At 68.3% G+C, this 57,671-nt stretch carries 44 protein-coding genes (2 of these 44 cut by a window edge); 25 read left to right on the plus strand and 19 right to left on the minus strand.

What is annotated here, in order from left to right; genetic code table 11:
* From dgcA (B1991_RS08205) to B1991_RS08255, 11 genes are all read left to right on the plus strand, one after another.
* On the plus strand, positions 1–63 hold the 3' end of the coding sequence (gene dgcA, locus B1991_RS08205; RefSeq protein WP_136258236.1) for an N-acetyl-D-Glu racemase DgcA. Its footprint begins 927 nt before the window's first position; 63 of the gene's 990 nt are visible here — the last part of the coding sequence; its start codon lies beyond the left edge, outside the window; its stop codon occupies positions 61–63.
* 29 nt (positions 64–92) lie between these two features.
* The gene (locus tag B1991_RS08210) at positions 93–1,607 is read left to right on the plus strand and encodes an N-acyl-D-amino-acid deacylase family protein (protein WP_136258237.1); all 1,515 of its coding nucleotides are present in this window, start codon (positions 93–95) and stop codon (positions 1,605–1,607) included.
* Position 1,608: 1 nt separating this feature from the next.
* Positions 1,609–2,661, plus strand: a complete 1,053-nt coding sequence (locus B1991_RS08215; protein WP_136258238.1) for an N-acetyltransferase DgcN family protein — start codon at positions 1,609–1,611, stop codon at positions 2,659–2,661.
* Between the two features lie 142 nt (positions 2,662–2,803).
* On the plus strand, positions 2,804–5,344 hold the full coding sequence (locus tag B1991_RS08220; protein WP_210772106.1) for a TonB-dependent receptor: 2,541 nt from the start codon (positions 2,804–2,806) through the stop codon (positions 5,342–5,344).
* 143 nt (positions 5,345–5,487) lie between these two features.
* Positions 5,488–7,161 carry an N-acyl-D-amino-acid deacylase family protein gene (locus tag B1991_RS08225; RefSeq protein ID WP_246031102.1) on the plus strand — a complete coding sequence of 558 codons (1,674 nt, stop codon included), beginning with the start codon at positions 5,488–5,490 and terminating at the stop codon, positions 7,159–7,161.
* Positions 7,162–7,524: 363 nt separating this feature from the next.
* Complete coding sequence (locus B1991_RS08230) at positions 7,525–8,583, plus strand: GNAT family N-acetyltransferase (protein WP_136258240.1); 1,059 nt, start codon at positions 7,525–7,527, stop codon at positions 8,581–8,583.
* Positions 8,580–10,274, plus strand: coding sequence for a thiamine pyrophosphate-binding protein (locus B1991_RS08235; RefSeq protein ID WP_136258241.1), 1,695 nt, complete (start codon positions 8,580–8,582; stop codon positions 10,272–10,274). Before B1991_RS08230 ends, B1991_RS08235 begins: the two co-directional genes overlap by 4 nt.
* A 97-nt stretch (positions 10,275–10,371) precedes the next feature.
* A complete protein-coding gene (locus B1991_RS08240) occupies positions 10,372–11,619 on the plus strand; it encodes a carboxylate--amine ligase (protein ID WP_136258242.1) in 1,248 nt (415 codons plus the stop codon).
* 76 nt (positions 11,620–11,695) lie between these two features.
* Positions 11,696–12,520, plus strand: coding sequence for a methylenetetrahydrofolate reductase [NAD(P)H] (metF, locus tag B1991_RS08245; protein WP_136258243.1), 825 nt, complete (start codon positions 11,696–11,698; stop codon positions 12,518–12,520).
* Positions 12,521–12,557: 37 nt separating this feature from the next.
* On the plus strand, positions 12,558–13,124 hold the full coding sequence (locus B1991_RS08250; RefSeq protein WP_136258244.1) for a DUF4124 domain-containing protein: 567 nt from the start codon (positions 12,558–12,560) through the stop codon (positions 13,122–13,124).
* A gap of 54 nt (positions 13,125–13,178) precedes the next feature.
* Positions 13,179–14,096, plus strand: a complete 918-nt coding sequence (locus tag B1991_RS08255) for a branched-chain amino acid transaminase (RefSeq protein WP_136258245.1) — start codon at positions 13,179–13,181, stop codon at positions 14,094–14,096.
* 52 nt (positions 14,097–14,148) lie between these two features.
* On the opposite strand, the gene speD is transcribed toward B1991_RS08255, so the two are convergent.
* Positions 14,149–14,934, minus strand: a complete 786-nt coding sequence (gene speD / locus B1991_RS08260; protein WP_136258246.1) for an adenosylmethionine decarboxylase — start codon at positions 14,932–14,934, stop codon at positions 14,149–14,151.
* Between the two features lie 370 nt (positions 14,935–15,304).
* Between speD and crp the strand changes: the two genes are divergently transcribed.
* Together crp and B1991_RS08270 are read left to right on the plus strand one after the other, a co-directional pair.
* Complete coding sequence (gene crp / locus B1991_RS08265) at positions 15,305–15,919, plus strand: cAMP-activated global transcriptional regulator CRP (RefSeq protein WP_246031110.1); 615 nt, start codon at positions 15,305–15,307, stop codon at positions 15,917–15,919.
* A 94-nt stretch (positions 15,920–16,013) separates the two neighbouring features.
* The gene (locus B1991_RS08270; protein WP_136258248.1) at positions 16,014–16,751 is read left to right on the plus strand and encodes a sulfite exporter TauE/SafE family protein; all 738 of its coding nucleotides are present in this window, start codon (positions 16,014–16,016) and stop codon (positions 16,749–16,751) included.
* Between the two features lie 96 nt (positions 16,752–16,847).
* Here the strand turns inward: B1991_RS08270 and B1991_RS08275 are convergent, their stop codons facing one another.
* The 7 genes from B1991_RS08275 to B1991_RS08305 all read right to left on the minus strand — a co-directional run bounded on the left by B1991_RS08275 (position 16,848) and on the right by B1991_RS08305 (position 25,370).
* Entirely contained in the window at positions 16,848–17,564 is a 717-nt protein-coding gene (locus B1991_RS08275) for an HAD family hydrolase (protein ID WP_136258249.1), read from the minus strand.
* A complete protein-coding gene (gene trpC / locus B1991_RS08280) occupies positions 17,561–18,355 on the minus strand; it encodes an indole-3-glycerol phosphate synthase TrpC (RefSeq protein WP_136258250.1) in 795 nt (264 codons plus the stop codon). Before trpC ends, B1991_RS08275 begins: the two co-directional genes overlap by 4 nt.
* A 73-nt stretch (positions 18,356–18,428) precedes the next feature.
* Positions 18,429–19,478, minus strand: coding sequence for an anthranilate phosphoribosyltransferase (gene trpD / locus B1991_RS08285; RefSeq protein WP_136258251.1), 1,050 nt, complete (start codon positions 19,476–19,478; stop codon positions 18,429–18,431).
* Positions 19,475–20,074 (minus strand): anthranilate synthase component II, encoded by a 600-nt coding sequence (locus B1991_RS08290; RefSeq protein WP_136258252.1) that lies wholly within the window; start codon positions 20,072–20,074, stop codon positions 19,475–19,477. The genes trpD and B1991_RS08290 overlap by 4 nt, the downstream gene beginning before the upstream one ends.
* Before the next feature lie 193 nt (positions 20,075–20,267).
* A complete protein-coding gene (locus B1991_RS08295) occupies positions 20,268–21,533 on the minus strand; it encodes an APC family permease (protein ID WP_136258319.1) in 1,266 nt (421 codons plus the stop codon).
* Positions 21,534–21,729: 196 nt separating this feature from the next.
* Positions 21,730–24,213: a TonB-dependent receptor plug domain-containing protein gene (locus B1991_RS08300; RefSeq protein ID WP_136258253.1), complete on the minus strand. Its 2,484-nt coding sequence runs from the start codon at positions 24,211–24,213 to the stop codon at positions 21,730–21,732.
* A gap of 254 nt (positions 24,214–24,467) precedes the next feature.
* A complete protein-coding gene (locus B1991_RS08305; RefSeq protein WP_136258254.1) occupies positions 24,468–25,370 on the minus strand; it encodes a LysR family transcriptional regulator in 903 nt (300 codons plus the stop codon).
* A 203-nt stretch (positions 25,371–25,573) separates the two neighbouring features.
* Here B1991_RS08305 and dgcN point away from each other — a divergent pair, with 203 nt between their 5' ends.
* From dgcN to B1991_RS08330, 5 genes are all read left to right on the plus strand, one after another.
* Positions 25,574–26,617: an N-acetyltransferase DgcN gene (gene dgcN / locus B1991_RS08310; protein WP_136258255.1), complete on the plus strand. Its 1,044-nt coding sequence runs from the start codon at positions 25,574–25,576 to the stop codon at positions 26,615–26,617.
* Entirely contained in the window at positions 26,602–27,588 is a 987-nt protein-coding gene (gene dgcA, locus B1991_RS08315) for an N-acetyl-D-Glu racemase DgcA (protein WP_136258256.1), read from the plus strand. Before dgcN ends, dgcA (B1991_RS08315) begins: the two co-directional genes overlap by 16 nt.
* Before the next feature lie 105 nt (positions 27,589–27,693).
* Complete coding sequence (gene ggt, locus B1991_RS08320) at positions 27,694–29,496, plus strand: gamma-glutamyltransferase (RefSeq protein WP_136258257.1); 1,803 nt, start codon at positions 27,694–27,696, stop codon at positions 29,494–29,496.
* A 114-nt stretch (positions 29,497–29,610) separates the two neighbouring features.
* The gene (locus B1991_RS08325) at positions 29,611–30,831 is read left to right on the plus strand and encodes a helix-turn-helix domain-containing protein (RefSeq protein WP_136258258.1); all 1,221 of its coding nucleotides are present in this window, start codon (positions 29,611–29,613) and stop codon (positions 30,829–30,831) included.
* Positions 30,832–30,867: 36 nt separating this feature from the next.
* Positions 30,868–31,518 (plus strand): NHL repeat-containing protein, encoded by a 651-nt coding sequence (locus B1991_RS08330; RefSeq protein WP_136258259.1) that lies wholly within the window; start codon positions 30,868–30,870, stop codon positions 31,516–31,518.
* Between the two features lie 41 nt (positions 31,519–31,559).
* On the opposite strand, the gene B1991_RS08335 is transcribed toward B1991_RS08330, so the two are convergent.
* The 7 genes from B1991_RS08335 to B1991_RS08365 form a co-directional block, all read right to left on the minus strand.
* Entirely contained in the window at positions 31,560–32,696 is a 1,137-nt protein-coding gene (locus tag B1991_RS08335; protein WP_425466662.1) for an NAD(P)/FAD-dependent oxidoreductase, read from the minus strand.
* A gap of 126 nt (positions 32,697–32,822) precedes the next feature.
* A complete protein-coding gene (locus tag B1991_RS08340; RefSeq protein ID WP_136258261.1) occupies positions 32,823–34,061 on the minus strand; it encodes a dicarboxylate/amino acid:cation symporter in 1,239 nt (412 codons plus the stop codon).
* On the minus strand, positions 34,058–34,834 hold the full coding sequence (locus B1991_RS08345) for a L,D-transpeptidase family protein (protein ID WP_136258262.1): 777 nt from the start codon (positions 34,832–34,834) through the stop codon (positions 34,058–34,060). The genes B1991_RS08340 and B1991_RS08345 overlap by 4 nt, the downstream gene beginning before the upstream one ends.
* 141 nt (positions 34,835–34,975) lie before the next feature.
* On the minus strand, positions 34,976–35,833 hold the full coding sequence (locus tag B1991_RS08350; protein ID WP_136258263.1) for a MurR/RpiR family transcriptional regulator: 858 nt from the start codon (positions 35,831–35,833) through the stop codon (positions 34,976–34,978).
* Positions 35,833–36,930: a dipeptide epimerase gene (locus tag B1991_RS08355; RefSeq protein WP_136258264.1), complete on the minus strand. Its 1,098-nt coding sequence runs from the start codon at positions 36,928–36,930 to the stop codon at positions 35,833–35,835. Before B1991_RS08355 ends, B1991_RS08350 begins: the two co-directional genes overlap by 1 nt.
* A gap of 52 nt (positions 36,931–36,982) precedes the next feature.
* A complete protein-coding gene (locus B1991_RS08360) occupies positions 36,983–38,386 on the minus strand; it encodes a C40 family peptidase (protein ID WP_136258265.1) in 1,404 nt (467 codons plus the stop codon).
* A 25-nt stretch (positions 38,387–38,411) separates the two neighbouring features.
* On the minus strand, positions 38,412–39,563 hold the full coding sequence (locus B1991_RS08365) for a DUF819 family protein (RefSeq protein WP_136258266.1): 1,152 nt from the start codon (positions 39,561–39,563) through the stop codon (positions 38,412–38,414).
* A gap of 164 nt (positions 39,564–39,727) precedes the next feature.
* On the opposite strand from B1991_RS08365, the gene B1991_RS08370 reads away from it, so the two are divergent.
* The 7 genes from B1991_RS08370 (at position 39,728) to B1991_RS08400 (ending at position 50,619) form a co-directional block, all read left to right on the plus strand.
* Positions 39,728–41,248, plus strand: a complete 1,521-nt coding sequence (locus B1991_RS08370; protein WP_136258267.1) for a transglutaminase-like domain-containing protein — start codon at positions 39,728–39,730, stop codon at positions 41,246–41,248.
* Positions 41,249–41,341: 93 nt separating this feature from the next.
* Positions 41,342–44,308 carry a TonB-dependent receptor gene (locus tag B1991_RS08375; RefSeq protein WP_246031103.1) on the plus strand — a complete coding sequence of 989 codons (2,967 nt, stop codon included), beginning with the start codon at positions 41,342–41,344 and terminating at the stop codon, positions 44,306–44,308.
* Positions 44,309–44,423: 115 nt separating this feature from the next.
* On the plus strand, positions 44,424–45,725 hold the full coding sequence (lysA, locus tag B1991_RS08380; RefSeq protein WP_210772107.1) for a diaminopimelate decarboxylase: 1,302 nt from the start codon (positions 44,424–44,426) through the stop codon (positions 45,723–45,725).
* Positions 45,722–46,933, plus strand: a complete 1,212-nt coding sequence (locus B1991_RS08385) for a dipeptidase (protein WP_136258270.1) — start codon at positions 45,722–45,724, stop codon at positions 46,931–46,933. The genes lysA and B1991_RS08385 overlap by 4 nt, the downstream gene beginning before the upstream one ends.
* A 169-nt stretch (positions 46,934–47,102) precedes the next feature.
* On the plus strand, positions 47,103–48,647 hold the full coding sequence (locus B1991_RS08390) for a serine hydrolase (protein WP_136258271.1): 1,545 nt from the start codon (positions 47,103–47,105) through the stop codon (positions 48,645–48,647).
* A gap of 155 nt (positions 48,648–48,802) precedes the next feature.
* Positions 48,803–49,855: a serine hydrolase domain-containing protein gene (locus B1991_RS08395; RefSeq protein ID WP_136258272.1), complete on the plus strand. Its 1,053-nt coding sequence runs from the start codon at positions 48,803–48,805 to the stop codon at positions 49,853–49,855.
* On the plus strand, positions 49,855–50,619 hold the full coding sequence (locus tag B1991_RS08400) for an N-acetylmuramoyl-L-alanine amidase (protein WP_136258273.1): 765 nt from the start codon (positions 49,855–49,857) through the stop codon (positions 50,617–50,619). The genes B1991_RS08395 and B1991_RS08400 overlap by 1 nt, the downstream gene beginning before the upstream one ends.
* A gap of 122 nt (positions 50,620–50,741) precedes the next feature.
* Here B1991_RS08400 and B1991_RS08405 read toward each other — a convergent pair whose 3' ends face one another.
* From B1991_RS08405 to B1991_RS08420, 4 genes are all read right to left on the minus strand, one after another.
* Positions 50,742–53,867 carry an efflux RND transporter permease subunit gene (locus B1991_RS08405; RefSeq protein ID WP_246031104.1) on the minus strand — a complete coding sequence of 1,042 codons (3,126 nt, stop codon included), beginning with the start codon at positions 53,865–53,867 and terminating at the stop codon, positions 50,742–50,744.
* Entirely contained in the window at positions 53,864–55,018 is a 1,155-nt protein-coding gene (locus B1991_RS08410) for an efflux RND transporter periplasmic adaptor subunit (RefSeq protein WP_136258274.1), read from the minus strand. The genes B1991_RS08405 and B1991_RS08410 overlap by 4 nt, the downstream gene beginning before the upstream one ends.
* On the minus strand, positions 55,008–56,561 hold the full coding sequence (locus tag B1991_RS08415) for an efflux transporter outer membrane subunit (RefSeq protein ID WP_246031105.1): 1,554 nt from the start codon (positions 56,559–56,561) through the stop codon (positions 55,008–55,010). The genes B1991_RS08410 and B1991_RS08415 overlap by 11 nt, the downstream gene beginning before the upstream one ends.
* Before the next feature lie 203 nt (positions 56,562–56,764).
* On the minus strand, positions 56,765–57,671 hold the end of the coding sequence (locus tag B1991_RS08420; RefSeq protein WP_136258275.1) for a TonB-dependent receptor. 1,943 nt of this gene lie beyond the right edge of the window; the window shows 907 of its 2,850 coding nt (coding positions 1,944–2,850); the start codon falls outside the window, past its right edge; the stop codon is at positions 56,765–56,767.

The following is a 57,671-nucleotide window of genomic DNA, read 5'->3' on the forward strand; positions in this document are numbered from 1 at the left end:
GACCCGGGCCTGCACTACCAGCGTGGCCTCGTCTCGCCGCCCAGCGCGGCGCTGTGGGGTTGAGCCGCATGTTTTCCAGGAGAACCGATTCCATGATGAGCCGAACGCTGGTGTCACTGCTGCTGATCGCGCCGCTGGTCGTGTTGCCAGCCGGCCATGCAGCAGCGGCCGACTTCATCGTGCGCCATGCCGTTGTCGTCGACGGCACCGGCGCCGTGGCCCAGCACGTCGACGTGCGGGTCGCCGATGGACGCATCACCGCCATCGGCGAGCTCGCACCGCAGCGCGACGAACAGGTGGTCGACGCTCACGGGCTGGTGCTCGCGCCGGGGTTCATCGACACGCACAGCCACCACGATCGCGGCCTCGACAGCCAGCTCGACGCGCTGCCGGTGACCAGCCAGGGCGTCACCACGATCGTCATCGGCCAGGACGGCTTCTCGCAGGAGCCGATCGCCGACCTGTTCCGCCGCTACGAAGCCACGCCGGCGGCGATCAACATCGCCTCGTACGCGGGCCACAACTCGCTGCGCGAGGAGGTGATGGGCGCCGACGCCAGCCACGCGGCGACGCCGGCGCAGGTGCAGGCGATGCGCCAGCTGCTCGCCGCCGACATGAAGGCCGGCGCGCTCGGCCTGTCGACCGGCCTCGAATACGACTCGGGCCTCTACTCCACGCGCGCCGAGGTGCTCGCGCTCGCCGACGCCGTCGCGCCCTACGGCGGCCGCTACATCAGCCACATGCGCAGCGAGGATCGCAAGGTCTGGGACGCGCTCGACGAACTGCTGACGATCGGCCGCGAGGCGAAGATCCCGGTGCAGGTCAGCCACGCCAAGCTGGCGATGACCGACTGGTGGGGCCAGGCCGACCGCTTCCTGGGCATGCTCGACAAGGCGCGCGCCGAGGGCGTCGACGCGACGCTCGACGTCTATCCCTACGACAGCTGGCACAGCGAGTTGATCGTGCTGTGGCCCAAGCGCGATTTCGGGAACCGCGCGACCGCCGAATTCGTGCTCAAGCACCTCTCCCCGGCCGACGGCCTGCGCCTGTCGCAGTTCAAACCCGAACCGGACCTGGTCGGCAAGAGCGTGGCCGATGTTGCGCGCCTGCGCGGCACCGACGACGCGGATACGGTGATGGCCCTGATCCGCGAATCGGAGGCGGCCCACAGCACCGCGCAGGTCATCAGCCGCAGCATGGACGGGCGCGACATCGCGAAGTTCATCGCCTGGCCGCAGGCGAACATCTGTTCCGACGGCAACCTCGACGGCCTGCACCCGCGCGGCTACGGCACCTTCCCGCGCGTGCTGCGCATGTACGTGCGCGAGCAGAAGATGCTGACGCTCGAGCAGGCCGTGCACAAGATGACCGGACTGGCCGCGCAACACATGGGCTTGCGCGACCGCGGCCAGATCCGCGTCGGCGCAGCGGCCGACCTCGTCCTGTTCGATCCGCGCACGGTGGCCGACCGCGCCACCTACGAGAAGCCGCACGAGCTGTCGGTCGGCATCGCGCGGGTATGGGTCAACGGCACCCTGGTCCTCGCCGACGGCAAGGCGACCGGCGCCCACCCGGGCCAGGTGCTGCGCCGCCAGGGAGCCCGCTGACATGCAGATCGCCGCCCCGTACCTGCTCTTCCTCGGCAACACCCCGCACCGCCTCGACGCCAAGACGGCCAGCGGCATTCTCGACTGGCGCCCGGAACTGTGCGCCGGGCAATGCCGGCTCGACGCCGACACGGTCGACCTCGGCCTGCCCGACATGACGCCGGAGGCCGCCGCCGCCGCCGGCATGCGCACGCTGGTGATCGGCGTGGCCACCTTCGGCGGTGCGCTCGACGAGGCGTGGATCGACACCCTGCTGGCCGCGATCCACGCCGGCCTCGACATCGCCAGCGGCATGCATGCGCGCCTCGGCGAGAATCCGCGGATCGCCGCGGCCGCGCGCCAGGCCGGCGTGCGGCTGTTCGACGTGCGCCACGCCGACGCGCATTTCGACGTCGGCTCCGGCCGCAAGCGCAGCGGCCGCCGGATGCTGATGGTCGGCGTCGATTGCGCGGTCGGCAAGAAGTACGCCGCGCTGGCCATCCACCGCGCCTTCGTGCGACGCGGCATGGCCGCCGATTTCCGCGCGACCGGGCAAACCGGCATCCTCATCGCCGGCGCCGGCATCGCGATCGACGCGGTCGTCGCCGATTTCGCCGCCGGCGCGGCCGAAGCGCTGTCGCCCGACAACGAGCCCGGGCACTGGGACGTGATCGAAGGCCAGGGCTCGCTGTTCCACCCGGCCTATGCCGGCGTCAGCCTTGCCCTGCTGCACGGCTCGCAGCCGGACGCGCTCGTGCTCTGCCACGACCCGCACCGCACGCACATCGACGGTTACCCGGACTATCCGCTGCCGACGCTCGCCGCCTGCATCGCCGCCAACGAACAGGCCGCGCGCCTGACCAACCCCGCCGCACGCTGCATCGCCGTCGCGCTCAACACGCACGGCATGAGCGAAAGCCAACGCGCGGACGCGTTCGCCCGCGCCTACGCGGAAACCGGCCTGGTCGTATTCGACCCGATCGCGACCGGTGCCGACGCGGTCGTCGACACGCTGCTCGCGGAAACGCGCGAGCTTGCGCAAGCCAGTCCACACACCCCGGGGGATCACCCATGAAACGCAAGACTCTGGTCATGGCCGCCGTGCTGGCCCATCCCCATGGCGAAGCGCCTGCGAGGCTCGCGGGTCATTTCATCAGGTTGCGATAAGGCTCGGCAGGTTTGGTTGCTCCGTTACGCTCACGGGGAGGTCGCAGGTCATGTCCAAAGCTCATTTCAAGTGTGGTGGCAAGGCGCCACGGGCGATTTTGGCGCGCTTGCCGCTCGCGGCGGCGATCAGTCTTGCCGTGGCCGCACCAGCGCTCGCTCAGGATGTTGCCGAGCAGCCCGCATCGGCCGCGACGACCTCCGCGACAGCGCAAAAGGCCAAGACCCTGGGTACGGTCACGGTGACCGCGCAGAGGCGCACCGAGGATCTGCAGAAGGTGCCGATCAGCATCAACGTGCTGGCACAGGATCAACTTGAGGCCCTGCACGTCCAGAACTTCAAGGACTACGTGAAATATCTGCCCAGCGTGTCCTTCCAGGACAACGGCGGCGGCAATGGCGCGCAAGGCTTTGCCATCATCTACATGCGCGGTGTCAGCAGCGGCAGCGGCGGGGACTATACCGGGTCGCGGCCGAGCGTCGGCGTGTACCTCGACAACCAGCCGATCACCACGATCCAGGGGCCGGTAGACATCCACATGTACGACATCGCCCGCATCGAGGTGCTGGCAGGACCCCAGGGTACGTTGTATGGCGCCAGCGCCGAAGCCGGCGCGTTGCGCATCATCACCAACCAGCCCGACCCCGGCGCCTTCGCGGCAAACTACGCGCTCGGCGTCGACAAGGTTGCACACGGTGGCATCGGCTCCACCGCCGAGGGCATGGTCAATATCCCGCTCGGCAAGGGCGCCGCGATTCGCCTCGTGGGTTGGCGCGAACACGACGCGGGCTACATCGACAACAAGGCCGGCACGCGTACCTACCCGTCTTCCGGCATTACCATCAGCAACGCCGACGACTGCACCCCTGGCGTGCTGCTGCAATGCCACGGACACGCCCGCAAGCACTACAACGACGCCGACACCCAGGGCGCACGCGCCGCGCTGAAAGTGGACCTCGACGACAGCTGGTCGATCAGCCCGACACTGATGGGGCAACAGACGATCTCCCACGGTTCGTCTTCCAGCGACCCGAGCGTGGGCGATCTCGCCGTCACGCATTTCTTTCCCGAGCGCAACAACGATCGCTGGTGGCAGGGCGCGTTGACCGTGCAAGGCAAGCTCGGCAATTTCGATCTGACCTATGCCTATGCGCATCTCAAGCGCAACCAGGAGCAGGAGTCCGACTACACGGACTACTCATTCTGGTACGACACGCTGAACGGCTCCGGTGTCTATTTTTATGACAACGGCGGAAGCCTGATCGATCCGTCGCAACATCCATTTTTCCGCGATCACTACACCGACAACAGCCACGAACTGCGCCTTGTCTCGCCCAGCGACGATCGCCTGCGCCTGGTCGCCGGCGCGTTCTGGCAGAAGCTGAAACACGATATCCAGTACCAGTACAAGATCAGCGGCTTGGCCGATTCGCTGACGGTTACCGGCTGGCCGGACACCCTCTATCTGAGCCGGCAGATCCGTTACGATCGTGACCAGTCGGTGTACGGCGAACTTTCCTGGGACTTCATCCCCGACGTCCTCACCGGCACGATCGGCGAGCGCTATTATCGCGACAGCGGCAGCTTTTACGGCTTTTTCGGTTTCAGCGAGGGCTATTTTCCCGGCTCCAGTTACGGCGAGGCCGGCTGCATCTCGCCCGAACCATTCGAGGGCGCGCCCTGTCTGGACTTCGACAAGCGGGTAAAGCAAAGCGGATCGCTCAACAAGGTCAACCTGACCTGGCATGTCACGCCCCGTGCCATGGCCTATTTCACCCGATCCGAGGGCTATCGCCCGGGTGGCATCAATCGCAACGCATCGCTGCCGCCCTATCAGGCGGATTTCCTGACCAACGTCGAACTCGGCTGGAAAACCTCATGGTTCGACCATCGGCTGACCTTCAACGGGGCCGTGTTCCGCGAGACCTGGAACAATTTCCAGTTCGACATCACCGGCCCGAACGGCATTGCCGAAATTCTCAACGCCAATTCGGCCCGCATCAACGGACTGGAGTCGCAACTGAACTGGCAGGCGACCTACAACCTGCAACTGAGCGCCGGCATCGCCGTGTATGACGCCAAGTTGACCGCCAACTACTGCGGATTCACCGACAGCAACAACCACCCTGTCACCGACTGTCCGGCCGGCTCGATCAATACACAAACCGGCGACACGATGGACGGGCCGCTGGCACCCACGGGCACCCGCCTGCCCATCACGCCACGGTTCAAGGGCAACCTCATCGCGCGTTACACCTTTGATGTCGGCAGCAAGAGTGGCTTCGTCCAGGGTGCATTGACGCATGTGGGGAACCGCACGACGAGCCTGCTCCTGCTCGATCGCAGCCTCTACGGCGGGCTGCCTGCCTACAACTCGGCCGACCTCTCCGCCGGTCTCCAGGGGGACAGCTGGTCGGTGAGTGTCTACATCGACAACGCGTTCGACAAGCGCGCCGCGCTGTACAAGTTCTCCGAGTGTGCGGTAGCGGTTTGTGGTGCGCACGGCGTGGTGCCGGAATACCCGAATGGACAGGTGTACACGGGTTTCAGCCAGCCGCGCACGTTCGGCATCAGCTTCAAGCAGGATTTCTAGTCGAGCGGTCGATTGCCGCACCGGCTGAAAGCCCTGGCGTCAGCCTGCGCTTTTCGTTGCCGCTTGATGGCGAGCAACGTCTCGCCGACAGATGATCATTTGAGGGGGAGTGGTTCATGCCCATCTTCATTCGCACCGCCTGCATGTCGATCGTCGCGGCCATCGGGCTGTTGACGGCGACGCCATCTCCGGCTGCTGGCGTCGAGTACGACACCATCATCCGCAACGGTCACATCATCGACGGTACGGGTTCGCCCTGGTACGCGGCCGACATCGCCGTGAAGGATGGTCGCATCGCCGCGATCGGCGACCTCGCCGACGCGCATGCCAGGCAGGTGATCGACGCCCACGGTCTGGTTGTGGCGCCGGGATTCATTGACATGCTTGGTCAATCAGAAATCACCCTGCTGGTCGATCCGCATGTGCCGTCGAAGATCTTCCAGGGCATCACCACCGAGATCACCGGAGAAGGCGAATCGGTGGCGCCGCTCGACGCCGAGATGATCAAGCAACGCCAGGCGGCCTACGCGCACTATCGGATAACGCCGGACTGGCGCACGTTCGAGCAATATTTCACGCGCCTGCAAAAGCAAGGCATGGGCATCAACGTAGGCACGTACGTGGGCGCCACTTCAGTGCGCGAGATGGTCATTGGCTACAAGAATCGCGCACCCACGCCGGACGAGCTGAAACAGATGCAGATGCTGGTAGCGGACGCGATGAAGCAGGGTGCGCTGGGGCTGTCCACGGCGCTGGAGTACACCCCGGCGCCTTACGCCGGAACCGACGAGTTGATCGCCCTGGCGAAGGTTGCCGCACGCCATGGCGGCATCTACGCGACCCACATGCGCAACGAGGGCGATGCAGAGATGGCCGCGCTGGACGAAACCTTCCGGATCGGCCGCGAGGCGGATATTCCGGTGGAGATTTTCCATCTCAAGGCCACGGGCAATCTCAAGGGCAAGATGGCACAGGTGATCGCGCGCATCGACGCGGCTCGTGCCAGCGGCGTCGACGTGGCGGCGGACACCTACGCCTATACCGCGTGGCAGAATGATCTGTCGGCCTTCATCCCGCCCTGGGCTCATGACGGCGGCAACCTGAAACTGATCGAACGCCTGAAGAATCCGGCCACACGTGCGCGCATCCGCAAGGACATGCTCACTCCCAGCGATGCCTGGGACAACGAATGGCTCGCGGCCATCGGGCAGGCGCACGGCATCATGATCGGCAGTGTCAACAACAGGGCGTTGCAGAAGTACGTCGGCAAGCGGGTCAGTGAGATTGCGGCAGAGTGGCACGAGGATCCGATCGACACGATCTGCGACTTCCTGATCAAGGACAACGCCGCCACCAGTTCGGTGGTGTTCGGCATGCGGGAGTCCGATGTCGAGCTGGCGCTGAAGCAGCCGTGGGTTTCGATCGACACGGACTATGAGGGAACCTCGCCGGATGGCCTGCTCGGCAAGGATCGTCCGCACCCGCGCGCCTACGGCACCTTTCCGCGCATTCTCGCCAGGTACGTGCGCGAGCAGAAGCTGCTCACGCTTCCGGACGCCATCCGCAAGTTCAGCGCATTGGCGGCCCAGCGTGAGCATCTGGCGGATCGCGGCGTGCTCAAGCAGGGCATGTGGGCAGACATCGTCGTGTTCGACCCGGACACGATCCGCGATGTCGCCACCTTCACCGACCCGAACCAGCTGTCGGTCGGGATGCAATATGTGCTGGTCAATGGGGTCCCGGTGATCGATGGCGGCAAGATGACGGACGCGCTGCCGGGGGCGGTATTGCGTGGCCCTGCTTACGCCGGCAAATAGCTGAACTCCGAAACGAACTCGTGCAGCGCCCTGCGCGGTCCCCGAATGGGAAGCGACGTGGTTTCCAGGCCATGTTTCGGTGGCAAGAGCTGATTCGGCAGCCCTGCACCCCACCCTTCGAGCGGCCTGCAGGCCGCTTTTTCCTGGCGCCGTACGTGCATGGCGGCGCGGCGGCGGCCGGCGTCGCCTGCCCTGCCCGCCGCGGCCGGCGGTCTTTGCGTACAAGCGGTGCCGTGGCCTAGGATGGCGCACCGGCGGGGCTCCGGATATCTGGGGGGAAGGGTCGCGAGGGGATCACCACCGGTGGAACGGCGCCTCGACAGGCGCCGCGCTCACGCTCTCCAGCGAAAAGGATGCGCGACGATGGCCACCCTACCGACAACCCGCATACTCGATCCCGCGGATTACCCGCGCTGGGTCGCCGCTGTCGCTGCCTCGCCGGACGGCAGCGTGTATTCGCTGCCCGAGTATCTCGACGCGCTGTGCGCCGCCACCGGCGGCCGCTTCCGCGTGCTCGCCGCCGAGCGCGACGACCACATCGTGGGCGGCATCGCGCTGTTCGAATGCAGCGACCGCCGCGGCGCCTACGTGTCGCCGCGGCGGCTGCTCTACTACAACGGCCTGGTGCTGGTGCCGCACGCCTGCAGCTGCCCGGCCACCGCCACCTCGCGCCGGCTGCAGACCATGGATGCGCTGGAGCACGCGCTCGCGCGCCTGCCGCTGGGGCGGCTGCGCTTCAAGAGTCGTTCCACCTGCACCGACCTGCGCACCTTCCAGTCGCGCGGCTGGAGCGTGCAGCCGACCTACACCTACGTGGTCGACATCGGCGACCTCGCCAGCGCATGGACGCGGGTGGACAAGAATCATCGCCGGCTGATCGGGCGCTGCACCGAGCAAGGCCTGCAACTGAGCATGGATGACGACTTCGACGCCTTCCATCACCTGCACCTGCAGACCCACGAGCGCAAGGGTGCGCCGCTGTACCTGCCGCGCGAAGCGTTCCGCCGCTTCGTGGAAACCCTGCGCGAGCGCAACCTGGGCCGGCTCTACCACGCGCGAATGCCGGACGGCCGCGTGGCCGCCAGCCAGCTGGTGCTGACCGGGCCGCATCCGGTCAGCCACACCGTCTGCGCCGGTGCCGAGGCTGCACTGCTGAATCTGGGTGCGTCGGCGTTCCTGCGCTGGCGCGCGCTGGAACACCTGGCCGCCGAGGGCTACCGCGCCAACGACCTGACCGACGCCGAACTCAACCCCGTCACGGCGTTCAAGTCGCAGATGGGCGGCGAGCTGTCGCTGTGCCTGGAGGTCTCGCGCGCCGACGACATCCGCTTCCGCCTCGGCGACTGGGCGACCACGCTGCCGCAGCGCGCCCGCCGCGGCGTGCGCCGCGCGCTGCACCGCTCCACCGGCGTGGCCGAATGAGCGAGTCCGTGGTTTCCGGCGCCGAACTGGTCTGCGCCACGCTGGCGCGCGCCGGCGTCGACTGCGTGTTCGGCCTGCCCGGCACGCAGACCACCGGTTTGTACGAGGCGCTGCGCCGCGCGCCGCTGCGCAGCATCGTGGCCACCCACGAATTGTCGGCGGCGATGATGGCCAACGGCTACTACCGCGCCTCGGGGCGCCTTGCCGCGTTGCTCACCATTCCCGGCCCCGGCTTCACCTGGGCATTGACCGGGCTGGCCGAGGCGACGCTGGATTCGGCCGCGCTGCTGCATCTCACCATGCAGCCGGCGCGCTCGCCCGGCCAGCAGTTCCAGTTGCAGGCGCTGGACCAGGCGGCGATCGCCGGCCCGCTGAGCAAGGGCCAGTACCACGTCGACCACGCCGCCGACATTCCTGCGGCGCTGGCCGCGGCGCACGCGCAGGCTGGCGCCGGCGAACCCGGCCCGGTGCTGGTGCAGTTCGGCCGCGATGCGTTGCGCGAATCGGCGCCGCCGGCAGATGTCGCGCGGCCGTCGTCGCCACCGCTCGACGAGGCCGCGCTCGACGCCGTGCTGGCCGCGCTGCGCCAGGCCGGTCGCTGCATGCTGTTGCTCGGCCAGGGCTGCAGCGCCGCCGCCGGGCTGGCCACGCAGCTGGCCGAAACGCTGTCCGCCGCGGTGGTCACCACCACCTCGGGGCGCGGCGTGGTGGCCGAGGACCACCCGCTGTCGCTGGGCTTCGCGTTCGCCGGCAACGAGTGCGGCACGCTCAACGCGCTGGTCGAGGCCAGCGACGTGGTGCTGGCGATCGGCTGCAAGTTCTCGCACAACGGCAGCCGCGGCTTCGAGCTGCGGTTGCCGCCAGACAAACTCATCCACGTCGATGCCAGCGCCGCCGTGCTGGGCGCCAACTATCCCGCGCGGCATGCGCTGTGCGCGGACGCGACCGCCTTCCTGGCCGCACTGCTGCAACGGCTGGAGACGAAGCCGGCCCGGGCCGGCTTCGGCCACGACGAGATCGCGCAGTGGCGCCGGCGCGCCGAAGACGAGCGCGACCGGCGGCGGGTCGAGCCGCGCATCCACGGCGTGGACGGCGGGCAGCCGCAGGCGTTCTTTGCCGCGCTGCGCCACGCGCTGCCGCGGCATGGCTGCCTGCTCACCGATTCGGGCCAGCACCAGGGCCTGGCGCGCCGCCACTTTCCGGTGCTTTGCCCGCGCGGCCTGATCGTGCCGACCAACCTGCAGTCGATGGGCTTCGGCATCGGCGCCGCGATCGGCGCCTGCCTCGCCGATCCGGCGCGACCGGTGGTGGCGCTGATCGGCGACGGCGGCCTGGCGATGTCCGGGCTGGAGCTGCTCACCGCGGTGCGCGAGCGGCTGCGGCTGACCGTGATCGTGTTCGTCGACGGCGCCTACGGCCTGATCCGCATGCAGCAACTGGCCGGCTCCGGCCACGCGTACGGCACCGAATTCGACGGCGTCGATGTCGCCGCCCTGGCCGCGGCCGTCGGCGCGGCGCACGTGCGCCTGCAAGGCGATGCGCAGGCCACCCTGGCCGCGGCGATCGAGGCGCCCGGCGTGACCCTGGTCGAGGTGCGCGTGGGCGATTCCGTGCCGATGCACTGGCTGCGCGCCAAGAGCCGCCTGCGCGGTTCGCGGCTGCGCACATGGTGGCGCCGCCGGCACCGTTGAACCGCCACGGGCGGCGGCCCGGAAGCCACCGCGGGTGCTAGCATGGCCCGACACGCGCGGCGTCGAACGCACGCACGCAGTGATCGGGGAAGCATCCATGGGCAAGCGGGACGAGCGGCAGGTGCCGGCGATCGTGATGGGCTGCGGTCCCACCGCGTTGGGCATCCTGCGTTGCCTGAAACTGGCCGGCATACCCGCCTACGTGGCTTGCCGCGCGGGCGACCAGGTGACGCGTTCGCGCTGGTTCCGGCCCACGCCCGGGCCGATCGCATGGGACGGCGTGCCCGGTCCGCAGGCACTGGAGCACCTGCGCGACTTGCCGCTGGACGAGGCGGTGCTGATCGCCGGCGCCGACGATGCCGCGCTGTGGCTGGCCGACCTGCCGCAGAGCGAGCTGGGCCAGCGCTTCCGCACCAGCACCTGCTCGCGGCAGACGCAGGAGCTGCTGCAGGACAAATCGCGCTTCGCCGCGCTGCTCGCCGAAACCGGCATGCCGCACCCGCCGACCTACCTCATCGACGGCGCGGCGGACATCGCGGCGATGCCGTTCGAGCGGCTTGATCGCGTCTTCATCAAGCCGGTCAATTCGCAGAAGTTCAGCGACGTGCTGGGCATCAAGGGCGTGTGGGTGCACAGCCGCGAGGAGCTGCTGGAAACCTGGCAGCGCCTGCACGGCCTGGGCTTCCGGCTGATGGCGCAGGAGTACGTGCCCGGCACCGCCGCCGACCATTATTTCGTGGACGGCTTCCGCGACGCGCACGGGCGTTTCACCGGCCTGTTCGCGCGGCGGCGGTTCCGCATCCACCCGGCGGACTTCGGCAACAGCTCGTACTGCGAGAGCATTCCACTGGCCGAGGTCGAGCCGGCGGCGAGCAACCTCACCGCCCTGCTGGCCAAGGTGGATTACCGCGGCATCTTCAGCGCCGAGTTCAAGCGCGACGCGCGCGATGGCCAGTTCCGCATCCTCGAGGTGAACACGCGCGCCTGGACCTACGTGGAGTTCGCCGCGCGCTGCGGCGTCAACGTCTGCGAGATGGCCTGGCAGGATGCGCTGGGCCTGCCGGTCGACGTGGCGTCGCCGGATTACGTGGTCGGCGCCGGCTGCGTGAACCTGCAGCGCGACATCAACGCCGTGCGCGGCCAGTCGCGGCAGGCTCGCGAGCCGTGGTCCAAGATCCTGCGGCAGTGGGCGCGCGCGTACTACCACACGTTCCGCTTCGACGATCCGCTGCCGGGCCTGTCCAGCGCCTGGCGCATCGCCACCCACCGCAGCGGGCGCCACCACGGCCCCGGCGGGGCGCCGGTGCCGCCGGCGGCCGCGTCGAACAAACCGCCGGCGAGTTGAATCCGGTCGCCATATATCGCTCCATCGCGAATCGAAGATATATACTGCCGGGCACCGTGGCCCCGGAACCCTTGCGATGGCGTCGATCAGCTTCGAATTCTTTCCGCCCAAGACCGACGACCAGCGTGCGCAGCTCGACCGCGCGGCGCAGGCGCTGAAGGCGCACCGGCCGGAGTACGCCTCGGTCACCTTCGGCGCCGGCGGTTCCACGCTGAGCTACACCGGCGACACGGTGGCGCGGCTGCACACGCAGCACGGGCTCAACGTGGCGCCGCACCTGTCGTGCATGGGCGGCACCCGGGCCGAGATCGCCGCGCTGCTGGACAACTACCGCGCGGCGGGCTATCGGCGCATCGTGGCGTTGCGCGGCGACATGCCCTCGGGCATGGCCACGGCGGGCGACTTCCGCTACGCCGCCGAACTGGTGGCGTTCATCCGCCAGCACTGCGGCGACCACTTCCACATCGAGGTGGCGGCGTACCCGGAAACGCATCCGCAGGCCGACAACGCGCTGCGTGACCTCAAGCACTTCAAGGCCAAGATCGACGCCGGCGCCAACGGCGCGATAACCCAGTATTTCTTCAACCCGGATGCGTATTTCCGCTTCGTCGACGACGTGCGCAAGCTGGGCGTGAACGTGCCGATCGTGCCGGGCATCATGCCGATCTCCAACTACAGCCAGCTCAATCGCTTCTCGGAAATGTGCGGGGCGGAAATCCCGCGCTGGATCGCCAAGCGCATGCAGGCCCACGGCGACGACGCCGACGCGGTGCGCGCGCTCGGCGCCGAAGTGGTGGCACAACTGTGCCGGCGCCTGCTCGACGGCGGCGCGCCGGGGCTGCATTTCTACACCTTGAACCGGGCGAAGGCGACGCAGGCGGTGTTGCAGCAACTCGGCTAGACCACTTGCGCGGAAGCCGGGGCGGTATGCTGGATGGATGTTGCGCCTGGTCGCCCTGCTCAGCCTGGCCCTGCTTGCCTGCGCCGCTCCCGCCGCGGCGCAGACGCCGATCCATCGTTGCATCGGCGCCAACGGCGGCGCGGTGTTCACCGACCAGCCCTGCGCCGCGCTGCGCGCCACGCCGGTCAACCCCGCAACGTCCACCGACACGCCCGCGCCCAGCGGACCACCGCCGGTGCTGTGTGCCGCCAGCGTGGACGAACTGCGCCAGAGCGTGATCGACGCATTCGCACGCCGCGACAGCGTCCGCATGGGCGGGCTGATCCTGTGGGACGGTTACGGCCGCGGCGCGGCGATCGCCGACATCCGCGCGCTGACCGCGTTGATGGAACAGCCGCTGCTGCAGGTCGACCTGCCCGCCCCTGCAGCATCGACCCGCGCGCCACCGGACGACTTGCTGCGTGGCGACGCCGCCGCGCCGACGCCATCGACCGCACCCAACCAGCTGGTGCTGCACACCGCCGGCGCCGACGGCGCGGGTTCCACATGGCGCTTCGACATCGTGCGCCAGGCTGGTTGCCTGTGGCTGCGCAACGCGCAGTAACCGCCGCCCGCGCAGCGACGCGCTATCATGGGCAGTCCGCATGGAGAAACGATCATGGCGCAGCAGTACCCCGAATGGATCTGGCAGAACGGCCACATCAAGCCGTGGGCCGAAGCCACCACCCACGTGATGTCGCACGCGCTGCATTACGGTTCGTCGGTGTTCGAAGGCATCCGCAGTTACGCCACGCCCGACGGCGCGGCGATCTTCCGCCTCACCGACCACCTGAACCGGCTGTTCCTGTCGGCCAAGATCTACGACATGCAGCTGCCGCACTCGTTCGAGGAGCTGGCCGCCGCCTGCCGCGAGGTGATCCGCAAGAACGGTCTCGGCGCGTCCTATCTGCGCCCCGTCGCCTATCGCGGCCTGGGCGGCTTCGGCCTGTCCGCCGAAACGCCGATCGAGGTGGCCGTGGCCGCGTGGCCGATGGGCCCGTACCTGGGGCCGGAAGCTTTGCAGAACGGCATCGACGCCTGCGTGTCGAGCTGGCAGCGCTTTGCACCCAACACCATCCCGGCCGGCGCCAAGGCCGGCGGCAACTATCTGTCCGGCCAGCTGATCGCACGCGAGGCGCGGCGGCTCGGCTTCGGTGAAGGCATCGCGCTGGCCTCCAGCGGCCTGCTCAGCGAGGGCGCGGGCGAGAACCTGTTCCTGGTCTTCGACGGCGTGCTGCACACCACCCCGGCCAGCGCCTCGATCCTTGCCGGCATCACCCGCGACACGCTGAAGACGCTGGCCCGCGAGGACGGCATCGAGGTGGTCGAACGCGACATCCCGCGCGAGTACCTGTACCTGGCCGACGAAGTGCTGATGTGCGGCACCGCCGCCGAGATCACCCCGATCCGATCGGTCGACGGCAAGCAGGTCGGCGCGGGCAAGGCCGGCCGCGTCACGCTGCGCCTGCAGGAGCTGTTCTTCGGCCTGTTCGACGGCCGCACCCACGACAAGTGGGGCTGGCTGGAGCAGGTCTGAGCGGCATCGACCGATGAAAAAAAAACCCGCCTTCCGGCGGGTTTTCTCTGGTTCACATCAGGTTGCGGCCGTGGAACAGTTCCTCGATCTCGCGCCGGAGCAGCGACTCGATCCGCTGGCGCTCCTTGAACGACAGGTCGTCGGCGTGCGACTCGAACAGGTAGGTGTCCAGGTCGAAGTCCTTGATGTGCATCTTCGTGTGGAACATGTTCTCCTGGTACACGTTGACGTCGAACATCTCGTACTTCTGCCGGATGTGCCGCGCCAGGTAGTCCTGCACCGAGTTGATCTTGTGGTCGATGAAGTGCTTCTTGCCCTTCACGTCGCGGGTGAAGCCGCGCACGCGGTAGTCGCACACCACGATGTCCGACTCGAAGCTGTCGATCAGGTAGTTCAACGCCTTCAGCGGCGAGATCACGCCGCAGGTGGCCACGTCGATGTCCGCGCGGAAGGTGGCGATGCCGTTGTGCGGATGCGTTTCCGGATAGGTATGGACGGTGATGTGGCTCTTGTCCATGTGCGCCACCACCGCGCCGGCGATCGAATCGCGGCCCAGCTTCTCCACCACCGGTTCCTCGGAGATCAGGATGGTCACCGACGCGCCTTGCGGGTCGTAGTCCTGGCGCGCGATATTGAGGATGTTCGCGCCGATGATCTCGGCCACGTCGGTGAGGATCTGGGTCAGGCGATCGGCGTCGTACTGCTCGTCGATGTACTCGATGTAGCGCTGGCGCTGCTCTTCGGACACCGCGTAGCAGATGTCGTAGATGTTGAAGCTCAGCGCCTTGGTCAGGTTGTTGAAACCCTGCAGACGAAGACGGGGAAGCGGTTTGACCACGAGCGACTCTCCATGACCGTGACGGCCGGCTGTAGAGGCGGGTTAGCGACAAGGGTCCCCGCGATTGGTATGAAGCACAGGCAGTGCCTGCGACCCTTGGTTGGTGGCATGCTTTCGGCGTTGCCGCCGTCGAAAGACCGCGCAGTATGCGGCAAACGCGTCAGGAAATGAACCTGCAGCCAGTCGGCATGTTTGCCATAATGCAGGACAAGCTGACGTGATTGCTGTCACGCTTGCCGCGGAGGCGACAAGCGCCGCAGAACCTTGCCTGACCTGAGGAGTCGACGTGGCCCCACATCTGAAATACCAGTTGCAACAGGCCTTCGAACGCTCGCAGGCCCCGCTGGGCTTCGCCCCCGACCCCGCCTCGATGGAGCGCTTCCTGGCGCTTTGCCACCGCCGGCGGTACCCCGGCAAGACCGCGATCATCCGCCCCGGCGATCCGGCCAACACGCTGTATTACGTGGTCGAGGGCTCGCTGGCGGTATGCACCGAGGACGAGCAGGGCCGCGAACTGATCCTCGCCTACATCAGCCGCGGCCAGTTCATCGGCGAGATGGGCCTGTTCGTGGAGCAGGCCCAGCGCGAATCGGTGGTGCGCTCGCGCACGCCGTGCGAGATGGCCGAGGTCAGCTACGAGCGGCTGTTCCAGCTGATGGAAGGCCCGCTGCGCGAGGAATGCCCCAAGATCCTGTTCGCGATCGGCGCGCAACTGACCAATCGCCTGCTGCGCACCTCGCGCCAGGTCAGCCGCATGGCCTTCATGGACGTCACCAACCGCATCTCGCGCACCCTGCTCGACCTGTGCGAGGAGCCCGATGCGATGACCCACCCGGACGGCACGCAGATTCGCATCTCGCGCCAGGAAGTGAGCCGCATCGTGGGCTGCTCGCGCGAGATGGTCGGCCGCGTGCTCAAGCAGCTCGAAGAGCAGCGCATGATCGACGTCTCCGGCAAGACCATCGTGATCCGCGGCACCCGCTGATCACGCCTGGCCGGCACCGCCACCGGTTCGCCTGAACCGGTTTTTTACGGGCGCTGGTCGAGCATGGTTCCCCGCCCCGGCTGCGAGACGGCGCTTGGACTTCGCACAGTTCTTTCTCTTCGTCGGCGTCGGCCTGCTCGCCCAGGTGGTGGACGGTGCGCTGGGCATGGCCTACGGGCTGGTGTCCAACGCGATCCTGCTGGCGCTGGGCTTGCCGCCGGCGGTCGCCAGCGCCACCGTGCACACTGCCGAGATCGCCACCACCTGCGCTTCCGGCGCCTCGCATGCGTGGTTCGGCAACGTGCGCTGGCCGCTGTTCTGGCAGCTGGCGATACCCGGGGCGATCGGCGGCGTGCTCGGCGCCACCTTCCTCGCCAGCGTGCCCGGCGAGACGATCCGCCCGTTCATCAATGCCTACCTGCTGATCCTCGGCGCGATGGTGCTGCTGCGCGCGTTCGGCAAGCGGCTGAGCCGGCACCGGGTGCAGCACACCGGCGTGCTGGGCTTCTTTGCCGGCCTGCTCGACGCGATCGGCGGCGGCGGCTGGGGTCCGCTGGCCACCAGCACCCTGATCGCCCGCGGTGGCGGCGTGCGCAGCACGATCGGCTCGGTCAACGCGGCGGAGTTCGTGGTGACCGCGTCGATCTCCGCCACCCTGGCATGGCACGTCGGCATCGGGCACTGGCCGATCGTGCTCGGCCTGCTCACCGGTGGCGTGCTGGCCGCACCGCTCGCCGCCTGGCTGGTGCGCCACCTGCCCGAACGTCTGGTGATGGCTGCGGTGGGCACCCTGATCGTGGCGATCAGCCTGGTGCAGCTGCTGCGTGGGTAGGGCGGGCACCGCCCGCCGGCTCTTGCTTCGTGAAACGGAGAGCGGCGGGCAGTGCCCGCCCTACCCCGCCGTTGCCGATTCCCGATTCCCGAACGTTCAGAACCACTCGACGCGGGTCAGCGTGCGGCCCAGCGCCTTCTCCACCTTCTTGCACAGTTTCGGCGTGCCATTGACCAGCACCGCCTCGCCGGCCTGCTTCAGCATCGCCACGTCGTACATCGAATCGCCATAGGCGACCTGCCAGGCGGCGACGCCGTACTCGGCCAGCGACTGCACCTTGCGCCGGCCCACGTTGTGCCGGCGCCGGCGCATGCCCAGCCAGCCGGGCCGCAGCTGCGAGGCGACCACTTCCACGTCGGCCAACCCCAGTTCGCGCAGGATGCCGGTGGCCAGCGTCTCTTCGCAGCCGGTCACCACGATCACCCGGTCGCCCTCGGCCTGATGCCGGCGCAGCCGGTTCAAACCGTCGCGGCAGAACTGTTTCGGGCGCCGCGCCAGCACGGCGGCGAAGGCGTCCGCGACCGCGCGGTAACGCGGCTCGCGCAGGCCGAGCAAGGCGATCCGCACCAGCAGGTACAGCGGCAGGCGGCGCGACAGCGGCCAGGTCAGCAGCAGCACCGGCGAGGCGAGCAAGGCCACGCCCTTGCGCCATGCCGAACCGGCATAGCGGCTGCGCACGAACAACGCGAAGGAATCGCCGCGGATCAGCACGCCGTCGAAATCGAACAGCACCACGCGCGGCGTGTCCCCGCACGGCGTGGCGGCCGCGTCATCCCCCGGCGCGGCGGTGGCGGGTTCGACGGGGACGCTCATGCGTTGGCGAACAACCGTCGCAATTCGCGGCCCGGGTCTTCGGCGCGCATGAACGCCTCGCCGACCAGGAACGCCTGCACGCCACCCTCGCGCAGGCGCGCCACGTCTTCGGGCGTGTGGATGCCGGATTCGGCGACCAGCACGCGGTCGTATTCGATCAGTTCCTGCAGCGCCAGCGAGGTTTCCAGCGCGGTCTCGAAATTGCGCAGGTTGCGATTGTTGACCCCGATCAGCGGCACCGGCAGCGCCAGCGCGCGTTCCATCTCCTCCTCGTCGTGCACTTCGCACAGCACGTCCAGGTCGAGCTCGGCGGCGAGCAGCGCCAGCGGCAGCAGCTCGTCGTCGTCGAGCGCGGAGACGATCAGCAGGATGCAGTCGGCGCCGATCGCACGCGCCTCGTGCACCTGGTAGGGGTCGATGATGAAATCCTTGCGCAGCAGCGGCAGCGAGCAGGCCTTGCGCGCCTGCTGCAGGAACGCCTCGCTGCCCTGGAAGAAATCGGCGTCGGTGAGCACCGACAGGCAGGCCGCGCCGGCCTTTTCGTAGCTGCGCGCGATCGCGGCAGGATCGAAATCGGCGCGGATCACGCCCTTGCTGGGGCTGGCCTTCTTCACCTCGGCGATCACCGCGGGCAAGCCGGCCTCGATCTTCGCCTCGATGGCGGCAGCGAAGCCGCGCGTGTCCGGCAGGTCGGCGATGCGCGCGCTCAGCTCGGCCAGCGGAACCTTGCTGCGCCGTTCGGCGACCTCTTCGGCCTTGCGCGCCAGAATGCGATTGAGGATGTCGGTCATGGCATCTCGCTCGGGTGGGGTGACGGGTGCATCCTAATCGGCTGCGACGCGCGGCGTCACCGGCACACCGCGTTTACGGGACTCCTGCCAGGCGCCGCGTGGCGGCCACGAAGGCCTGCATTTTCGCATGCGCAGCACCACTGGCGATCGCCGCACGGGCGCGTTCGATGCCGGCGCCGATGTCGTCGACCACGTCGGCAGCATACAAGGCCGCGCCGGCGTTCAGGCACACGATGTCGTACGGCACGCCGGGTTCACCGTGCAGGGCGCCCAGCAGCATCGCCTTCGATTCGTCGGCGTCCTCCACCCGCAGGTTGCGGCTGGAGGCCATCGCCAGGCCGAAATCCTCCGGCTCCACCTCGTACTCGCGCACCACGCCGTTGCGCAGCTCGCCGACCATGGTGGCCGCGCCCAGCGAAATCTCGTCCATGCCGTCGCGGCCCCACACCACCAGCGCCTTGCGCGCGCCCAGCGCCTGCAGCACGCGGATCTGGATGCCGACCAGGTCCGGATGGAACACGCCCATCAGGATGTTCGGCGCGCCGGCCGGATTGGTCAGCGGACCAAGGATGTTGAACAGCGTGCGCACGCCCATCTCGCGCCGCACCGGCGCCACCACCTTCATCGCCGGATGGTGGTTCGGCGCGAACATGAAGCCGATGCCGGTCTCGGCCAGGCATGCGGCGACCTGCGCCGGCGCCAGCTCGATCGAGGCGCCGAGCGCCTCCAGCACATCGGCGCTGCCGGACTTCGACGACACGCTGCGCCCGCCGTGCTTGGCGATGCGTGCGCCGGCGGCCGCCGCCACGAACATCGAGGCGGTGGAAATGTTGAAGCTGCAGGCGCCGTCGCCGCCGGTGCCGACGATGTCGAGCAGGTGCGCGTCGTCGCCGGTCACCGGCACCGGCGCGGCCAGCTCGCGCATCACCCGCGCCGCGCCGGTGATCTCGCCCACGGTTTCCTTCTTCACGCGCAGGCCGGTGATGATCGCCGCGGTCATCAGCGGGCTCACCTCGCCGCGCATGATCTGGCGCATCAGCGAAATCATCTCGTCATGGAAGATCTCGCGGTGCTCGATCGTGCGTTGCAGCGCTTCCTGCGGCGTGATGTTGACCGCGCTCATGCCGCCAGCTTCCGCCGTGGCAGGCCGAGGAAGTTGGCCAGCAGGTCGTGGCCGTGCCGGGTCAGGATCGATTCGGGATGGAACTGCACGCCCTCCACCGGCAGCGTCTTGTGGCGCAGGCCCATGATCTCGTCGATCGAGCCGTCCGCGTTCTCCGTCCACGCGGTGACTTCCAGGCAATCCGGCAGCGAGGCCTGCTCCACCACCAGCGAGTGGTAGCGGGTGGCCTCGAACGGACTGGGCAGGCCGGTGAACACGCCCTGGCCGCGATGGATCACCGGCGAGGTCTTGCCGTGCATGATCTGTTTCGCGCGAATCACCTTGCCGCCGAACGCCTGACCGATCGCCTGATGGCCCAGGCACACGCCGAACACGGGGATTTCGCCGGCCAGCTCGCGCAGCACGTCCAGCGACACGCCCGCATCGTCCGGCGTGCCCGGCCCGGGCGAGATCATGATGTGCGAAGGCTTCAGCGCGCGGATGCCGGCCACGTCCAGCGCATCGTTGCGCACCACCCTCACCGCCTGCCCCAGCTCGCCCAGGTACTGCACGAGGTTGTAGGTGAAGCTGTCGTAGTTGTCGATCATCAGGAGCATCGGGCACCGTCCCGTCATGGGTGTCGTCGTGTATCGGACCCCAAGGATACCCGCATGGATGCCCGCCTTCCCGCAGGCGTCCTGACGATGCATTCCGGGGGACAACCCCGGTGTCGCCGCCGGCGGGGGCGGGATTCGATCCGCTTCGCGATGCATGCGAACGCGGTGCGCCGTCAGCGACGCGGCAGCGAGCTCACGATGGCCGCCGCCAGAACCGGTAGATCAATGCGCCGGCGAGCAGCGCGATGGCGGCGGCGACCAGGTTGGCGACGCCGGCGCTGGCCAGCAGGCCAAGCGACAAGAGCGTCGCGGCGAGCGGGATCAGCGGCCCGCCGGGCAGGCGCATCGCGCCCTCGCGCTGGCCATGGCGCTTGCGCAGCACCAGCACCGCGACTGCCGTGGCGAGATAGCCGAACAGTCGCGCCACCACCGAGAGCAGCGCCAGCTGCACGAACGAGCCGGACAGCGCCAGGATCACCGACAGCACGCCCACCGTGACGATGGCCACCGCCGGCGTGCGGAAGCGCGGATGGATGCGGGTAAGCGCGGCCGGGCCGACGCCGTCGTCGGCCAGCGCCAGCAGGTAGCGCGGTCCGAACATGATCGTGTTGCTGTTGGTGCCGAGGATCGAGATCGCCGCGCCGACCGTCAGCACCAGCGCCAGCCACATGCCGCCGAAGCGCGCCGAGGCGTCGGCCAGCGGCGTGCTGGACGCGGCCAGCCCCGGCAGCGTGCCCAGCGCCACCCACTGCACTGCCACGTAGGTCGCGGTGACGATCGCGATCATGGTCAGCATCGCGAATGGCACGTCGCGCTGCGGGTTGCGGTACTCGGCGGCAGCGGCCGGCATGTTCTCGAAACCGGCGTAGGCGAACAGCAGCAGCAGCGCGCCCTTGGCCAGGTCGTCCATCGGGATCGAACCCACGGCCAGCGGCGAGGCCTGGCCCAGGTCGACGAAGAACGCGCCGATCAGCACGAACATCGCCAGCGGCACGAACTTGGCGATCGCCAGCGCCACGCCGGTGCGCGCCGCGGCACGCACGCCGATCACGTTGATGCCGGTCAGCGCCGCCAGCGAGCCGACCACGATCAGCAGGCGCACATTGCCGTCACCCGCTGCCGGCCAGAAATGCGTGACCGCATCGGCCAGGCCGTTGCTGAGTGCCGCGGCGCTAGCGATGCGGGTCAACAGCAGCATCCAGCCCACCTCGAAACCGGCGAAGCGACCGAACGCCTCGCGCGCATACAGATAGCTGCCGCCGGCCTGGTCGAAATAGCTGGCGGCCTGCGCGTAGCACAGCACCAGCAGGCTCACCGCGAGGCCTGCCAGCAGTACGGCCCACAGGCTGGCCGGCCCCAGCAGTGCGGCCGCCGCCGCCGGCAGCAGATAGATGCCGCTGCCGATCACGTCGTTGACCGACAGCCCGACCAGTTGCCAGCGCCCCACCGCGCGCAGCATGTGCGGCTGGGTGGTGGCGGCCGTTTCCACGGTCGCCGGCCGGGCGGGGGTGATTGAGATCGGCGACTGGTTCAAGAGCGATTCCGGAGGTGGGCGGGATCAGGCATCGCGGCGGTGTGCGCGATTCCGCGGCCACGGCCGTCGCCATGCGACGTGGTCGACGCTGGGCGGCAAGCAGCCGCCCGGCGCACGGTCATCACCAGCGATACGCGACCTTGCCGTACACGTAGGCGCCCTGGGCACCGAACGGCGAGCTGCTCGGGTACGGGAAGATCCCGTGGAAGTTGCTGCTGTCGGGGGCCTTCTGCGGATAGGTGTCGAACACGTTGTCCGAACCCAGGGTGAAAGTCCAGCGATCGTGGTAGTAGTTGGCGGCCAGGTTGAAGATCCACCGGGACGGGTAGACGTCGTCGTAGATGTAGCTGGTCGAACTGTACTCGGTGACCCCGCCGTAACGCACCGCGGTGCCGGTGAAGCCCCAGTGGCCGGTCTTCCAGGTGTTGGTCCAGATGAACTTGGAGCGCGGCATCTGGTCGGCCAGCAGACCCTTGGCCTGGCTGCGCGTGATGCGCTGGAAGCCGACGTCGCCCAGCGCGTCGAGCACCGCGGGATTGGGCAGCACCTTGGTCACCCTGTTCTTGTGGTACGACCAGTTGACCGTGGTCTGGAACGAGCCGCCGTCGGCAAGCTCCTTGATGTAGTTGGTGACCACGCCGATGCCCTTGATGCGCATCTCGGCCGCGTTGGTGAAGTAGGCCAGCGCCACGTACTCGGAATTGACCACGCCGTTGGCAGCCAGGTAGTCCTTGACCGACTGGGTCACCAGCGACATCGAGCTCGACATCAGGATGCGGTTCTTCAGCCGGATGTCGTACAGGTCCACCGTGGTGGTGAAGGCGCGCGTGGGCGCCCACACCGCGCCCACGGTGATGCTGCGGGTGGTCTCCGGCTTCAGCGGCTCGCTGCCCAGCAGCTGCGCGGTCTTGTTGTCCGGCGGCACCAGGCCGCGCAGGTAGATGCCCTCGGGCAGGCCCAGCGAGTTGCCGGCGGGGTAGGACACCGAAGTGGTCACCGAGGCATGCTGCTGGCCCAGGCCCGGCGCGCGGAAACCGGTGGAATAGGTGCCGCGCAGGGCGAAGCCGTGGTCGAAGTCGTAGCGACCCGACAGCGCGTAGGACAGGTTGGTGCCGAAGTCGGAGTAGTCCTCGTGGCGCGCCGCGATCGAGGTGCTCAAGCGGTCGGTGATGTTGCCTTCCAGTTGCGCGTACTCGGCCACCGAATGCCGCGTGCTGTTGCTGGCGTCCTCCGGGCCCCAGCCGGCAAAGCCCTGTGCGCCGCCGGTGACGCCCGAGGTGCCCACGTAGTACGAGGCGAGGTCGCCGGCCACGATCTTGTATCCCTGGTGCAGGTACTGCGCGCCGAAGCCCAGGTGCCAGTAATCATTGAGCGACTTGCCCATCGAGAAATCGAGGGTGGCCTGCGAGGCGGTCAGCGTGCCGTCGTGGATGTCGGTCGGGGTGTAGCCGAAGTCGTTCCAGAAGGCGAAGTTGACCGTGTTGAAGGTGCCGTAGGACACGCGGTTGGCGCCCCAGGTGGCCGCGGTGTCCCAGTCCCAGCCCGACTCCGTCTCGCCGCGCACGCCCGTCACGAAGGACTTGTCGCGCGACACGCCATGCTCGACCGGGTTGAAGCCGTCGCCGTCCGGGAACAGGTACTGCATCAGGTCGTTCTTCGGCTCCGGCGCATTGGTGCCGTAGCGGTAGAACGCCATCGGCTCGGCCATCAGCCGGCCGTAGTGGCCGTAGCCGTACAGATGCACCTTCGGCGTGAAGTCGTACTGCCAGTTGAGGAAGGTGTTGTAGTTGTTGGAATTGGGGATGCCGACCTGGAACTTCCGACCCAGCTCGGTGAAGCCGGGGCGGTTGTCCAGCCCGGCGCGGTTGGTCGGGTCCTGCTTGCCGACCTGCGCGGAAAGCCGCATCCAGCCCTTGTCGCCCAGCGCGAAGCCGAGGTTGCTCTGCAGCCGGGAACTCGCGCCATCACCGGCCGAGTACTTGCCGTAGTCGCCCTGCACCTCGCCGCCCTCGGCGCCCTTTTTCAGGATGATGTTGATGACGCCGGCCAGCGCGTCGGAGCCGTACTGCGCCGAGGCGCCGTCGCGCAGCACCTCGATATGGTCGATGGCACCGACCGGGATGGTGTTGATGTTGACGCCCTGCGAGCCCTGGCCGACCTGGCCGAGGGTGAGCATCAGCGCGCTGGAGTGCCAGCGCTTGCCGTCGACCAGGATCAGCACCTGGTCGCTGTTGAGGCCGCGCATCTGGAACGGCCGCACGAAGGCGAACGTGTCCGACATCGAGGCCAGAGGGAAATTCAGCGAGGGCACGGCGAGGTCCAGCGCGTTGCCCAGGCTCACCGCGCCGGAGTCGTTGAGCACCTGCGCGGGGATCACGTCCACCGGCACCAGCGAACTGGATTGCGTGCGATCGCTGGTGCGCGTGCCGGTCACGATCACCTGCGACAGGTTGACGGCATCCTTCTTCTGCTTCTGCTGGCTGGTCGGCGGCGCGTCCGCCGGCGCGGCCGGCGCGGCCTCCTGCGCGGCGGCGGTGCCGGCCAGCACCAGCGCCACCGACACGGACAACAGCCTGGGAATGATTCGGCCGAGACGCTCGTTCATCAGAGACCCCCAACGTTAGGATGGCACCGGAACGCCCCTGCCCCGGCGACTGCGTGGTCCACTTCGGTCAAGCGATGCATCCGGGCGTTTCCGCACCGGCAAGGCGTTGGCGATGTCCCCGAGAACAAGCGTATCCAGGCCGGGCCTGAAGGCACGCTCCGCAACGTCGGGTCGAGCATAGTCACAAGCCGGCGCCAGCCACCAATGAAAAGACCGGCACCTGGCATAACCGAAGGTTGTGGCTGCGCACCCGGTCAGCCCGGCTCGAGCACCTGCCGGGCCAGCTTGCGCACCAGCTCGATGAAGTGTTTCTGCACGGGGTTCAGCTGGCTGTCCAGGCGGTAGACCGCGTACAGCACCACGTCCAGCTCCAGCGCGAGCGGCCGCGTCTGCACCACGCCGCCGTCGCCCTGCGAGGCGGTGAAGGGGTCGACCAGCGCCAGCCCCGCACCTTGCGCCACCAGCGCGCAGGCGAGTTGATAGGTCTGCACCCACACCGAGATCTGCGGCGGCGGATCGACGTGCATCAGGTGGCTTTGCAGCAGGCTGCCGAGCGCATCCTGCACGGCGATGCCGATCATCGGCTCGCCGGCCAGCGCCGCCACCGGCAACGGCTGCGCCAGCTCCGCGGGCGACCAGCGGCCCGGCGGCGCGATCACCATCACGCGACCCTGGCACAGCGGCTCCTGGCGCAGCTCGGGGTGGCTGGCGTCCTGCAGGGTGAGGCCGATGTCGGTTTCGCGCAGGGTCAGCGACTCGCACATCTCGGCCGAGTGCCGCGTGGACAGCTCCGCGGTCGCCGCCGGCAACGCCTTGCGCAGCAAGGTGGTCGCGTCCGGCACCAGCGACTGCGCCAGGGTGGGCGTGCAGGTCACCCGCAGCGGTTCGCTCTCGGGCCGCGCGAAGTTCGCGGTGAGCCGCTCCAGGTCGTGCAGGTCGCGGATGATCTTCTCCACGCGCGGGCGCAGCAGCAGCGCCTGCTCGGTGGGATGCAGCCGCCCGCGCACGCGGTGGAACAGGGTGAAGCCGAGCTGGTGCTCGGCCTGCTGCAGCGCCTTGCTGGCCGCCGGCTGCGAGATGTTCAACAGGTTCGCCGCGCCGGTCAGGCTGTTGGTGGTCATCACGGCATGGAACAGTTCGATGTAGCGAAGACGCATGTCGAGAAGTCATCCTGTGGTCCGCGGCGGCGCCTTCGAAGTGCAGCACAGCCGGTGCCGCCGGGCAACTGCCGCCGGCCGGTTTCCACAACCCGCAGTTATGCCAGGTGTCGGTCTTTTCATTGGTGCCGCGCGGTGGCCGATCACTATGCTCGACGCCGTGTCGTGACGGGCTACCGGATGCCCGCGGGAGTACACGCACCATGTCCGATCCAAGCAACGCCGCCGAGCCCGGTCACTGGGGCCCGCCCTACCTGCTGTACCTCGGCAGCGCCGCCGACGACCTGGCGATCAAGACCGCCCGGGGCCTGGCGTACTGGCGCCCGGACTGGTGCGTGGGCCAGCTGCGGCGCCACGATTGCAAGCCGACGCTGGGCCTGCCCGAGATGAGCATCGGCGAAGCCCGCAACGCGGGCGCCAACACCATGGTGATCGGTGCCGCCAACGCCGGCGGCGTGATGTCGCCGGAGATCGTGGCCGACGCCATCGCCGCGCTGGAAGCCGGCCTCCACGTGGCGGCGGGCCTGCACCAGAAACTGCGCGAGAACCCCGACATCGTCGCCGCCGCGCGACGCCACGGCCGCGTGCTGTTCGACGCCCGCGATCCGATGCCGGGCCTTCCCGTCGGCAACGGGCGTCCGCGCGCCGGCCGGCGCCTGCTCACCGTGGGCACGGATTGCTCGGTCGGCAAGATGTACACCACCCTGGCGATCGAACGCGCCATGCGCAAACGCGGGCTCGCCGCCGATTTCCGTGCGACCGGGCAAACCGGCATTCTCGTCGCCGGCTCCGGCATCCCGATCGACGCGGTGGTCGCCGACTTCATCGCCGGCGCGGCCGAAAAGATTTCACCCGCGCGGCTCGACGGCGGCTGGGACCTGATCGAGGGCCAGGGCTCGCTGTTCCATCCCTCCTACGCCGGCGTGTCGCTGGGCCTGCTGCACGGCTCGCAACCCGATGCCCTGGTGCTTTGCCACGAACCCACCCGCCGGCACATGCGCGGCCTGCCCGACTACCCGCTGCCCGAACTCAAGCGCTGCCTGCAGGCCAACCTGGCCGCCGCGCAGCTGACCAACCCCACCGTGAAAGCGGTCGGCGTGGCACTCAATACCTCCGGCCTGGCCGAAGCCGACGCCGTGGTCGCCTGCCGCCGGATCAGCGAGCTGCTCGAATTGCCCTGCGAGGACCCGGTGACGATGGGCGTCGAAGCGATCGTGGACAACCTGCTCGCATGCTGCGCCAACTGACCATCGAGGAGCGCCGCTTCCCGCTGGCCGCGCCGTTCCGCATCTCGCGCGGGGTCAAGCACAACGCCGACGTGGTCACCGTCGCCATGCGCCAAGGCGACAAGTGCGGGCGCGGCGAAGGGGTGCCCTACGCACGCTACGGCGAATCCGCCGCGTCGGTGATCGAGCAGATGGAGCAGCTGCGCCCGCAACTCGCCGCCGGCATGGGCCGCGACGAACTGCTGGCGCGCTTGCCCGCCGGCGCGGCGCGCAATGCGCTGGACGCGGCGCTGTGGGACCTCGAATCGCAACTGAGCGGCGTGCCGGTGTGGCAGCGCCTGGCGCGCCCGCAACGCGCCGCGCTGGTCACCGCACTGACCATCGGCATCGACACGCCCGAACGCATGGGCGCGGCCGCCGCGCGCATCGCCGGCGCCGGGCTGATCAAGATCAAGGTCGATGCCGACGATCCGGCCGCACGAATCGACGCCGTGCGCCGCGCCGCACCGCATGACCGGCTCATCGTCGACCCCAACGAGAGCTGGACCATCGAGTTGCTGCGCGAGATGCAGCAACCGCTGGCGCGCGCCGGCGTCGACCTGCTGGAACAACCGTTGCCGGCCAACGCCGACGATGCGCTGCTGGATTATTCCGGCAGCATCCCGATCTGCGCGGACGAAGCCTGCCACGAGACACGCGACCTGCCGCGCATGCGCGGGCGCTACCAGGCGATCAACATCAAGCTCGACAAGACCGGCGGCCTGACCGAGGCCTGGCACCTGCTGCGCGCCGCGCGCCGCGAGGGCTTCAAGGTGATGGTCGGCTGCATGGTGTGCTCGTCGCTGGGTATCGCGCCGGCGCTGGAACTGGCGCGCGAAGCGGCCTTCGTCGACCTGGATGGCCCGTTCTGGCTGCAGCACGACCATCCCGACGGCGTGCAGTTGCAGGGCGGCTCGCTGCTGCCGCCATCGTCCGGTTTCTGGGGTGGCTGAAAGCCGCCGCCAGCAGCGCCGGTCATGCCGACGGCCCGTCTTTTCATTGGTGGCCGGCCCGCGCCGGCGACTATGCTCGATCCGATAACCGTGGAGGGTGAACCCATGTCCGATCGCAACACCGCGCGCGCCGATGTCCGCCAAGCCCACCGCGTGCGCACCGCGCGCTGGCGGCAAACCGTCCTGGCGCTGGCACTGGCCGCGTCCGGCGCGTTGGTCTGGGCGCAGGACGTCAACCCCGATTCGACCGGCCGCGAGCCGGTCATCACCCGCGTCGCGCTGGAGAAGGCCAAGCCTGTAACGGCGAAACACGCCATGGTGGTCAGCGCGCAGCACCTGGCCACGATGGTGGGTGTGGACATCCTCAAGCGCGGCGGCAACGCGGTGGACGCCGCCGTGGCGGTAGGGTTTGCGGAAGCGGTGGTGCATCCGTGCTGCGGCAACATCGGCGGCGGCGGGTTCATGACCATCCACCTCAAGGATGGCCGCAACCTGTTCCTCAACTTCCGCGAAAAGGCGCCGCTGAAGGCCACGCCGAACATGTTCCAGGATGCCGACGGCAACGTGGTCGAGGGGCGCAGCACCGACAGCTATCTCGGGGTGGGCGTGCCGGGCACGGTGATGGGTTTCGACACCGCGCTGAAGGCCTACGGCACGATGTCGCTGAAGCAGGTTATCGCGCCGGCGATCAAGCTGGCGCGCGAGGGCTACATCCTCAAGCAGGGTGACGTCGACAGCCTCGAATCGCGCACCGAGGATTTCGCCAGGCACGCCAACGTGGCGGCGATCTTCCTCAATGATGGCAAGCCGTTCAAGGTCGGCGAACGACTGGTGCAGAAGGACCTGGCCAACACCCTGGAATTGATCGCCGACAAAGGCATCGACGCGTTCTACAAGGGCCCCATCGCCGAGGCCGTGGTCAAGGCCAGCGACGCCAATGGCGGCATCCTGTCGATGCGCGATTTTGCCGGCTATACCGCGCAGTGGGAAAAGCCGATCCAGTGCAAGTACCGCGGCTACGCCGTCATCTCGGCACCCCCGCCGAGTTCAGGCGGCACCACGCTGTGCCTGATCCTGCAGATCATCGAGCCCTATCCGCTGGCCAAGTGGGGCTACGGTTCGGTCAACAGCGTGCACTACATCGTCGAGGCCGAACGCCGCGCCTTTGCCGACCGCAACACCTACCTGGGCGACCCGGCCTTCGTGCACAACCCGATCGACGAGCTGCTCTCGGCCGAACACGCGGCCAGTCTGCGCGCCACCATCAAGCCGGACCGGGCCACGCCGTCGTCCGAGATCAAGGGCAGCCTCGGCGCGCCCGAAGGCAACCACACCACGCATTACTCGGTGGTCGACAAGGACGGCAACGCCGTCGCCGTCACCTACACCGTCAACTTCCTGTTCGGCAACAAGCAGATCGCCGGCAACACCGGCTTCTTCCTCAACGACGAGATGGACGACTTCACCTCCAAGCCCGGCGTGGCCAACGGTGCCGGCCTGGTCCAGGGCGTGATCAACCAGGTCGAACCGGGCAAGCGTCCGCTGAGCTCGATGACGCCGACGATCGTGCTGCGCAAGGGCAAGCCGTTCATGCTCACCGGCAGCCCCGGCAGCGCCACCATCATCTCCTCCACGCTGGCCAGCATCATCAACGTGGTCGACTTCGGCATGAACATGCAGCAGGCCGTCAACGCGCCGCGCCTGCACCAGCAGTGGTACCCGGACGTGGTCTACGCCGGCCAGGGGTTGCTCACGCCCGAGTCGCAGAAATCCCTGGAAGCGATGGGCTACACCTTCCAGCAGTTCAGCGGCGGCGCGGTCGAGGCGATCCTGATCAATCCGAAAACCGGTCTGCTGGAAGGCGCCAACGATCCGCGTCGTCCCGCGGGGCTCGCTGCCGGGTACTGAAATCCGCGAGGCCGTCCGGGTGGGCGGCCTGCGCTAGATTAGGCAGCCGGACCACGAAGGCGGGAATGAACACGTGGCGCGACTGCCCGAACCGGCCGCGACGAGGCCGCCGCGATGGATGCGCTGATCACCGCCGCCGCACAGGCGCTGGCGGCGGGCGACCCGCTCGGTGCGATGACGCGGGTCGCCCTGCGCGAAGATGCGCCGGCGCTGGCGCTGCGCGGACTGGCGATGGCCCAGCTCGGCGATTTCCCGCGCGCAACGCTGCTGCTGCGGCGCGCGGCGCGTGCGTTCGGTCCGCGCGAGGCGACGGCGCGCGCCCGCTGCGTGGTGGCCGAGGCCGAGATCGCGCTGGCCTCGCGCGAGCTGGAGGGATCGACCCGGAAGCTCGACGCCGCGCGCGCCACGCTCGACGCGCACGGCGACCACGCCAACGCGGCGCACGCGCGCTACCTCGGCATCCGCCGCCTGCTCCTGCTCGGGCGACTCGACGAAACCGAACGGGCGCTGGCCGCGGCGACCGGCGCGCCGCTTCCGCCGGCTCTGCTGGCGGTGCACGAACTGGTCGTGGCGGGCGTGGCGATGCGGCGCCTGCGTGCCGCGGCGGCACATGCTGCGCTGGAGCGCGCCGCCCGCGCGGCGCAGCAAACCGGCATCCCCGCGCTGATGGCGGAGGTGGACGCCGCCACGCACACGCTGCACGCACCCGCCGCGCGTTGGCTGGCCAGTGGCGAGGAACGCCTGCTGCCGCTGCGCGACGTCGAAGCCCTGCTGGCCTCGGACACCTTCGTCGTCGATGCCTGCCGCCATGCCGTGCGGCAGCGTGGCAAGACGGTCCCGCTGGCCAGTCGTCCGGTGTTGTTCGCGCTGATGCGGCAACTGGCCGAGGCGTGGCCGCATGACGTGCCGCGCGATGTGCTGGTCGCCCGCGCGTTCCGCGCCAGGCACGCCGACGAGTCGTATCGCGCACGGTTGCGGGTGGAACTCGGGCGCCTGCGCCGCGCACTCGGTGAACTGGCCGAGGTACGCGCCACCGGGCGCGGCTTCGCCCTGCTGCCGCGCCGCGCTGACCGGGTCGGCGTGCTGGCGTGGCCGGTCGAGTCCGCGCACGCGGCGGTGCTGGCCCTGCTCGGCGACGGCGAATCGTGGTCCAGTTCGGCACTGGCGCTCGCACTGGGACGCAGCCAGCGCAGCGTGCAGCGGGCACTCGAAACGCTGGCGGCGGCCGGCAGCGCGCAGTGTTCCGGGCAGGGTCGCGCACGCCGCTGGATGACGCCGCTGGCGCCGGGATTCGCGACGACCTTGTTACTCCCGGCCCCGCTGTCGTTTGACTAGCATGGCCCGCGTCTTCCCAACCCGAGGAGTGCGGACATGAAACGAGCAAACGCCGAGATCACCGCCGAATACGGCCCCTACCCCGGCGTCGACGGCGTGCATGGCGTCACCTGCGATGGCGAACACGTGTGGTTCGCCTCCGGCACGCGACTGAATGCCTGCGACCCGGCCGGAGGCAACGTGCTGCGCAGCATCGACATCGCCGCGCATGCCGGCACCGCGTTCGACGGTCGCCACCTGTTCCAGATCGTCGAAGACGGCATCTGCAAGATCGACCCCGCGACCGGCCAGGTGCTGGCCACCATTCCCGCCCCGGGCGACAGCAACTCGGGCCTGGCGTGGGCCGAGGGCACGCTGTGGGTGGGCCAGTATCGCGGGCGCAAGATCCACCAGATCGATCCGGCAACCGGCGCGATCCTGCGCACGATCGAATCCGACCGCTTCGTCACCGGCGTCACCTGGGTCGATGGCGAGTGCTGGCACGGCACCTGGGAAAACGACGAGAGCGCCTTGCGGCGGATCGATCCGGTCACCGGCCAAGTGCTGGAGCAGCTCGACATGCCGCCCGGCGTCGGGGTGTCGGGGCTCGCCGCCGAAGACGGCGAGGCGTTGTTCTATTGCGGTGGCGGCCACAGCGGCAAGTTGCGCGCGGTGAAGCGCCCGCGAGGCGTCGCGGCGGCCGGCTGACGCTGGATTCCAGCTGTCGCTGGAATGACGAGCAGAAGGTTTCAGCGCCGCAGCCGCGCCGGGCTCAACATCTCCATCGACAGTCCGGCATCGACCAGGCGCTGCGGCAACGGCCGGCCCAGCGCCAGGTTGGCGCAGGTTTCACCCATCGCGGCGCTGGTCTGGATGCCGTAGCCGCCTTGCGCGGCGACCCAGAAGAAACCCGGCGCATCGGGCGCGAAGCCGCCGACCAGGTCGCCGTCGGCGACGAACGAACGCAGGCCGGCCCAGCTGCGCCGGGGCCGGCGGATTGTCATCGTGGTGGCTTCCTCGATGCGGTGGATGCCCAATGCGATGTCGTATTCCTCCGGCTGCACGTCGTGCGGTTCGACCGGGTCGGCGTTCGCGCACGAGCCCAGCAGCAGGCCCGCGTCGGGCTTGAAGTAGAAGGACTCGTCGACGGTGTTGACGAAGGGCCAGTGCGCGGTGTCGAGTTGCTCCGGCGGATCGAACACGAAGGCGGAACGCCGCTTCGGCACGATGCCGATCGGCGCCACGCCGGCCAGCGCGGCCACCCGATCGACCCAGGCGCCGGCGGCGTTGAGCAGCAGCGGCGCGCTGAACGCCCGCTCGCCGTCGTCCACCTGCCAGCCGCCCGCGCCACGGCTGATCGCGCGGATGTCGACGTTGAGCCGCAACTGCCCGCCGCGCTCGCGCAGGCCGCGCAGGAAGCCCTGGTGCAGTTCGTTGACGTCGATGTCGGCCGCGCCGGGCTCGTGCAGGCCGATGTGTGCGAAGGCCGGTCGCAACACCGGCACGGCGGCCTGCACGCGCGCCGCATCGTGCAGTTCGATGTCGCGCGTGAACGGCATGATCGCCTCGTACAGCGCACGCACCTGGTCGGCCTGCGCGGCATTGCCGATCAGCGTCGCGCCACGCGGTGCGAGGATCGGCTGCGCCGAGAAGCCTGCCGGCGGCGCGGCCAGGAACGGCCGCGTCGCGCGGGTCAGCGCACGCACCTGCGGCGAGCCGTAGATCTCGCTGAACAGCGCCGCCGAGCGCCCGGTCGAATGCATGCCGGCGAACGACTCGCGCTCCAGCACCAGCACCCGGGCATGCGGTGCGAGGAAATAGGCGACCGATGCGCCGGCCATGCCGGCGCCAATCACGATCACATCGGTTTCGATAACATCCATCATCAACTCTGCCGTTGCAGGAGCCCGCTCGCGGGCGATGCCTTTGAACCGGGATTCGGGATTCGGGATTCGGGATTCGGGATTCGGGATTCGCAAAAGCATCGCCCGCGAGCGGGCTCCTGCGATCCCCTATCCCCCGACCTCCCGTGATTGCCGGTTGACCACGCTGGTGGCGGTGAGGTCGGCAGTGACGTTGCCCAGCGTGGCCAGTGCGTCGGGCACGGTATCCACCGCCAGCATCAGGCCCAGCGGGGACAGCGGCAGGCCCATCGCCTGCGCCACCGGCAGGTTGGTGGCGACGAAGGTGACCTGGCCCGGCAGGCCCACCGAACCCAGGCTGACCACCACCGCCAGCAGCGCGCCGGCCAGCAGCTGCGCGGTGGAGAGATCCACGCCATAGGCCCACGCAATGAACGCCGCCGAGGTCAGGTACTGCACCGGGCTGGTCAGCCGGAACAGGCTCACCGCCATCGGCAGCACCAGCGCGGCGACCTGCTTCGGATAACCGAGCCGGCGGTCGGCGCTTTCCAGCATCGCCGGCAGCGAGGCCAGCGAGGATTGCGTGCTGATCGCCACCGCCTGCGCCGGCACCAGCGCCGGCACGAAGCGGCGCAGCTTCTCGCCGCCGAACACCAGCGCCACCGGCAGCATCATCGCGGTGACGGCGAGGTATAGCAGGCATTCGGTCAGCACGTACACGCCCAGCGCGCTGAGCATGCCCAGGCCCGAGCGCGCGCACACCGACAAAATCAGCGCGAACACGCCCAGCGGCGCCACCCACAGCACCCAGCGCACGATCACGATCATCGCGTCGGCGATCGCCTGGAAAAACTCCACCAGCATCGCGCGCCGCGCCGGCGCGATGCGGGTCAGCGCGAAGCCGAGGAACAGCGCGAACACCACCAGCGGCAGCATCGCACTCTGCGCCGCGGCCATGATCGCGTTGCTGGGCACGATCGCGACCAGCGTGTCGACCCAGTCCACCGCGCCGACCTGCGCCGCGGCCGGCACGCTGGCGTGATCGAGCGCGGCGACCAGTGCGGGGTTGTGCGGAAACAGCGAGAACACCAGCGGCGCCGCCAGCGCGGCGAACAGTGCGCCGCCGGTGAGGATCACGATGAACACCACGATCGCGCGGCGTGCGATGCGGCCCGAGGCCGCCGCATCGGTGGCGGTGTTGACGCCCACCACCACCAGCGCCAGCACCAGCGGCACCACCGTCATCTGCAGCGCGTTCAGCCACAGCTTGCCGATCGGATGCACCGCGTTGGCCACTTGCAGCGCCACACCCTCGTTCCAACCGGCCAGCAGCAGGCCGATCACCGCGCCGGCGGCCAGGCCGGTGAGTACGCGTGCGGTGGGACTCATCGCGCGCCGTCCGCGTCGAGGCCGGGCAACTGCCACGTGTTGCGCAGGCGCTCGTACTCGGCCTGCGGCAGCAGCACGAACACCGGGTGATCCTGCGGCTTGAGCCAGGCCAGCAGCGACTGCATCACCGCCGGCGTCATCGCGGTGCAGCCGGCCGTGGCGTCGGTGGGCGACTTCCACAGGTGGGCGAAGATGCAGCTGCCGCCTTCGGGTGCCGCCTGCGCGTTGTGCTCGATGACGAAGCCCAGCCGGTAACGCTGGTCGCCATCGGCATGCAGGTCGCGGCGCATCGGCTCGCTGGAACCTTTCACGGCCTCGGCACCCACGACGTTCGCATCGACGATCCGGTTGTAGTGCGGCGAACCGCTGACATCCATGCACCAGTCGCTGGCGCCGAGCGCGCGATACGGCAGCGCGGTGGCCGCATGCGCGGCATAACCGAACGCCGTGCCGATGCGGAACACGCCGGCCGGGCTGCGGTTGTCGCCTTCCCGCTTGACCGGCCCACCGGTCTGCGCCGGGCTCAGCCCCATGCCCCAGCCGGCACCGTTCTTGCCGATGGTGACCGGCGTGGCGGAGCGCACCTGGCGCCAGCTTTCGCCGTCGCGCTCGAACGCGCGCAAGGTGCCGTGGTCGACCTGCCAGTCGGCGATGGTGACCACGATCATCTGGCGGGCGTTCCGCCACGATGCGTCCGCGGCGCCGGCGTGCGCGACGCCGGCAAGCACGACGGCGAATGTCAGCAGAGCAAGAGTGTGGCGGCGAACAGTCATCGGTTTCTCCATCCGGCAAACCATCGTCATCTCGTCAATTTGTAGGAGCCCGCTCGCGGGCGACGCATTTTTGCCGGGATTCGTGGGGAGAGCATCGCCCGCGAGCGGGCTCCTGCGATTCCCTATTCCCTATTCCCGTCCTCATGGCTCCAGCATCTGCTGGATCCGGTCGAGGTTGCCCAGCAGCAGGGCGCGACGGTCGTCGTGGCCTTCGCACAGCTGCACGAACACGCCGTCGAGCAGGTGTTGCAGCGCGGACTGGTACAGCAGCGGCTGGATGTAGGGCAGCTCGTCATGGGCGGACACCACCAGCGCAATGTCGGCCAGCGTGCGCAGCGGGTTGGCGGTGTGCCGCGTCACCGTGATCAGCTGGCCGCGGCGCTCGCGGAAATAGCGGGCGATCTTGCACAGCGCCGGATGGTTGCCGTGCTCGGAGAACATCAGCAGCACGTCGCCGGCGCCGGCGGCGGAGACGTTGGCGGTCATCCGCGCCGTGTCGAAGTTGTGCACGGTGAGGATGCCCAGCAGCGACAGCCGCAGCGCGAAATTGCGCGCATAGATGTCGTCCTCGCCCAGGCCGATGATGAACACCTTGCCGGCGCGGCCGGCCTGGCCGATCGCGTCGGCCACCGCGTCGAGCATCTCCGGCGGGTTGATCAGGCGGGTGGCTTCCTCCGCCTCGGACTTGCGCCGCCACAGGTTGCCGGCGAAGGCGCCCGTGCCGGCGTTGCCGGCGGTCGACTCGACCTGCAGGGTGTCGCCGTTGTCGGCGCGGGCGATCGCCTCGCCCACGGAATACTTGAGGTCGGGATAGCCCTTGAAGCCGAGCTTCTGGGTGAACTTGACCACGCTGGACTGGCTGATCCCCAGCGCATTGGCCAGTTGCTGCGAGGAGTAGTCGCGCAGCAGGTGCGCGTTCTCCAGCACGAAATCGGCGATGCGCCGCTCCACCGCGGACATCTGGTCGCGTTCCGAACGGATTTTGACCAGCGGCGACATCAGTCCTCGATCCTCTCCAGGCCGCGAATTTCGCGAATGCCCAGGCCGGGCGCATCCGTCACCGAGATCTCCGATTCGTTGAAGATTACCCCACCGTCGACCGGGTTGAACTGGCACAGCGAGGGGCCGTCCAGGTCGATCTTGGTGATCGCGTTGGACTTGGCCACCGCCACGTGCACCGCGGCCGCCACGCTGATCGAGGTTTCCAGCATGCAGCCGATCATGCACTCGATGCCGTGCATGCCGGCGATGTCGGCGATGCGGATCGCGTTGGAGATGCCGCCGGTCTTCATCAGCTTGATGTTGATGATGTCGGCCGCGCGCAGGCGGATCAGCTCGATCACCTCCATCGGGCCGAACACGCTCTCGTCGGCCATCACCGGCGTGTGCACGCGCTCGGTGACGTAGCGCATGCCGGCCAGGTCGTTCGCCTTCACCGGCTGCTCGATCAGCTCGAGCTTGATGCCGGCCTCCTCCAGCGTCTGCAGCGCATACACCGCCTGCTTCGCCGTCCAGCCCTGGTTGGCGTCCAGGCGCAGCAGCGCGCGCCCTTCCACCGCGGCGTAGATCGCCTTGACCCGCTCGATGTCGACGCCGATGTCCTTGCCGACCTTGATCTTCAGCGACTCGAAACCGCGCTCCACCGCGGAAACCGAATCGGCCACCATCTTGTCGATGTAGTCGACGCTGATGGTGATGTCGGTGGTGATCACCGGATCGCCGCCGCCGAGCAACTTGTACAGCGGCGCGCCGTAGAGCTGGCCCCACAGGTCGTACACCGCGATCTCCACCGCCGCCTTGGCGCTGGTGTTCTTCTCCATCGAGGACTGGATCAGCTGGGTGATCTGGTTGAGGTTGGCGATCTCCTGGCCGATCAGCCTTGGGGAAATGTAGTGACGGATCGCGTCGATGATCGAGCCGTGGGTGTCGCCGGTGATCACCGCGGTGGCGGGCGCCTCGCCGTAGCCGATCTGGCCCGAGTCGGTGTGCATCATCACCACGATGTCGTCCACCGTGTTGACCGTGCGCAGCGCGGTCTTGAACGGGGTCTTCAGCGGGACCCGCAGCATGCCGAACTGGATGTCGGTGATTTTCATGGAAAGGCCTTCATGGAATCCGTGTCCTGTTTTTTTCTTGGCGTCGGCGCGTTCAATGGCGAATGCGCACGATGCTGGTCATGCGCTCGACATAGCTCTGCTGGTCGTTGTAGAGCAGCGGCAGCAGCGGGGTCACCGACACCGCGTTGAGCTTGATCCGCGCCTTGCTGCCGTCGGCCTTGCGATAGCTCATGCCGCCCGTGTCGTGGATCACGTACGGCTGGCCATGCAGATGGCCGATCACCATCATCACGTGACCGGGGATGTAGACCAGGTCGCCGACCTCCAGCGCCTGCGCGGCCTTGAGGCGTTCTTCGCGGCTGTCCTTCGCGGTGAACGCGCGATGCTCCAGCGCCGGGCTGATCGCCTGCCTGCTGGTGTTGCGCGGCATCTGCACGCCCATGCTGCGATAGACGTCGGAGACAAAGCCCGAGCAGTCGCGGCCATCGTAGGCGTGGCCCCAGCCGTAGCGCTCGCCGAGGAACTTGAACGCCTGGCGGATGAGGTTGGCGCGGGTCAGCGGCAGGTAGTCCGCCGCGGTATCAGTGTTCTTCTGCAGCAGCGCAGGACTGAAGGCAAGCGAACCATCCGCCTTGCGCACGGGCAGATCGAGCACGTACGCGGCATACGGCGTCTGGCCGTTCACCGGCTGATCCGGCGGCAAATCCGTCGCCAGCGGCACCCGGGTGCCCATGTCCAGCTGCAGTTGCGAGACGGCCGGCACCTCGCGGGTGAACACGGTGCGTGCGACCGCGCCGGTGATCACCCGGTACGGCGTCTTGTCGACGTAACCGAACACCTGCGTCGCACTGCCTTCGGCCACATTGTCCTTTTCCGTCCACGCCGCATAGCGCGGGCTGACCACGAACAGCCACTGGCCATCGGCGCTCGAGTGCACGATCGCCACCGGCGTGCCGGGGAATTCGGCGGTCTCCTGGAAGCGGTCGATGTCGGTGTCGCCCTCTTCATGGAACACGCGCAACGTGGTGGGGAACGTGCGCAGCGCAGCGCGGCGCACCACCAGGCCGTAGCGCGTCTTCTGCCGTGCGGGAATCGCGCCCAGCGCGAGGTTGGCGACCACCGCGTCGAGCGTGGCCGCGGGTACCGGTTTGCCCCCGACGTCGAACAGCGGCCGATCCGGCCGTTGCGACAAGCCCTCGATCCAGCCTTCGACGCGGGCGCGATCCAGCGTCGAAGGCAGCGCGCGCAAGTCGTGCATCGACGGGTCGATCTGCAGCAGCTTCGCGTTCTGCGCCGCGATCGCCGCGCGATCCAGCACCGGTGCATCAGGCTGCGCCAGCCGATCGACCCAGAACTGCGGGGTCAGCTGCGCCTCGCCCACGCCGAGCACGCCGGAGGGCGGCACGACCAGCGCCTCGTCGGCGCCGCGAGCCTGCGACGGCGCCGCGGCGAGCAGGGGCGCAAGCAGGAGGGTGGCAAGCAGGGGAAATCGCATCATCGTGTCCTGTCGCAAGAACGCATCACGGAAGGGCCAGCTGCTTGAGGATCGACGACACCACCAGGCCGAAACCCGTGCCGAGGATGTAGCCGAGCAAGGCCAGCAGGATACCCACCGGTACCAGCGCAGCCGAATAGCTGGCCGCCAGGATCGGCGTGGCGGCCACGCCGCCAATATGCGCCAGCGAGGAGATGCCGCACAGGTAGAGGTCGAAGCGGAAAAGTTTCGCGAAGCCGATCAGCAGCAGCGCGTGGATCGCGATGACGGTGACGCCGCAGAGCAGGTACAGCGGCGCCGCGCCGATGCCGTGGAAGTTGCTCTGCGAGGCCAGCACCGCCACCACGCTGATCAGCAGGGCGCCGGAGATCGTGCTGGCGCCCGGGTAACGCGCCAGCGGCGTATGCGCCACCACCAGTCCCGCGCCGGTGGCCAGCAGGATGGTCCAGGTGGTCGCGCTGAGCATGCTGGAGGTCGGCAGTTTCGCCGCCGCCCAACCGGCCAGCGCGGCGGCCAGCAAGGCCATGCCCAGCCACAGCAGCACGCTGTCCGGCGTGGACGGGCCGGTCTGCTTCGCCTCCGCCAACGGGAGGTCGCCGCTCGACTTGGCCCGGGTCCAGCGATTGAACGCCGGCGCCAGGCGCGCCACCGAGAACAGCACCACCACCCACATCGAATAGCACAGCGCATCGGTCAGCAGCGACATCGCCAGCAGCTGGTCGGACATGTCGATCGCCTGTTTCACCGCGATCATGTTGGCGGTGCCGCCGACCCAGCTGCCGGACAACGCGGCCAGCGGCTGCCACTGGTCGCCCGGCAGCCAGTGCCGGTAGATCAGGAACGCGCCGATGAAGGCCACGAACAGGCTCACCGAGGTGCAGGCGAACACCGCCAGCACGCGCGGCCCCAGCCGCCAGATCGCGCGCAGGTCGCAGTTGATCATCAGCAGGAACAGCAGCGCCGGCACCAGGTGCGAGACCAGCATCGACTGCGCCGCGTGGATCTCGTCATTGACCTGCCACAACCCCGACACGGCCAGCGCGGTGACCAGCAGATAGGTCAGCACGATCGGCGGCAGCACCGAAAAGACCTTCCAGCCGTAGCGGCGCTCGATCGCCGGAAACAGCCCGGCGGCCAGCAACATCACCGCCAGGTAGGGCCAGACCGTCTGGATCACATGCGTCCCCTCGTGGTTCGTCCGCAGCGTATGCCGACCTCGCTACCGCGCCGGTAAGGAATAGCTGATTCGAACCGGATTGGTTTGAAGCATAAATTATTGACCAGCATTTGCAAGCATGTTACACAGCCATTTCAGGGGATCGGATGCGGAGACGCCGCTCGATGAATACGCAGTTGCCTGCCGCCACGAGAATACGACGCCACGTCGTGGGCACGCGCCTGCTCCCGCTGATTGCCGCGCTGGTCCTGCTCGCCGCCACGCCCGCATGGGCGACCGGGGCCCCCGCACTTCCCTCCATCACCGCGCAGATCGATGCCGGCCATTTCAAGGCGGCGCAGGCAGCGATCGACACCGCCCTGGCGCAACCTGGCGTAACGGCAGATCAGCGTCATGCGCTGCTGTTCCAGCGCGAGCGCATGCGCCGCATCCTGCTCGATTTCACTCTCGGCGCCGACGACGTCGAGGCGCGCGTGCGCAAATCGATCCCCGACCTCAGCGACGCCGAGTTCGCCAAGTGGAACGCCGCCGGCCTGTTCGAGCACCAGGTGATCGACGGTCGCACGCTGTATTTCAAGCGGTCGCCCGGCAACCTGTTCCGGCTCAGCCCGGAGGCGGTGGCGCGACGCGCCGTGCAGACGCCGATCAGCGACGGCCCGATGGAAGCGCTCAACGACCACCAGCGCGCGATCTTCCGCGCCGCGCTCGACCAGCACCGCGCCAGCGTGCTGCCGCAGCGCGTGCGCATGACCCAGACGCTCACCGTCGACGCCGACGCCGTACCGGCCGGAGAAACCGTGCGCGCATGGATCCCCTATCCGCAGGCGATCCCCGGCCAGCAGGAAGACATCCGCTACGTCGCCAGCGTGCCGGCGAAGCACGCCATCGCGCCCGTGTCGGCGCCACAGCGCACGGTGTACCTGGAGAAGCCCGCGGTGGCCGGGCAGAAGGCCGCGTTTTCGGTCACCTACGAGCTGACCTTGCTGGCGCAATACCACGCGATCGACCCGGCCAGGGTGCAGCCGGAAACCATCACCCCGGAACTGGCCCCGTTCGTGGCCGAGCGTGCGCCGCACATCGTGTTCACCGACGCCATGCGCGCGTTCTCGCGCAAGGTCGTCGGTGACGAGAAGAATCCGTACCGCATCGCGCAGAAGCTGTTTGCCGCGGTGGACCGGATCCCCTGGGCCGGTGCGCGCGAGTATTCGACGATCTCCAACATCAGCGACTACGCGCTGCACGCCGGCCACGCCGACTGCGGCCAGCAGACCCTGCTGCTGATGACCCTGCTGCGCCTCAACGGCATCCCCGCGCGCTGGCAGTCGGGCATGGTGTTCGCCGCCGACGGCAGCGGCTACAGCAACATCCACGACTGGGGCTTCCTGTACCTGGCGCCATACGGCTGGGTGCCGATGGACGTCACCACCGGCCGCCTGCATCCGGGCGCGGGCGACGACCCCGCACTGGAGTGGTTCTACCTCGGCGGGCTCGACAACTGGCGCATCGCCTTCAACGCCGACTACGACCGCCGCTTCGAGCCACCCAAGCGGCACTTCCGTTCCGACGACGTGGACTCGCAGCGCGGCGAAGCCGAATGGCGCGGCGGCAACATCTATTTCGATCAACTGGACTACGACTTCGACTGGCGCGTCCTGCCAGCGAGGCAGGGACGCGGCGGCAACTAACCGGCAGCTTTCACAAAAAACTGGCATCGACGGTGTCGATGGGGAGATGGGGAAATGAGCAACAGTCGCAGCTTGCGCAGAAGCGTCCTTTGCATGGCACTCGGCCTGGGCATGGCTTCGCTGGTTGGGGGCCCCGCGCTGGCCCAGGCCGTCACCGGCGCCGTGGCCGGGCGCGCCGACGCCGGCGCGCAGATCACCGTCACCAATACCGCAACCGGGCAGGTCCGCTCGGTCACGGTCAATGCCGACGGTACCTACCGCGTGGCCCAGTTGCCGGTAGGCGATTACAGCCTGCAGGTCTCGCGCAGCGGCCAGACGGTCGGTGCGCCGGTTGCGGTGGCCGTCTCCCTGGGCGGCACCACAACCGTCAACCTGGGCAGCGGCGGCAATGTGACCAACCTGCAATCGGTGGTGGTCGTCGGCTCGCCGGTGGTCAATCGCGTGGACGTGTTCTCCACCGAATCGGCCACCAACATCACCCGTGCCGAGCTGGCCCGCATGCCGGTGGACCAGAGCATCAGCTCCGTCGCGCTGCTGGCGCCGGGCGTGGTCGCTTCCGGTGCCACCTTTGGCGGCCTCACCTTCGGCGGCTCGTCGGTGGCCGAGAACGTCGTCTACATCAATGGCCTCGACGTGACCGATCCGTATCGCCGCCAGGGCTTTTCCACGGTGCCGTTCGCGTTCTTCGAGGAATTCCAGGTCAAGACCGGCGGCTACTCGGCGGAGTTCGGCCGCAGCACGGGCGGCGTCATCAACGCCGTGACGCGCTCCGGCGGCAACGACTTCCACGCCGGCGCGGAGACGACGCTGGAACCGTCGGCGTGGGCGGCGACGAAAAAGGATCATTTCCACAGCGACGGCACCATCGACGAACGGGATCGCACCAGCCGCGACAAGAGCCCGTTCTACAAGGCCAACGTGTGGGCGTCCGGCGCCCTCGTGAAGGACAAGCTGTTCTTCTTCGGCATGTACGAACGGCGCTACTCCAGGCCGCAGGACATCGATACGTCCGAAGCCTGGAAAACCAAGAGTGACAACGATTTCTGGGGTGCCAAGATCGACTGGCACATCAACGACAACCACCTTCTGGAGCTGCTGGCCTTCTCCGACAAGGCCGACTCGACCACCGGCAACTACGACTACACCTGGGACACCGCCACGTTCGGCGACAAGCTGGGCGAAAGCACGGCGGGTTCCGGCGGCGACAACGGTTCGCTCACCTACACCGGCCATTTTGGCGAGAACTTCGTCGCCAAGGCGATGTATGGCGTGAACAAGCGCAGCGCCACCAGCGGCAGCCCGTGGGATGCCGATTGCAGCATCGTCACCCGCTCGGGCAGTTACACCGCCGCCTTCGGGCCGGCGACCGAGCAGGAAGGCTGCCACCCGACCAACAGCAGCATCAGCAGCCGCTTCGACAAGCGCAAGGCGGCGCGCCTCGACTTCGAATGGACCCCGCTGGACAACCACCTGTTCCGCTTCGGCCTCGATCAGGAGGTCATGGATTCGAGGAGCTCGGTGGTGTATCCGGGCGACGGGACGAGCTACCAGGCCCAGGCCGCCACGCCCGGCGGGCAGTTGCCCAACGGTACCGTGGTTCCGGTCGGCGTCACCGCCATCGTCGACGCGCGCCACTACGTCACGGGCGCACCGGTCAGCACCAAGGCGCAGGCGGTCTACCTGGAGGACAACTGGAACGTCACACCCAACCTGCTGCTGAACCTCGGCGTGCGAGCCGACAAGTTCCACAACAAGCTGGCCTCCGGCGCGACCTTCGCCAAGGCCGATTTCAAGGACATGATCTCCCCCCGCCTCGGCTTCAGCTGGGACGTGAAGGGCGACGGCACGACCAAGGTGTTCGGCAACGCGGGCCGCTACTACATCCCGCTCACCAACAAGCTCACCGACTACTTCGGCGGCGGCACCACGGACGAGCATACCTACTATGCGCTCGATGGCTGGGTCGAGCAGACCGACCCGGTCACTGGCGGCAGCTATCTTTTCCCCAAGCTCGGCGCGCAACTCGGCGCGGTCAACACCGAAGGGAATGTTCCCGCGCCCGACGACGTGCGCACGGCGGTTGCCCGCGACCTGAAGCAGGTCTTCCAGGACGAATACATCCTGGGCTTCCAGCAGGCGATCAACCAGACCTGGTCGTATGGCGCAAACATCACCTACCGCAAGATGACCCGCGCGGTGGAAGACGTGCGCATCAACCATGTCGCGGGATGCGACTGGTATTCCGGCGACTGGCCCATCCTCAACCCGGGAGAGAAGAACACCTTGTGGTGTCCCGATACCAACAGCTGGGTCACCTTCGACAGTTCGAAGGATGGCTACGAGGCGCTGGGCAGCGGCGCCGTCATGGGCTACAAGAAACCGCGACGCACCTACAAGGCGGTCGAGCTGCAGATTGATCGCGCATGGGACGGCAAGTGGGCCTTCAACGCCAGCTATATCTGGTCCAAGAGCGAGGGCAACATCGAAGGTCCGGTGAACTCGGATACCGGTTACGCCGACACCAACCTCGTGCAGTACTACGACCATCCGGCCGTCAACGAGCGCTATGGCGTCCTGTTCAACGACCATCGCCACCAGATCAAGCTGCGCGGCAGCTACAAGCTCAACGACATGTGGAGCTTTGGCAGTACGTTCGCAGCCTATTCCGGTGGGCCGATCACCGCGTTCGGCGTGCGCTGGCCCAACGACAACCGCAGCGCCGGCGGCCCCGGCGAGTTCAGCGGCGGCGGCTCCGGCTGGCTGTGCGTGGCGAACTGCTCCGACTGGCAGACGCGCGAGCTGGTCTACACGGGACGTGGCGCGTTCGGCCGCATGCCGTGGGTGAAGGACCTGAGCGCCAGCGTGACCTGGACGCTGCCGGTGACGGATGTCGATCTGAAGGCGCGATTCTCCATCTACAACCTGCTCAACAGCCAGACGGTCGTCAACGTGCACTCCCGCTACGAGAGCACGCCCGGCGACAAGATGCCCTACTTCGGGCAGGGCACCGTGTGGCAAGCGCCGCGTTACATGCAACTGGTCGTGACGTACACATACTGAGGTTTACTCCCTCGGCGGCCCGCTCTCGTGGCGGGTCGCCTTTTTTTGCAAGGCGCGCTTCCACGCGCGTGCGCCGGCAACCCACCCGAAGCGGATCAGCCACGTGCAGCCGATGATGAAAACGACCTCTGCTACTCCGGCCGGCACCACGGATGCGTCTGCAACGCCCACCTCGCACAGCCACTTCGACGGCGTCGACCTGCAACTGCTGGCCGAACGCATCGCCACCCCCTTTCACGCCTATTCCGCCAGTGCGATTCACCAGCGCATCGAGGCGCTGAAAACCGCGCTGGTCGGCCTCGATGCCACCATCTGCTTTGCCGTCAAGGCCAACCCCAACCTCGCCATCCTGCAGCTGATGGCCAACGCCGGCCTCGGCGCCGACATCGTCTCGGTCGGCGAACTGCGCCGCGCGCTCAACGCCGGCATGCCGGCCGAGCGCATCGTGTTCTCCGGCGTCGGCAAGAGCGCCGACGAGATCGCCGGCGCGCTGAACGTCGGCATCATGCGTTTCAACGTGGAGTCGCTGGACGAGTTGCACACGCTGCAGCGCATTGCCAGGGCGCAGGAAGTGACCGCACGCGCCGCCGTGCGCATCAACCCCGACGTGGATGCGCAGACCCACGCCAAGATCTCCACCGGCAAATCGGAGAACAAGTTCGGCGTGAGCATCGACGAAGCGCGCCGCTGGTTCGCCCAACGCAAGTCGTTCGACCACGTGCAGCTCGACGGCCTGCACGTGCATATCGGCTCGCAGATCCTCGACGTTCAACCCTTCCGTCTCGCACTCGCACGCGTGGCCGCGTTCTGGCGCGAGCTGGAACACGCCGGCCATCCGATCACCAGCATCGACGTCGGCGGCGGGCTGGGTGTGTGCTATCGCGCCGGCGTGGATCATCCGGTGTCCACGACCGACTACGTGGCCGCGATCCGCGAGGCGCTGGCCGGTTTCCGCGGCCGCCTCCTGCTGGAGCCGGGACGCTGGCTGGTCGCCGAAGCCGGGGTACTGCTGACCCGCGTGATCCGCGTCAAGCCCGGCACCGAGCGCAACTTCCTGATCCTCGATGCGGCCATGAACGACCTGCTGCGGCCCAGCCTGTACGACGCCTGGCACGACATCGTGCCGGTGTCGGACCAGCCGCGCCCGATGGCCACCTACGACATCGTCGGCCCGGTCTGCGAAACCGGCGATACCTTCGCCAGCGCGCGCGAACTGCCCGAGTGCGCGGCCGGCGACCTGTTGCTGATCAAGGCCACCGGCGCGTACGGTACGTCGATGGCCTCCACCTACAACTCGCGGCCGCTGGCCGCCGAGGTCTTGCTGCACCAGGGCCGCTACGCCGTGATACGACGGCGCCAGCACTTCGAGGAAATGATTGCCGGCGAACAGCCGGCCCGGAACTGGAAAACGCCATGAGCACGACTGCCCGCCTCGCCCTTCTCGCCGCCTTCGGCTTTGCCTTCGCGTCGGCCGCGCAGGCGCAGCAAGATCCGCCGGTCACCATCGACACCCACGTCGACGTCCCGTTCGACTACATGGGCGAGCCGCGCTTCGACGTGGGCCACGACACCCGCCTGCTGGTCGACCTCGGCAAGATGGAGCGCGGCGGACTCGATGCGGCGTTCTTCGTGGTCTGGGTGCCGCAGCACAAGCTCGACGCTGCCGGCTACGCCAAGGCGGTGCAGCAGGCGAGCCAGAAGTACGACGGCATCGGCCGCATGCTGATGAAGTATCCCGACCGCATCCGCCTGGCCACCACGCCGGAACAGCTGCGGGCCAATCACGAGGCCGGCCTGCTCTCGGCCACCATCGAGATCGAGAACGCCTACTCGCTCGGCCATGACCTGCATCGCCTCGACGCCGCCTACGACCGTGGCGCCCGCTCGGTCGGCCTGGTCCACGTCGGCAACAACGACCTGTGCACCAGCTCGCTGCCCGACACCGAACACGGCGAGAGCGCGATGAACAGCGCCGGCGACACCGGCATGAGCGACTTCGGCCGCGCCGTGGTCAAGCGCGCCAACGAACTCGGCATGCTGGTCGACATCTCGCACGCCTCGGACCGTTGCGTGCGCGATGCGCTGAAGGTCTCCAGCACGCCGATCATCGCCTCCCACTCCGGCGCCCGCGCCGTGCTGGACCACCCACGCAACCTGCCCGACGACCTGCTGCGCGCGATCGCCGCCAAGGGCGGCGTGATCGACGCGGTCGCCTACAAGGAATTCCTCAAGCACGACCCCGGTCGCGCGGCCGCCGAGAAGAAATTGCAGGAGGCCGTGGCGAAGGGGGCCGGTGAAAAGGAATACGACAGCGACAACGACGACTACCGCCCCGAGATGGAAGCGGGCATGGCCGAGATCCAGCAGAAGTACCCGCTGGCCACGCTGGACGATTACGTGAAGCAGATCCGACACATGGTGAAGGTCGCCGGCATCGACCACGTCGGCATCGCCTCCGACTTCGACGGCGGCGGCGGCATCACCGGCTGGAAGGACGCCAGTGAAACCCGCAACGTCACCGCCGCCCTGCGCAAGGCCGGTTTCAGCGACGCCGACATCGCCAAGCTGTGGGGCGGCAACCTGCTGCGCGTGTGGGGCGAGGTAGAACGCCATGCGCAGCACTGAGCAAGCTCTGCTCCCTCTCCTGCGACCAAAGGTCCCTGTGGGGCATCGCGGGGAAGAGCTGGGGTGGGGTGCTCTTCCGCACGCCGGAGCTACCCCCTCCCAACCTCCCCCTGCAAGCAGGGGGAGGAGCCAAGAGCATCTGCCCCCTCCCCTGCATCGCAGGGGAGGGTTGCGGTGGGGTGCTCTTGCTCTTCTGCTCCTGCTCGCACCGCTTGCCGCGAACGCCGAAGACGCCAACCCTGGCTACGACAAGATCGTCGACGCCGTCGTCGCGCGTTACCACCTGCCCGGCATCGCCGTCGGCGTGATCGAGAACGGCCAGGTCGTCTACACCCGCACCGTCGGCGAAACCGTCGCCGGCTCGGGCCAGAAGATCACCCCGCGCACGCTGTTCAAGATCGCCTCCAACAGCAAGGCGATGACCACCGCCCTGCTCGGCCGCCTGGTCGACCAGGGCAAGCTGCACTGGGACGATCCGGTGACGAAATACCTGCCGCAGTTCCGCATGCACGATCCGTGGGTCACCGCGAACATGCGCGTGGCCGACCTGCTCACCCATTCCAGCGGCCTGCCCGAAGGCGGCGGCGACCTGATGCTGTGGCCGGAGCCGAACGCGTTCACCCGCGCCGACATCATCCACGGCCTGCGCTTCATCAAGCCCGGCTACAGCTTCCGCGCGCAATACCAGTACGACAACCTGCTCTACGTGGTGGCCGGCGAAGTCGCCGCCGCCGCGGGTGGCGCGTCGTACGAGACACTGATGCACCGCGAGGTGTTCGCGCCGCTGCACCTGGACCGCTGCCAGGTCGGCGCGTGGAACCGCGACACCGTCGGCGACGTGGCCACGCCGCATCGTCGCGACGACGGGCGCAACGTGCCGATCCCCGAAGCCGCCGCAATCCCCGCGATCACCTCGGCCGCCGCCGGCGGCATCCGCTGCGACCTCACCGACATGCTGAGCTGGGCGCGCAACTGGCTGGTGCCCACCCCGGCCCAGCTCCAGTGGCTGTCGCCGCAGCAGCGCAAGACGCTGCAGGCGCCACACATGCTGATCCCCGTTTCCGCGCAGCGTCGCGCCTGGGACAACAGCCACATCATGGCCTACGGCTACGGCTGGCGCATGGCCGACGTCGACGGCCAGTGGAACGTCTGGCACACCGGCACCTTGAACGGCATGTATTCGATGCTGTCGCTGCTGCCGGATCGCAACAGCGGCTTCGTCTTCATGATCAACGGCGAAGCCGACGACGCCCGCACCGTGCTGGGCGAAGTGCTGACCAAGCACTTCACCGCGCCGAACGATACGCGCGACGTGAACTGGTACGCCGACACACTGGAGCGCAAGTCGAAGCAGCACGCGGAGAAATCGCCGCTGCCGGATACCTCGACCTGGCAGGCCGCCACCACGACGGAAATGGCGGCGTGGACAGGCACGTATCGCGACCCATGGTTCGGTGACATCACGCTGTGCCCGCAGGACGGCAAGGTTCGCTTCGCCGCGAAGAAGTCGCCCGCGCTGACCGGCACGGCGATGCGGCTGGGCAAGCGCTACCTGGTGCATTGGGACAACGGCGAACTGGATGCGTGGCTGGATTTCAAGCCCGCTGCCGACGGCACGCCGATCTCCCTGCGCATGGCCAAATTCGATCCGGACGGCGACTTCAGCTCCGATTACGAAGACCTCGCTTTCCGGCGCGTCGGGGGTTGTCCATGAATGTCTCGCCTTCCCCGACACAATTACGCGAAAAGCTCGTCGAAACCCGTAGGGCGGGCACCGCCCGCCGGCTCTTCGGCACGGCGCAACGCGCTCCGCAAGGGCGGCGGGCAGTGCCCGCCCTACGCATCGCCACAACCAAGGGGGCCTCCGCCATGCACAGACTCTTCGTTGGCCTCGCCGTGGCCACCCTGCTCGCCGGCTGCGGCGGCACCAAGCCGGTCGACCCGGTCAACCTGTTGATGGCGCCCTACACCGGCGACGTGCCCGGCGCCTCGCTGCTGGTCATCAAGGACGGCAAGGCCGTGCTCGATCGCAGCTACGGCCTGGCGAATCTCGAGGACGACGACGAGACAAAGCCGGCGACCAATTACCGCCTCGCCTCGATCAGCAAGCAGTTCACCGCCGCGGCGATCCTGCTGCTGGCCGAGCAGGGCCGGCTCAAGCTGGACGATCCGGTGCGCCAATGGCTGCCCTCGCTGCCGGAGACGACCTCGGCCGTCACCCTGCGCCAACTGCTCGACCACACCGGCGGCCTGGTCGATTACGAGGATCTGATCCCGCCCGGCACCACCGGGCAGGTCAGCGACAACGACGTGCTGAGCATACTCTCCGCCACCCCGAAGACCTACTTCGCGCCCGGCACCGCCTATCGCTACAGCAACACCGGTTACGTGCTGCTCGGCCTGGTGGTCGAGCGCGCCTCGGGCTACAGCCTGCCGCTGTACCTGAAGCAGCAGATCTTCCAGCCGCTGGGCATGAACCACACGCTGCTGTACGAAAGCGGCGGCCCCGAAGTGGACGACCGCGCCTACGGCTACAGCGAGGTGAACGGGCAGTGGACGCGCACCGACCAGAGCGTCACCAGCGCCACCCGCGGCGACGGCGGCATCTATTCCTCGGTCGAGGACCTGGCGAAGTGGGACGCCGCGCTGTACGACAACCGCCTGCTCAGCGACGCCTCGCGCAAGCTCGCCTTCAGCCCCCACGTGAAGGTCACCGGCGAGCCGTACGAGGCCAGCTACGGTTATGGCTGGCGCATCACCGGCGACACGCTGTGGCACTCGGGCGAGAGCATCGGCTTCCGCAACGTGATCGTGCGCTGGCCGAAGCAACACCTCACCGTGATCCTGCTCAGCAACCGCAACGAGCCGGAGCCCTACCGCACCGCGCTGGAGATCGCCAAGCCGTGGCTGCAGGAACCGTGATGCGTGGTTCGCCCCGCTGGCCGCGCAGCGCTGCCATCGTGGTGCTGCTCGCCCTGCTCGCCGCCTGCGCCCCGCTGCCGCCGCGCAATCCGCTGGCGACCTGGGTACCCTCGCCCAACCACGACATCCGCCGCCCGGTGCTGATCGTGCTGCATTTCACCGACCAGCACTCGGCACGCGAGAGTCTGCACACCTTGCGCACGCAGAACAGCGGCGGCCCGGTCAGCGCGCACTACCTGGTCGGCGCCGACGGCCACGTCTACCAGCTGGTCGCCGATCAACTGCGCGCCTGGCACGGCGGCGGTGGCCGCTGGGGCACGATCACGGACATCAACTCCGCCTCGATCGGCATCGAGCTGGACAACGATGGACATTCGCCGTTCGCGCAAGCGCAGATCGACAGCCTGCTGCGCCTGCTCACCGACCTCACCACGCGCCTGAACATCCCGCCCGCGCAGATCATCGGCCACCAGGATCTCGCGCCCACGCGCAAGAACGATCCCGGCCCGCTGTTCCCCTGGCAGCAACTGGCCGCCGCGGGTTTCGGCCGCTGGCCGCAAGGCGTGCTGGTCGATCCGCCCGCCGGCTTCGATCCGTGGATGGCGCTGGCGGTGGTCGGCTACCCGCTGGACGACCGCGCCGCCGCAGTGCGCGCGTTCCACAACCACTTCCGCGGCCTCGGCGGCGATGAACTCGACGCTCAGGACTCGCGCATCCTCTGGAACCTCGTGCAGCAGATCGAGGCGGGCGGAAACGACGACTGAGATCGCGCAAACCGATTACCCCGCACCGGCGACCACCGCCGAACGCCCCAGCCAGAAGCCGGCGGGCGGTGCCCGCCAGCTCTTCCGCACCCACAGCGCAAGGAAGGGAGGCGAGCGAGCGCCTACACCTGCAACCGATCGTTCGGTCGCGCCACCAGCGCATACAGCGCCGGCATCAGGTACATGCCGATCAGCAGCCGCGACAGCATGCCGGACACGATCACCAGCGCGAACGGCCGCTGCGAATCGGTGCCGACGCCGCTGGCGATGGCTGCCGGCAACAAGCCGAGCGCGGCCACCAGCGCGGTCATCGTGATCGGGCGCAGGCGCAGGATCGCCGCCTCGTGCACCGCCCTGGCAATGTCCATGCCGCCCAGGCGCAGCTCGTTGACGCAGGAGATGTAGACCACGCCGGTCAGCACCGATACGCCGAACAGCACGATGAAGCCGATCGCCGAGGACACCGAGAACGGCGTGCCGGTGAGCCACATCGCCACGATCGCGCCGAACGGAGCGGACAGCAGCACGCCGACCACGGTGATGAACGGGAACTTGAAATTGCCGTAGAGCACGAACAGCAGGCCGAAGATCAGCAGCAGGGTCAGCGGCAGGATCACGTTCATCTGCGCGCGCGAGGCGGTGTATTCCTTGTACTCGCCGCCCCACTCCAGCCGGTAGCCGTGCGGCAGCTTCACGTCGTGGCCGACCCGGGCGATCGCGTCGTTCACCGCGCCGGCCAGGTCCCGCCCGCTCACCGAGAACTGCACGCCGATGTAGCGCGAACCGTTCTCGCGATAGATGAAGGAGGCGCCGTTGGCGATGCTGATGTCGGCCAGCTCCTTCAACGGAATCTGCTGGCCGCCGGGCGTGGCCACCGGGATCTCGCCGATCTGCTGCGGGTTGTCGCGGTACTGCGGCTGCAGTCGCACCAGCAGGTCGAACTGTTTCTCGCCCTGTGCCACCTCGGTGGCCACGTCGCCGCCGATCGCCGCCTCGATCAGCTTGTTGATGTCCTCGACGTTGAGCCCGTAGCGCGCGATCTTGGCGCGGTCGATCCTGATCGACAGGTTCGGCTGCCCCAGCTCGTGCACCAGGGTCAGGTCGGTGATGCCGCGCACCTTTGCCATCGCCTGCTTGATCGCCTTGCCCTTGGCCTGCAACACGTGCAGGTCCGGGCCGTACACCTTGACCGCCAGCGCGCTCTTCAGGCCGGTCTCGGCCTCGTCCACTGCATCCTCGGCCGGCTGGGTGTAGTTGAACTGGATGCCGGGAAACACCTGCAGCTTCTTGTCGATCGCCGCGATCAGGTCGGCCTTGCTGCGGTACTTGCCGTCCCACTGCGAATACGGTTTCAGGCCGACGAAGAACTCGTCGTTGAAGAAACCGGTGGAATCGGTGCCGTCGTCCGGACGGCCCAGTTCGGAGCCGACCGTGGTGACTTCGGGGAAGGAGCGCAGGATCTGCCGGATCTGCGGCGAGATCTTGGAGGCCTCGTCGAAGGAGATGGTGTACGGCATGGTGGCGCGTACCCACAGCGAGCCTTCGTCCAGATGCGGCATGAACTCCGCGCCGATGCCGCGCATCATCACCAGCGCGATCACCAGCAGCAGCAGCGAAGCCCCGGTCACCCGCCACGCATGCTGCTGCAGGCGGTCGAGCCAACGCACGTACCAGCCCTTGAACTTCTCGTAGATCGCGTTGCGCCGCTCTCGCACGCCACGGCGCATGAACAGCGCGCACAGCACCGGCAGCAGGGTCAGCGTCACCAGCAGCGAGCCGACCAGGGCGAAGATCATGGTGTCGGCCATCGGCTTGAACAGCGTGCCGGAAGGCCCGGTCAGCACGTAGATCGGCAGGAAGCTGGCCACGATCACCGCCACCGCGTAGACCAGCGGGCGGTCGACTTCCGAGGCGGCGCTCTGGATCACCTCGCGGATGTCGAACTCGGTGCCCTCCCGCGCGGCCAGTTCGCGGAAGATGTTCTCGACCATGAAGATCGCGCCATCGACCAGGATGCCGAAGTCCACCGCGCCGATCGACAGCAGGTTGGCCGAGGCACCCTTCAGATCCAGGCACAGGAACGCAAACAGCAGGGCCAGCGGAATCGTCACCGCCACGATCAGCCCCGCGCGCACGTCGTAGAGGAAGAAGATCAGCACCGCGATCACCAGCGCCATGCCCAGCAGCAGGTTGTGCATCACCACCGCCTTGGTCTGGCCGATCAGGTCGGTGAGGTCGTAGAACGGGTGGATCTTGACGTCGTCGGGCAGCACCTCGCGGTTGAGCTCCCGCGTCTTCGCCTCGACCCGCTGCAGCACGTTCTCGGTCTTGGAGCCGGTCAGCGCCAGTACCACGCCCTCCACCGCGTCGTCCTGGCCCATGAAGCCGAACTCGCCCAGCCGCGGCGCGATGCCGACCTGCACGGTGCCGACGTTCTTGACCAGGATCGGCGTGCCGTCGTGCACCGCCAGCACCACGTTGCCGATGTCCTGCACGGTCTCGAGCCGGCCCAGCCCGCGCACGTAGAAAAACTGCCCGCCCTGGGTGTAGAAGCCGCCGCCGGCGTTGCCGTTGTTGGCCGCGAGCGCGGCCTCGACCTGCGCCACCGACAGGCCCAGCGCCGCGATCTTCACCGGGTCGAGCAGCACCTGGTACTGCATGGTGCCGCCGCCGAAACCGGAGTCGTCGGCCACGCCGGGCACCGAACGGTACTGGGGCGCGACGACCCAGTCGTTCAGCGTCTTCAGCTCCATCGGCGAGCGGTCGGTGCTCTGCAGCACGTAGCGGTACACCAGCCCCGAGGGCGGCGACATCGGCGACATCGACGAGGCCACGCCATCGGGCAGTCCGACATCCGGCAAGCGGTTGCGCACGCGCTGGCGCGCGAAATACGGATCGGTGCCGTCGGCGAAACCGAGCGTGACATCGGACAGGCCGTACAACGAGACGGAGCGCTTGGTGACCATGCCGGGGATGGCATTCATGCCCAGCTCCACCGGCACCGTGATCAGCCGCTCCACTTCCTCGGCCGAATGTCCCGGCCACTGCGTGACGATGTCGACCATCGGCGGCGACAGGTTGGGGTACGCGTCCATCGGCAGGATGTTGCAGGACCACACGCCGGCCGCGGCCAGGCCCAGCGCCAGCAGCACCATCAGCATGCGCTGCTGCAGCGCGAACGCGACGATGCGGTTGATCAGCGAGGTCGGGCGCGGCGGCAGCCCTTCGGGTGGGGTCTGCGCGCTCATTGGGTCTGCATGAAATGCAGGAAGATCGCGCCGTCCACCACGACCTTGTCGCCGGCGTGCAGACCGTCGGGAATCTCGAACGAATCGTCGACGCGATCACCCAGCGTCACCGTGCGTTGCGCATAACCGCCGTCGGCCGCCGCCACGTACACGAACGGCAGGTTCTCGTCATCGCGCAGCACCGCCGACACCGGCAGCAGCAAGCCCGTGCGCGCGTCACCGGAGCGGATCTTCACGCGCACGTACATCTGCCGCTTGAGCACGCCGTCGGGATTGGCGACCAGCACGCGGGCGCCGATCGAACGCGTATCGGGATCGACCACGGAGCCGACATTGGTCACCTTGCCCGGCATCGTCGCGCCATCGCCGCCGACCTCGACGGTGGCCGCGTCGCCGTTCCTCACCGCCGCCAGGTCGTCGCCGAACAGCTGCGCCATCACCCACATGCTCGAGGTATCGGCGACGGTGAAGCAGGGTGTCGAACCGGCCGCCAGCAACTGGCCGGGCGCGATCGACTTCTCCACCACGGTGCCGGCGATCGGTGCGCGGATCACGCCCTGGCCATGCGCCACCGGCTTGCCTTCGCGTATCGCCGCGATGGTTTGCGGATCGACATGCAAGGCCAGCAGCGCCTGCAGCGCGGCGTCGCGATCGGCGTCCGCTCCCGCTGCATCGGATTGCGCCTGCGCATGTTCGCGCTGCGAGATCGCCTGGTGCGCATACAGGTCGCGATCGGTCGCCGCCACCTGGTCGGCGGCATGCGCCGCGGCGAGCGCCTTGCGATACGCGCCGACGGCGGCGGCGAAGTCGGGCGAATCCACCCGCGCCAGCGGCTGTCCCGCCTTGACCTTGTCGCCCGGGTTCACCAGCACCGCGGTCACCGGACCGGAAAACGGCGCCAGCACCTGCGTGGCACGGTCGTGGTCGAAATCCACCACGCCGCTGGTTTCGATGCGGCGGTGAAAGCTGCTGCGCTCCATGGTCAGCAGATGGATGTGCTGGCGCTGCGCCGCGGTCAGCGTCACGTTGTGCGGCGTGTCGGCGGCGGCCTGGGGCGCGGCTTTCGACGAGCAGGCGGCCAGCGTCGACACGATCATCAGCGCAAGGGCGGGCGTGCGCCAGGACGACGCGGAGCAGGGTCTACTTTTCATCGCTATCCCGGGTGACAGCAGCATCGGTGGAGTGGGCATCGGCGTCGTGCCACCAGCCGCCGCCCATGGCCTGGAACAACGCGGCGGTGTCGACATAGCGACTGGCCTGCGCCTGCACCAGCGCGATGCGCGCCTGCTGGTCGGCCTGCTCCGCGCCGAGCAGCGACAGGTAGCCGGCGTAGCCGTCCCTGTACTGGCGCTGCGAGAGTTCCAGGGTGAGTTTGGCCGCGTCCGCGGCCTTGGCCGCCGCCTGCAGGCCTTCGGCATCGTGCTGCAGCGCCGCCAGCGTGTCGGCCACGTTCTGGAACGCGGTCAGCACGGTGCCGCGGTATGCCTCGGCCGCCTGCACGTAGGCCGCCTTGGCCGCGCGCTCCTGATGCAGCAGGCTGCCGCCCTCGAAGATCGGCGCCGCCAGATCCGCGCCCAGGCTCCAGAAGCCGGTGCCGCTCTTGAACAACTGCTTGATCGCCAGTGCCGTGCTGCCCGCATTCGCCGTCAACGAAATATTCGGCAGGCGATTCGCGATCGCCACACCGATCTGCGCGCTGGCCGCGTGCATGTTGGCCTCGGCCTGGCGCACGTCTGGGCGTTGCGCCACCAGGGTCGAGGGCAGGCTCAGGGGAAGTTGTTGCGGCAACTGCAGGCTGGCCAGGTCAAACGACGGTGGCGCCGCCTCGCCGGGCAGTTCTCCGGCGAGCACGGCCAGCAGATGGTTCTGCTGGTCCAGCTGGTTCAGCAGCGGCGGCAGCGTGGCCTGCAACTGCGCCAGCTGCGATTCCTGCGCGGCGAGATCGAGCCGCCCCGCGTAGCCCTTGTCCAACTGGTAACGCAGCAGTTTGACCATCTTCGCGTTGGTCGCGATCAGCTCGCGGGTCGCGTCGACCTGCGCACGCAGCGAAGCCTGCTGCACCGCCGCCACCACCACGTTGCTGCTCAGCGTGATGCGCGTGGCCAGCATCTGGAAGCGCACCTCCTGCTGCTGCGCCTTCAGCGATTCCACGTTGCGCCGGTTCAGGCCGAACACGTCCGGCACGTACGACACGCTGACCTGCGGCGTGAACAGGTTGTACAGGAACGCGTTGTTGCTCGGCACCGGTGCCAGCGCCCCCGGCGGATCCTGCTCGCGGCTGGCCGACAAGCCCGCGCTGACGCTCGGTGCGTACGCGCCGCGTCCCGCGAACGTGTTCTCGCGCGCCACCGCCAGCGCGGCCTGGGCTGCCTTGAGGTCGGGGTTGTGCGCCAGCGCCTGCTCGATCAGCGCATCGAGTTCGGCTGAATGAAACAGCGTCCACCACTGCGCGGGAATGTCGCCGCCGGGAACGAAATGCTGGGCCTGTCCGCCGCCGACGTCGGCGCTGGCGGTCCGTTCCGGCAGCGGTGCGGCCGCCACGCTAGCGACGTCCGGCGCCGCCGGCCGCTGGAAATCCGGCCCCACCGCACAGCCGCCGATCGCCAGCATCGCGACGACCGCCAGCAGCGATCGCGTCGACCCGCCTGCCCGTCCGATCATCGCGGCCGTCATGTCGACGGTGCCAGCAGACAATCGAACCCCGGGTTTTTCATGTGTGCGCGTCGACGAGGAGGAAGCCTGGCGCAACGATATAACGTACCAAGCCGGCGCGAAACCCTGCAAGAAATTGCGTCGCGCGACTGCTCCGCCCGGGATTCCGCGCCGGCCGGCAGCAAGGGGCGGCCGGCCCGGCCAGCCGCATCAGCGGGCCAGCCGGAGCGGAACCGTGCGGCAAGCTAGAACCGCAACGCCACCCCCAGGTTCACCGAGCGGCCATAGCGGTAATAGCCCTGCGACAGCAGCGGGTTGCCGTTGATGCTGTAGGTCTGCGCCTTGTCCAGCAGGTTCTGGCCGTCGAGGCTGACGCTGATCATGTCGTTGAACTTGTAGGAGACATGCGCCGTCACCCAGGTGATCGCGTCGGCCTGTTCGTTGTAGCCGGTCCCCAGCACGTTGATCGCGGTTACGAAGCCGTTGGTGCGGTCGGCATTGGCGCCCAGCGACCACTTGCCCTTTTCGTACATCACGCCCAGCGAGTAGGTCGCCGGGGCGATGCCCTCGAGCGGACGCTGCTCGCCATCCACCCAGCTCGTGGAGAGATTGCGCGTGTACTGCGCACGCACGCCGAAACCGTTGTCCCAGAAGTGCTGCAGGCTCAGTTCCAGGCCTTTCACGCGCGCATGGTCGCCGTTGATCGGGCGCATCACGTTGAACAGGTAGCCGGGCACGCCGATGTCCTGGCCGGTTTCCCAGCTGGTGGTGATCTGGTTGGTGATGCGCTTGTAGAACACGGCCATGCTGGCGACGGAGTGCTGGGCGAAGTACCACTCCAGCGACAGGTCGCCCTGCGCCGCGCTGTAGGGCTTGAGGTCCGCGTTGCCGCCGTAGACCTGGGTGAACTCGCCCCACGCGACGCTTTCGGTGGTGTTGGTCGGTGCCAGCTGGTCCACCGCCGGGCGCGCCATGGTCTTGGCGGCGCCGGCGCGCAGTTGCAGCTGGTCGGTGAAATGCCAGGTGAAGTTGGCCGAGGGCAGCAGGTAGCTGTAGCTCGCGTCCTGGACCACCGGCGTGGGCGCCGCGTACTCGGCGGTGTAGTTGAACGCGCCGTTCTCGGTGATGCTCAGGATCTTCGCGTCCCAGGCC

It is taken from the genome of Rhodanobacter lindaniclasticus (assembly GCF_004799035.1).
Taxonomy (GTDB): Bacteria; Pseudomonadota; Gammaproteobacteria; order Xanthomonadales; family Rhodanobacteraceae; genus Rhodanobacter; species Rhodanobacter lindaniclasticus.

Bases quoted from the DNA above. Each gene is read 5' to 3' on its own strand.
- B1991_RS08210 (WP_136258237.1), top strand. From the start codon at position 93: ATGATGAGCCGAACGCTGGTGTCACTGCTGCTGATCGCGCCGCTGGTC.
- B1991_RS08355 (WP_136258264.1), bottom strand. From the start codon at position 36,930: ATGAAAATCACCGACATCCAGTTCGGCATGCTGCGGGTCCCGCTGAAG.
- B1991_RS08410 (WP_136258274.1), bottom strand. From the start codon at position 55,018: ATGAAAAGTAGACCCTGCTCCGCGTCGTCCTGGCGCACGCCCGCCCTT.
- B1991_RS08290 (WP_136258252.1), bottom strand. From the start codon at position 20,074: ATGCTCCTGATGATCGACAACTACGACAGCTTCACCTACAACCTCGTG.
- B1991_RS08360 (WP_136258265.1), bottom strand. From the start codon at position 38,386: ATGCGATTTCCCCTGCTTGCCACCCTCCTGCTTGCGCCCCTGCTCGCC.
- lysA (WP_210772107.1), top strand. From the start codon at position 44,424: ATGAAAACGACCTCTGCTACTCCGGCCGGCACCACGGATGCGTCTGCA.
- dgcN (WP_136258255.1), top strand. From the start codon at position 25,574: ATGTCCGATCCAAGCAACGCCGCCGAGCCCGGTCACTGGGGCCCGCCC.
- B1991_RS08230 (WP_136258240.1), top strand. From the start codon at position 7,525: ATGGCCACCCTACCGACAACCCGCATACTCGATCCCGCGGATTACCCG.
- B1991_RS08340 (WP_136258261.1), bottom strand. From the start codon at position 34,061: ATGAGTCCCACCGCACGCGTACTCACCGGCCTGGCCGCCGGCGCGGTG.
- B1991_RS08305 (WP_136258254.1), bottom strand. From the start codon at position 25,370: ATGCGTCTTCGCTACATCGAACTGTTCCATGCCGTGATGACCACCAAC.
- B1991_RS08375 (WP_246031103.1), top strand. From the start codon at position 41,342: ATGGCACTCGGCCTGGGCATGGCTTCGCTGGTTGGGGGCCCCGCGCTG.
- B1991_RS08400 (WP_136258273.1), top strand. From the start codon at position 49,855: ATGCGTGGTTCGCCCCGCTGGCCGCGCAGCGCTGCCATCGTGGTGCTG.
- B1991_RS08295 (WP_136258319.1), bottom strand. From the start codon at position 21,533: ATGCTGCGCGCGGTGGGGCGCTGGCAACTGGTCGGGCTGTCGGTCAAC.
- trpD (WP_136258251.1), bottom strand. From the start codon at position 19,478: ATGAGCGCGGTCAACATCACGCCGCAGGAAGCGCTGCAACGCACGATC.
- B1991_RS08235 (WP_136258241.1), top strand. From the start codon at position 8,580: ATGAGCGAGTCCGTGGTTTCCGGCGCCGAACTGGTCTGCGCCACGCTG.
- B1991_RS08395 (WP_136258272.1), top strand. From the start codon at position 48,803: ATGCACAGACTCTTCGTTGGCCTCGCCGTGGCCACCCTGCTCGCCGGC.
- B1991_RS08350 (WP_136258263.1), bottom strand. From the start codon at position 35,833: ATGTCGCCGCTGGTCAAAATCCGTTCGGAACGCGACCAGATGTCCGCG.
- B1991_RS08255 (WP_136258245.1), top strand. From the start codon at position 13,179: ATGGCGCAGCAGTACCCCGAATGGATCTGGCAGAACGGCCACATCAAG.
- B1991_RS08325 (WP_136258258.1), top strand. From the start codon at position 29,611: ATGGATGCGCTGATCACCGCCGCCGCACAGGCGCTGGCGGCGGGCGAC.
- crp (WP_246031110.1), top strand. From the start codon at position 15,305: ATGGAGCGCTTCCTGGCGCTTTGCCACCGCCGGCGGTACCCCGGCAAG.
- trpC (WP_136258250.1), bottom strand. From the start codon at position 18,355: ATGACCGACATCCTCAATCGCATTCTGGCGCGCAAGGCCGAAGAGGTC.
- B1991_RS08300 (WP_136258253.1), bottom strand. From the start codon at position 24,213: ATGAACGAGCGTCTCGGCCGAATCATTCCCAGGCTGTTGTCCGTGTCG.
- B1991_RS08225 (WP_246031102.1), top strand. From the start codon at position 5,488: ATGTCGATCGTCGCGGCCATCGGGCTGTTGACGGCGACGCCATCTCCG.
- B1991_RS08370 (WP_136258267.1), top strand. From the start codon at position 39,728: ATGAATACGCAGTTGCCTGCCGCCACGAGAATACGACGCCACGTCGTG.
- B1991_RS08335 (WP_425466662.1), bottom strand. From the start codon at position 32,696: ATGATGGATGTTATCGAAACCGATGTGATCGTGATTGGCGCCGGCATG.
- B1991_RS08215 (WP_136258238.1), top strand. From the start codon at position 1,609: ATGCAGATCGCCGCCCCGTACCTGCTCTTCCTCGGCAACACCCCGCAC.
- B1991_RS08405 (WP_246031104.1), bottom strand. From the start codon at position 53,867: ATGAGCGCGCAGACCCCACCCGAAGGGCTGCCGCCGCGCCCGACCTCG.
- B1991_RS08385 (WP_136258270.1), top strand. From the start codon at position 45,722: ATGAGCACGACTGCCCGCCTCGCCCTTCTCGCCGCCTTCGGCTTTGCC.
- metF (WP_136258243.1), top strand. From the start codon at position 11,696: ATGGCGTCGATCAGCTTCGAATTCTTTCCGCCCAAGACCGACGACCAG.
- B1991_RS08330 (WP_136258259.1), top strand. From the start codon at position 30,868: ATGAAACGAGCAAACGCCGAGATCACCGCCGAATACGGCCCCTACCCC.
- B1991_RS08275 (WP_136258249.1), bottom strand. From the start codon at position 17,564: ATGAGCGTCCCCGTCGAACCCGCCACCGCCGCGCCGGGGGATGACGCG.
- dgcA (WP_136258256.1), top strand. From the start codon at position 26,602: ATGCTGCGCCAACTGACCATCGAGGAGCGCCGCTTCCCGCTGGCCGCG.
- ggt (WP_136258257.1), top strand. From the start codon at position 27,694: ATGTCCGATCGCAACACCGCGCGCGCCGATGTCCGCCAAGCCCACCGC.
- B1991_RS08240 (WP_136258242.1), top strand. From the start codon at position 10,372: ATGGGCAAGCGGGACGAGCGGCAGGTGCCGGCGATCGTGATGGGCTGC.
- B1991_RS08220 (WP_210772106.1), top strand. From the start codon at position 2,804: ATGTCCAAAGCTCATTTCAAGTGTGGTGGCAAGGCGCCACGGGCGATT.
- B1991_RS08345 (WP_136258262.1), bottom strand. From the start codon at position 34,834: ATGACTGTTCGCCGCCACACTCTTGCTCTGCTGACATTCGCCGTCGTG.
- B1991_RS08250 (WP_136258244.1), top strand. From the start codon at position 12,558: ATGTTGCGCCTGGTCGCCCTGCTCAGCCTGGCCCTGCTTGCCTGCGCC.